The sequence below is a fragment of the Labrenzia sp. OB1 genome (assembly GCF_001624695.1).
Lineage (GTDB): Bacteria > Pseudomonadota > Alphaproteobacteria > Rhizobiales > Stappiaceae > Roseibium.
Genome location: NZ_JSEP01000001.1, coordinates 287602 through 345272, shown reverse-complemented (window position 1 = coordinate 345272; position 57671 = coordinate 287602). Strand labels below are relative to the sequence as shown.

The 57671-nt window shown below is 60.5% G+C and carries 50 protein-coding genes and 1 pseudogene (1 of these 51 running past the window's edge); 37 read left to right on the top strand and 14 right to left on the bottom strand.

The annotated features are described in order from the left end of the window. The first annotated feature begins 44 nt into the window (after positions 1 to 44). The gene (locus OA90_RS01525; RefSeq protein WP_068406042.1) at positions 45 to 392 is read left to right on the top strand and encodes a metalloregulator ArsR/SmtB family transcription factor; all 348 of its coding nucleotides are present in this window, start codon (positions 45 to 47) and stop codon (positions 390 to 392) included. After that, a complete protein-coding gene (locus tag OA90_RS01520) occupies positions 385 to 822 on the top strand; it encodes an SRPBCC domain-containing protein (protein ID WP_068406040.1) in 438 nt (145 codons plus the stop codon). Before OA90_RS01525 ends, OA90_RS01520 begins: the two co-directional genes overlap by 8 nt. 40 nt (positions 823 to 862) lie before the next feature. Here the strand turns inward: OA90_RS01520 and OA90_RS01515 are convergent, their stop codons facing one another. Then, the gene (locus OA90_RS01515; RefSeq protein WP_068406037.1) at positions 863 to 1252 is read right to left on the bottom strand and encodes a DUF427 domain-containing protein; all 390 of its coding nucleotides are present in this window, start codon (positions 1250 to 1252) and stop codon (positions 863 to 865) included. 207 nt (positions 1253 to 1459) lie between these two features. On the opposite strand from OA90_RS01515, the gene OA90_RS01510 reads away from it, so the two are divergent. The 9 genes from OA90_RS01510 to OA90_RS01470 all read left to right on the top strand — a co-directional run bounded on the left by OA90_RS01510 (position 1460) and on the right by OA90_RS01470 (position 14457). Beyond that, on the top strand, positions 1460 to 2716 hold the full coding sequence (locus OA90_RS01510; protein ID WP_068406600.1) for a glycerate kinase: 1257 nt from the start codon (positions 1460 to 1462) through the stop codon (positions 2714 to 2716). A gap of 15 nt (positions 2717 to 2731) precedes the next feature. Then, the gene (locus OA90_RS01505; RefSeq protein WP_068406034.1) at positions 2732 to 3913 is read left to right on the top strand and encodes a GAK system CofD-like protein; all 1182 of its coding nucleotides are present in this window, start codon (positions 2732 to 2734) and stop codon (positions 3911 to 3913) included. Positions 3914 to 4355: 442 nt separating this feature from the next. Continuing rightward, complete coding sequence (locus tag OA90_RS01500; RefSeq protein ID WP_068406031.1) at positions 4356 to 5462, top strand: LacI family DNA-binding transcriptional regulator; 1107 nt, start codon at positions 4356 to 4358, stop codon at positions 5460 to 5462. A 1-nt stretch (position 5463) separates the two neighbouring features. After that, a complete protein-coding gene (locus tag OA90_RS01495; protein ID WP_068406029.1) occupies positions 5464 to 6813 on the top strand; it encodes an extracellular solute-binding protein in 1350 nt (449 codons plus the stop codon). 287 nt (positions 6814 to 7100) lie between these two features. Next, the gene (locus tag OA90_RS01490) at positions 7101 to 8405 is read left to right on the top strand and encodes a sugar ABC transporter permease (RefSeq protein WP_068406027.1); all 1305 of its coding nucleotides are present in this window, start codon (positions 7101 to 7103) and stop codon (positions 8403 to 8405) included. Further along, entirely contained in the window at positions 8402 to 9634 is a 1233-nt protein-coding gene (locus tag OA90_RS01485; protein WP_068406024.1) for a carbohydrate ABC transporter permease, read from the top strand. The genes OA90_RS01490 and OA90_RS01485 overlap by 4 nt, the downstream gene beginning before the upstream one ends. A 36-nt stretch (positions 9635 to 9670) precedes the next feature. Beyond that, complete coding sequence (locus tag OA90_RS01480; protein ID WP_068406020.1) at positions 9671 to 10960, top strand: trehalase family glycosidase; 1290 nt, start codon at positions 9671 to 9673, stop codon at positions 10958 to 10960. Positions 10961 to 10973: 13 nt separating this feature from the next. After that, the gene (locus tag OA90_RS01475; protein ID WP_068406017.1) at positions 10974 to 12035 is read left to right on the top strand and encodes an ABC transporter ATP-binding protein; all 1062 of its coding nucleotides are present in this window, start codon (positions 10974 to 10976) and stop codon (positions 12033 to 12035) included. A gap of 634 nt (positions 12036 to 12669) precedes the next feature. Continuing rightward, positions 12670 to 14457 carry a methyl-accepting chemotaxis protein gene (locus OA90_RS01470; protein WP_068406014.1) on the top strand — a complete coding sequence of 596 codons (1788 nt, stop codon included), beginning with the start codon at positions 12670 to 12672 and terminating at the stop codon, positions 14455 to 14457. Positions 14458 to 14556: 99 nt separating this feature from the next. Here the strand turns inward: OA90_RS01470 and OA90_RS01465 are convergent, their stop codons facing one another. From OA90_RS01465 to OA90_RS01450, 4 genes are all read right to left on the bottom strand, one after another. After that, positions 14557 to 15384 carry a peptidoglycan-binding domain-containing protein gene (locus tag OA90_RS01465; RefSeq protein WP_068406012.1) on the bottom strand — a complete coding sequence of 276 codons (828 nt, stop codon included), beginning with the start codon at positions 15382 to 15384 and terminating at the stop codon, positions 14557 to 14559. A 142-nt stretch (positions 15385 to 15526) separates the two neighbouring features. After that, positions 15527 to 16402, bottom strand: a complete 876-nt coding sequence (locus OA90_RS01460) for a transglutaminase family protein (RefSeq protein WP_068406010.1) — start codon at positions 16400 to 16402, stop codon at positions 15527 to 15529. A gap of 181 nt (positions 16403 to 16583) precedes the next feature. Continuing rightward, on the bottom strand, positions 16584 to 18989 hold the full coding sequence (locus tag OA90_RS01455) for a circularly permuted type 2 ATP-grasp protein (protein WP_068406006.1): 2406 nt from the start codon (positions 18987 to 18989) through the stop codon (positions 16584 to 16586). A gap of 37 nt (positions 18990 to 19026) precedes the next feature. Next, a complete protein-coding gene (locus OA90_RS01450) occupies positions 19027 to 22359 on the bottom strand; it encodes a transglutaminase family protein (protein ID WP_068406001.1) in 3333 nt (1110 codons plus the stop codon). Between the two features lie 357 nt (positions 22360 to 22716). On the opposite strand from OA90_RS01450, the gene OA90_RS01445 reads away from it, so the two are divergent. Further along, a complete protein-coding gene (locus OA90_RS01445) occupies positions 22717 to 23811 on the top strand; it encodes an ABC transporter substrate-binding protein (RefSeq protein ID WP_068405997.1) in 1095 nt (364 codons plus the stop codon). A gap of 151 nt (positions 23812 to 23962) precedes the next feature. Further along, the gene (locus tag OA90_RS01440; RefSeq protein ID WP_068405994.1) at positions 23963 to 24817 is read left to right on the top strand and encodes a tryptophan 2,3-dioxygenase family protein; all 855 of its coding nucleotides are present in this window, start codon (positions 23963 to 23965) and stop codon (positions 24815 to 24817) included. Between the two features lie 161 nt (positions 24818 to 24978). Here the strand turns inward: OA90_RS01440 and OA90_RS01435 are convergent, their stop codons facing one another. Continuing rightward, on the bottom strand, positions 24979 to 26040 hold the full coding sequence (locus OA90_RS01435) for an NAD-dependent epimerase/dehydratase family protein (RefSeq protein ID WP_068405991.1): 1062 nt from the start codon (positions 26038 to 26040) through the stop codon (positions 24979 to 24981). 535 nt (positions 26041 to 26575) lie between these two features. On the opposite strand from OA90_RS01435, the gene OA90_RS01430 reads away from it, so the two are divergent. The 19 genes from OA90_RS01430 (at position 26576) to hypE (ending at position 45765) form a co-directional block, all read left to right on the top strand. After that, a complete protein-coding gene (locus tag OA90_RS01430; RefSeq protein ID WP_068406598.1) occupies positions 26576 to 28315 on the top strand; it encodes an ABC transporter substrate-binding protein in 1740 nt (579 codons plus the stop codon). 122 nt (positions 28316 to 28437) lie between these two features. After that, positions 28438 to 29502, top strand: coding sequence for an ABC transporter ATP-binding protein (locus OA90_RS01425; protein ID WP_068405988.1), 1065 nt, complete (start codon positions 28438 to 28440; stop codon positions 29500 to 29502). A gap of 12 nt (positions 29503 to 29514) precedes the next feature. Continuing rightward, positions 29515 to 30606 (top strand): ABC transporter ATP-binding protein, encoded by a 1092-nt coding sequence (locus OA90_RS01420; RefSeq protein WP_068405985.1) that lies wholly within the window; start codon positions 29515 to 29517, stop codon positions 30604 to 30606. Beyond that, positions 30603 to 31469, top strand: coding sequence for a sugar ABC transporter permease (locus tag OA90_RS01415; RefSeq protein WP_068405982.1), 867 nt, complete (start codon positions 30603 to 30605; stop codon positions 31467 to 31469). Before OA90_RS01420 ends, OA90_RS01415 begins: the two co-directional genes overlap by 4 nt. A gap of 11 nt (positions 31470 to 31480) precedes the next feature. Then, a complete protein-coding gene (locus tag OA90_RS01410; protein WP_068405979.1) occupies positions 31481 to 32278 on the top strand; it encodes a carbohydrate ABC transporter permease in 798 nt (265 codons plus the stop codon). Further along, positions 32278 to 32556, top strand: coding sequence for a DUF2160 domain-containing protein (locus OA90_RS01405; RefSeq protein WP_068405976.1), 279 nt, complete (start codon positions 32278 to 32280; stop codon positions 32554 to 32556). The genes OA90_RS01410 and OA90_RS01405 overlap by 1 nt, the downstream gene beginning before the upstream one ends. 102 nt (positions 32557 to 32658) lie before the next feature. Further along, positions 32659 to 33054, top strand: a complete 396-nt coding sequence (locus tag OA90_RS01400; protein WP_068405973.1) for a BlaI/MecI/CopY family transcriptional regulator — start codon at positions 32659 to 32661, stop codon at positions 33052 to 33054. Beyond that, positions 33041 to 34198 carry a M56 family metallopeptidase gene (locus OA90_RS01395; RefSeq protein WP_068405971.1) on the top strand — a complete coding sequence of 386 codons (1158 nt, stop codon included), beginning with the start codon at positions 33041 to 33043 and terminating at the stop codon, positions 34196 to 34198. Before OA90_RS01400 ends, OA90_RS01395 begins: the two co-directional genes overlap by 14 nt. Positions 34199 to 34389: 191 nt before the next feature. Beyond that, entirely contained in the window at positions 34390 to 36720 is a 2331-nt protein-coding gene (hypF, locus tag OA90_RS01390; protein ID WP_068405968.1) for a carbamoyltransferase HypF, read from the top strand. Between the two features lie 217 nt (positions 36721 to 36937). Next, on the top strand, positions 36938 to 38818 hold the full coding sequence (locus OA90_RS01385) for an NAD(P)H-dependent oxidoreductase subunit E (RefSeq protein WP_082836775.1): 1881 nt from the start codon (positions 36938 to 36940) through the stop codon (positions 38816 to 38818). Next, positions 38815 to 39543 carry a 2Fe-2S iron-sulfur cluster-binding protein gene (locus OA90_RS01380; protein ID WP_068405965.1) on the top strand — a complete coding sequence of 243 codons (729 nt, stop codon included), beginning with the start codon at positions 38815 to 38817 and terminating at the stop codon, positions 39541 to 39543. The genes OA90_RS01385 and OA90_RS01380 overlap by 4 nt, the downstream gene beginning before the upstream one ends. Then, entirely contained in the window at positions 39540 to 40109 is a 570-nt protein-coding gene (locus tag OA90_RS01375; RefSeq protein ID WP_068405962.1) for an NADP oxidoreductase, read from the top strand. Before OA90_RS01380 ends, OA90_RS01375 begins: the two co-directional genes overlap by 4 nt. 14 nt (positions 40110 to 40123) lie before the next feature. After that, entirely contained in the window at positions 40124 to 41566 is a 1443-nt protein-coding gene (locus OA90_RS01370) for a Ni/Fe hydrogenase subunit alpha (RefSeq protein WP_068405959.1), read from the top strand. Positions 41567 to 41699: 133 nt separating this feature from the next. Next, positions 41700 to 42158, top strand: a complete 459-nt coding sequence (locus OA90_RS01365) for a hydrogenase maturation protease (RefSeq protein WP_068405956.1) — start codon at positions 41700 to 41702, stop codon at positions 42156 to 42158. After that, the gene (gene hypA / locus OA90_RS01360; protein WP_068405953.1) at positions 42151 to 42492 is read left to right on the top strand and encodes a hydrogenase maturation nickel metallochaperone HypA; all 342 of its coding nucleotides are present in this window, start codon (positions 42151 to 42153) and stop codon (positions 42490 to 42492) included. The genes OA90_RS01365 and hypA overlap by 8 nt, the downstream gene beginning before the upstream one ends. Next, complete coding sequence (gene hypB, locus OA90_RS01355; protein WP_068405950.1) at positions 42492 to 43313, top strand: hydrogenase nickel incorporation protein HypB; 822 nt, start codon at positions 42492 to 42494, stop codon at positions 43311 to 43313. The genes hypA and hypB overlap by 1 nt, the downstream gene beginning before the upstream one ends. A gap of 12 nt (positions 43314 to 43325) precedes the next feature. Beyond that, positions 43326 to 43583, top strand: coding sequence for a HypC/HybG/HupF family hydrogenase formation chaperone (locus OA90_RS01350; RefSeq protein ID WP_068405947.1), 258 nt, complete (start codon positions 43326 to 43328; stop codon positions 43581 to 43583). Next, entirely contained in the window at positions 43580 to 44731 is a 1152-nt protein-coding gene (hypD, locus tag OA90_RS01345; RefSeq protein WP_068405945.1) for a hydrogenase formation protein HypD, read from the top strand. The genes OA90_RS01350 and hypD overlap by 4 nt, the downstream gene beginning before the upstream one ends. Beyond that, positions 44728 to 45765 carry a hydrogenase expression/formation protein HypE gene (gene hypE, locus OA90_RS01340; RefSeq protein ID WP_068405943.1) on the top strand — a complete coding sequence of 346 codons (1038 nt, stop codon included), beginning with the start codon at positions 44728 to 44730 and terminating at the stop codon, positions 45763 to 45765. Before hypD ends, hypE begins: the two co-directional genes overlap by 4 nt. A 282-nt stretch (positions 45766 to 46047) precedes the next feature. On the opposite strand, the gene OA90_RS01335 is transcribed toward hypE, so the two are convergent. The 8 genes from OA90_RS01335 to OA90_RS01300 all read right to left on the bottom strand — a co-directional run bounded on the left by OA90_RS01335 (position 46048) and on the right by OA90_RS01300 (position 53632). Beyond that, a complete protein-coding gene (locus OA90_RS01335; protein WP_068405940.1) occupies positions 46048 to 46323 on the bottom strand; it encodes an amphi-Trp domain-containing protein in 276 nt (91 codons plus the stop codon). Beyond that, complete coding sequence (locus OA90_RS01330) at positions 46320 to 47711, bottom strand: metallophosphoesterase (protein WP_068405937.1); 1392 nt, start codon at positions 47709 to 47711, stop codon at positions 46320 to 46322. Before OA90_RS01330 ends, OA90_RS01335 begins: the two co-directional genes overlap by 4 nt. An 18-nt stretch (positions 47712 to 47729) precedes the next feature. Continuing rightward, the gene (locus OA90_RS01325) at positions 47730 to 48434 is read right to left on the bottom strand and encodes a histidine phosphatase family protein (RefSeq protein ID WP_068405934.1); all 705 of its coding nucleotides are present in this window, start codon (positions 48432 to 48434) and stop codon (positions 47730 to 47732) included. Beyond that, on the bottom strand, positions 48431 to 49534 hold the full coding sequence (locus tag OA90_RS01320; protein WP_068405930.1) for an HprK-related kinase B: 1104 nt from the start codon (positions 49532 to 49534) through the stop codon (positions 48431 to 48433). Before OA90_RS01320 ends, OA90_RS01325 begins: the two co-directional genes overlap by 4 nt. Further along, positions 49531 to 50421: a GAK system ATP-grasp enzyme gene (locus OA90_RS01315; protein WP_068405927.1), complete on the bottom strand. Its 891-nt coding sequence runs from the start codon at positions 50419 to 50421 to the stop codon at positions 49531 to 49533. Before OA90_RS01315 ends, OA90_RS01320 begins: the two co-directional genes overlap by 4 nt. After that, a complete protein-coding gene (locus OA90_RS01310; protein WP_068405924.1) occupies positions 50414 to 52048 on the bottom strand; it encodes a phosphotransferase in 1635 nt (544 codons plus the stop codon). The genes OA90_RS01315 and OA90_RS01310 overlap by 8 nt, the downstream gene beginning before the upstream one ends. Continuing rightward, the gene (locus tag OA90_RS01305; protein ID WP_068405921.1) at positions 52041 to 52541 is read right to left on the bottom strand and encodes an NUDIX domain-containing protein; all 501 of its coding nucleotides are present in this window, start codon (positions 52539 to 52541) and stop codon (positions 52041 to 52043) included. The genes OA90_RS01310 and OA90_RS01305 overlap by 8 nt, the downstream gene beginning before the upstream one ends. Before the next feature lie 221 nt (positions 52542 to 52762). Further along, positions 52763 to 53632 carry a MurR/RpiR family transcriptional regulator gene (locus OA90_RS01300; protein WP_068405918.1) on the bottom strand — a complete coding sequence of 290 codons (870 nt, stop codon included), beginning with the start codon at positions 53630 to 53632 and terminating at the stop codon, positions 52763 to 52765. A gap of 204 nt (positions 53633 to 53836) precedes the next feature. Here OA90_RS01300 and OA90_RS01295 point away from each other — a divergent pair, with 204 nt between their 5' ends. The 5 genes and pseudogenes from OA90_RS01295 to OA90_RS01280 form a co-directional block, all read left to right on the top strand. Continuing rightward, the gene (locus tag OA90_RS01295) at positions 53837 to 54634 is read left to right on the top strand and encodes an N-formylglutamate amidohydrolase (RefSeq protein ID WP_208985932.1); all 798 of its coding nucleotides are present in this window, start codon (positions 53837 to 53839) and stop codon (positions 54632 to 54634) included. Next, positions 54627 to 55223, top strand: coding sequence for a TRAP transporter small permease subunit (locus OA90_RS01290; RefSeq protein ID WP_068405910.1), 597 nt, complete (start codon positions 54627 to 54629; stop codon positions 55221 to 55223). The genes OA90_RS01295 and OA90_RS01290 overlap by 8 nt, the downstream gene beginning before the upstream one ends. Further along, complete coding sequence (locus OA90_RS01285; RefSeq protein WP_068405907.1) at positions 55223 to 56563, top strand: TRAP transporter large permease subunit; 1341 nt, start codon at positions 55223 to 55225, stop codon at positions 56561 to 56563. Before OA90_RS01290 ends, OA90_RS01285 begins: the two co-directional genes overlap by 1 nt. An 83-nt stretch (positions 56564 to 56646) precedes the next feature. After that, positions 56647 to 56751, top strand: a pseudogene (locus tag OA90_RS29850) (hypothetical protein); the annotation flags it as partial. An 82-nt stretch (positions 56752 to 56833) separates the two neighbouring features. After that, positions 56834 to 57671, top strand: partial view of a TRAP transporter substrate-binding protein gene (locus tag OA90_RS01280; protein WP_347876827.1) — the 5' portion only. The gene runs 62 nt beyond the window's last position; 838 of the gene's 900 nt are visible here — the first part of the coding sequence; the start codon lies at positions 56834 to 56836; its stop codon lies beyond the right edge, outside the window.

Below are 57671 nucleotides of genomic sequence, written 5' to 3'. Positions count from 1 at the left end.
ACCAAATGGTTGATTAAATTCCCTGCATGTTGTAATTCAACCAAATGGTTGAACGAATTACTGGCCCACAGAAGCTTACCGCGATCCTCAAGGCGGCAAGCGATCCGATCCGCCGGGAGCTGCTGACCCTGCTGGTTCAGCACGGACCGACACGGGTGACGGATCTCGCCAGGCATTTCGATGTCAGCCTGAATGCAGTGTCGAAGCACATCAAGATACTGGAAGCCACCGGACTCGTGCGGCGACGGACCGAATGGCGGGAACATCTGATCGAGGCGGACATGGAGCCGGTCAATCAGATCGACCGCTGGTTCCAGGATCTGCGATCCGTCTGGGATCAAAGGCTCGACGTTCTGGACGATGTTCTCAAAAGGGAGACGGAAGATGAATGACTTGAGTGTAGTGGTGTCGCGCACATTTTCAGCCCCCAGGACGAAGGTTTTCGAGGCCTGGCTCGATCCACAGGTACTGGCCCTTTTCATGCAGCCTTGCGAAGGGGGACCGCCGGCAACCGTAACCAACAATCCGGTGGAAGGCGGCGATTTCGAGATCATCATGCGGGCTGACGACAGGGAAATACCGCACCGGGGCGTCTACAGGGAAATCAATCGCCATTCCCGGCTGGCCTTTACATGGGAAAGTCCGTTTTCCTTGCCGGACAGTGTGGTGACGCTGGATTTCAAGGACGTTGAGGGCGGAACGGAACTGACGCTGACACATGTGAAGTTTCCGTCAGAAGAAAGCCGCGACGGTCATGAAGGCGGCTGGAAAGGTATCCTGGCTGCACTGATGCCTGTCCTTGCCGAGAGCAAGGCAGCCTGAAGATATCCTGAACTCCGCATCCCGACCGGGATGCGGAGCGTTATTCGCCTTCCACGACGCGCACCTTGTCCGGCCAGAAGGCATAGTGAGCGGTGAGCCGCTTCGCCATATCGATCGGGGTCCTGTAGACCCAGCCGATTTCATCCCCGCCGAGCGAAACGTAGCTGGCATCCCCCTTGATCGGGCAGTGAGTGGATTTTACCACCCTGCCGAGTTCGGCGATCAGATCCGCTTCCGACACATAGACCACCGGATCATAAATCGATTTTCCGGCCTCGATTACCCTGACCGCACTGGTGCTGTCCGCCAAGAGCGTTGCGCCCGCGTAAATGCGTATGCGGCGCGAAATGTCCTTGATCACCATCAGATGAGACGGGTTGTCCGGGTTGCGGATGGCGTTTTCAAATGCGGGACCTGTTTCCAGTGTCATCGAGCTCTCCTCATTTTTTGCATTTGGAAGGTGATGCCTCATCCGGCAAATGGCAAAAGCAAAGTTCTGACATTCCCGTGAAATAGTGTTTTGGCCGGTGAAATGGCGTTCTGGTCGAATTCCATCGACAGGGGGCTGGCAGAGCCCTGAAAATTCTGCTGAAACTGCGGCCGGATGGAAAAACAGAGTATTCGCGAGGCGGTTCCCATGGACAGTGTGGCTGACGATCTATTGCGGCGGCTTTTTGAAAAAGCGGTCGAAGTGGCGGACCCGATGAAAAGCCTTGCCGCCTTCCTGCCGGAAAAACCGGCCGGACGTGTGGTGGTGGTCGGCGCGGGCAAGGCGTCGGCGCGGATGGCGGAAGCGGTCGAGGCGTTATGGGGGCCATGCGAAGGTCTGGTGATCACGCGCTACGGCTATGCCCGCCCGTGCGAGGGCATCGAGATTGTCGAGGCGGCGCATCCCATACCGGACGAGATCGGACTTTCCGCGACGGAGCGGATGCTGGACCTGCTGGCTGGTGTCGGGCAAGGCGATTTTGTACTGGCGCTGATTTCCGGCGGGGCTTCGGCGCTGCTGACGGCGCCTGCCGGAAAGATCACGCTCGCCGGGAAACAGGAGGTCAACCAGAAACTCCTGGTGTCGGGCGCGGCCATCGGCCAGATGAACGTTGTGCGCAAGCATCTGAGCCGCGTCAAGGGCGGCCAGCTTGCCGCCGCGGCCTATCCGGCGGAGATGCTGGCGCTGCTCATGTCCGACGTTCCGGGCGACAATCCTGCTGAAATTGGCTCGGGTCCGACCGTGGGCGATGCCAGCACACCGGAAGACGTGAAAGCCATTCTGGACCGCTGGAAGATCGAAGTGCCAGCGTCCGTCAGTCAGGTTCTGGCCGGGCACAGCGGCGTCCTGGCGCCAGGAGACGAACGCCTCGGCCGGGTCACCAACACGATCTTCGCGGCACCATCCCAATCTCTGGAGGCGGCAAAGGAACTGGCGGAAGCGGAAGGCTGCGATGTTGAAATTCTCGGCGATGCGCTTGAAGGGGAGGCGCGTGAAGTTGCTCATGAGCATGCGAAACTCGCCTTGCGCCATCAGAAGGAACGTCCGGTCGGAAGCAGGCCGTTGATCCTCCTGTCGGGCGGCGAGCTGACCGTCACCCGGCGCGGCGACGGCATCGGCGGGCCGAACGCCGAATATGCCCTTGCCCTGGCGCTGGCGCTGAACGGGGCCTCCGGCATTCATGCAATCGCCTGCGATACCGATGGTGTTGACGGCGCGGCGGAAGTCGCCGGCGCAATAATCAAACCGGACAGCCTTGAAAGGGCCAATGCCTCTGGGCTTCGGGCGGAAAAGGCTCTGGCGGACAACGATGCCCATCGCTTTTTCGAAGTGCTTGGCGATCAGGTCGTCACGGGACCGACACTCACCAATGTGAATGATTTTCGCGCGATCCGGATCGGCTAACCGCAGGGAGTGAACGTGTCTGAAGTCACCATCACGCGTGCCGTGCGCATGCCCGACCCGTTCCGGATCGAACGTTTTCTTTCCAACCCGAAACTCGGTCCTCGGGTGCTGTTCTTCAGCGGCGGGTCCGCGCTCAACGGCGTGTCGCAATCGCTGAAGCGCTACACGCACAACTCCATTCACCTGGTCACGCCGTTCGACAGCGGCGGCAGCTCACAAGGATTGCGGGTCGCCTTCGACATGCCCGCGATCGGCGATCTCAGAAGCCGGTTGATGGCGCTGGCCGATGAAACGGTTCTCGGGCACCCGGATATCTTCCGCCTGTTCACCCACCGCTTTGCCAAATCCGCGCTGCCTGCGGATCTCGGCGCGGAGCTAAACGCGATGATCGCCGGAGCCCATCCACTGATGGATGCCATCGCGCAGCCCATGCGCACTCTGATCCAGAACCAGCTCGCAACGTTCCGGGCCGCCAGGCCCGAGAGCTTCGATCTGCGCGGGGCGAGCATAGGCAACCTGATCCTCGCCGGTGGTTATCTCAATCAGAACCAGCAACTCGAACCGATCATCTTTCTGGTGTCGAAACTGGTCGGCGTTCAGGGGACGGTGAGGGCGGTGACGGACGACAACCTGCATCTTGGTGCGGAACTGACCAGTGGCGAGACGATCATCGGCCAGCATCTTCTGACGGGCAAGGAATATCCGCCTCCGGCCGCGCCGATCAGGGATTTCTTTCTCAATCGCAGCCTTGAAGGCCTGGAGCCGGCAACGTCGGAGTTCCCGGAACGGAATCACATCCTGATGCAGTCGGCGGACCTGATCTGCTATGCGCCGGGAAGTTTTTATACCAGCCTGATCGCAAATCTGCTTCCAGCGGGTGTCGGACGGTCGATTGCCGCCCGCACGGTGCCTAAGGTTTACGTCCCGAGTCTTGGCGACGACCCGGAGACCGGAACCATGAGCCTGCCGGACAAGGTAGATACCCTTCTGACCTACCTGCGCAGGGATGCCGGAGCCGATTGCCCGGTCGGCAGGCTGCTCAATCTGGTGATCGGCGACGCGCGTGTCCCGGATGACGAGATCGCGGAGATCGGCGCGCGAGGCATCACTGCCCTGAAGCTGAATCTCGTCAGCAAGAGTTCAGCCCCCTATTACGATCCCGTTCCACTTTGCGAGGCGCTTGTGTCGCTGACCTGAACGCCTCGCGTTCACCGGTTTAGGACATTATGCGCTGGCTTTGCCCTGGTGTCCCCGGAGGGTGAGCGGTCCCGAGGTGATTGACGCCTGAGAACTCACTTTATCACAAGTGGTGTTACGCCCCTGCTTCCGGAAACTCCCCGGATGCGGCGGAGTGGAGACCGGGAGTGTGGAATCGGCTTGCGTAGCTGATCGGCTGTCTCCGGAAGGCGTGTTTCTTGAACTGCTTTCCTGTCGGACCGAAACCATTCACGTGAAAGTTTTGTTTTAAAGACAGCGTCTTGCCGCTTTGCGGTAGAAATACCGTGAGGCACCGAAACCGATTTTGTTGACTTCCGAAATCGGTTTTGTAACTCTTTTTCGTACAAAAAACGCAAAACCGGATGAAAAGCCGGGAAATTGCGAAAAGGGATTTGAGGGCTGGAAGCCCTTGGGAGGACAAATGCAGCGAATACCCGGTTCCGTCACGATCGATGACGTGGCCCGCCATGTCGGCGTGGCCAAGGGCACCGTCTCGCGCGTTCTCAACAACTACACCGATATTTCCGATGCGACCCGCAAGCGTATCCTGCAAGCGGTCAAGGAACTGGGGTACCAGCCGTCGGCGACCGCCCGCAACCTGAAGCGCGGCAGGCAGGATACGCTCGGCATCGTGATCCCCGTCGGACACGGCAGCGGAGCGGATCCTTTCCTGGCGGAATTCATTGACGGCATTGCCCGCGCTCTCGACGAACTCGGTCTCGATCTTCTGGTGACGACGGCGCATTCGCGCGAGCACATGATCGAAACGCTGCACCGGCTGGTCGCCCGGCGAAAGGTGGACGGTTTCATCATCACCCGCACCGAGGTCAACGATCCGCGCATCGCGTTTCTGAGCGAGAAGGAATTCCCGTTTGTCGCCCATGGCCGCACAAGCGATCCCTCGGGCTATGCCTGGTTCGATATCGACAATGAGGCCGCCTTTGCCGACGGCGTGCGTCATCTCTACAGCCTTGGCCACGAACGGATCGGTTTTATCGGCGGGTCGCTCGAACTGAATTTTGCCCTGCAGCGCCTTCACGGTTACCGGCAGGGGCTCGAAGCGCTCGGCGTGCGGCACGATCCTGATCTGGAAAGCCTGCAGGACGTGAGCGAGAAGGGCGGGTTCGCGGGAGCCGAGGCATTGCTGTCCCTGGACAAACCGCCCACCGCACTGCTTTGCGTCACCGATGCGCTGGCCATCGGCGTCGTGCAGTTCTGCCGCAAATACGGCCTGAAGATTGGGTCCGACGTGACGGTCATCGGCTATGACGGCCTGCCGGTCGGAGAATATCTCGACCCGCCGCTTACGACCTTTTCCCAGAGTGCGCAGGATGCGGGCGGCAGGGTCGCGCGAAAGCTGATCGACGTTCTGGACGGCACAGACCCCAAGAGTTTGCAGGCGCTTGCAAAAGCGGTCCTGATCCGGCGCGCCTCCGATGGTGCGCCTTCCATGACACCGGACGAGCTGTCGAAGCTGTTCCGGGACCGGCTGAACCATCAGCCACATTCTGATACCAAGGGAGAATAATATGATTGGGAGGAAGACATTCCTGGCCACGACCATCGCAGGTGCGCTTGCGCTTGGTCTGAGTGTGGCTCAGGCGGATACATTGCGCTTCTGGACCACGGAAGAGCAACCGGAGCGGCTGGCCAAGCAAGAAGAACTGGCCGCGGCCTTCAAGGACAAGACGGGCATTGAAGTGAACGTCATTCCAGTGAGCGAATCCGATCTCGGTACGCGGGCAACCGCTGCGTTTGCTGCAGGCGATCTGCCGGACGTGATCTACCACACCCTTCAATACGCACTGCCCTGGGCGGAAGCCGGGATTCTGGATACGGAAGCGGCGACCGAGGTTTTCGAAAACCTGGGTGCGGGCACTTTCGCGTCGGGTGCCGCCGCCATGGCCGCAGTTGACGGAGGTGTCGCCTCCGTTCCGGTCGATGGCTGGACGCAGATGGTCATCTACCGCAAGGACCTCTTCGAGGAAAATGGCCTTGCCGCGCCGGACAGCTACGAGAACATTCTGGCCGCCGTCGAAAAGCTTCACAATCCGCCGGAAATGTTCGCTTTCGTCTCCGCGACCAAGATCGACGAGAACTTCATGAGCCAGGTGCTGGAGCATGTGCTGCTGGCCAACGGGGTAAGTCCTGTCGGCGCGGACGGCTTCACGCCGCTCGACGAGAAGAAGACCATCGAAGCGCTCGATTTCTACAAGGCCATCTCGAAGGCATCGCCTCCGGGAGATCTCTACTGGAAACAGTCGCGCGAGCTTTACTTTGCCGGCAAAGCAGCGATGATCATCTGGTCGCCGTTCATTCTCGATGAGCTGGCCGGTCTGCGTGACAGCGCGCCGCCGACCATCACCGACGACCCGACCTCCTCCGAGCTTGCCTCCAGGACCGGCGTCGTGACAACGCTGAGTGGACCGTCCAATGCCGATGGCGCTGCCTGGGCGGACATCCGCTATTTCGGCATCACCAACGATGCGGACACGGAAGCAGCCATGCAGTTCGTCGAATTCTCGATGGATGAAGGCTACCTCTCGACCTTGTCGATCGCTCCGGAAGGCAAGTTCCCGATCCGCCGCGGCAACAAGGAAAACGCCACCGCATTCGTCGATGGCTGGGCCGAATTGCCGGTCGGCGTCGACCGCAAGGCGGCGCTGACGGATCTCTATGACGCCGACACGATCAAGACCATCGTTTCCGGTCTGGACACCGCCAGCCGTTGGGGCGTCAAGGAAGGCCAGCTGTCGCTTGCCTCCAAGATGATCAACAGCCAGGTGATCAACCGTCTGGTGCGCGAATACATCGATGATGAGCGCGATGCGGCCGCCACAGTGACCAAGCTGAACGAGGAACTGGCAAAGATCCAGTAAGGGAAATTCTCCGCTCGCAAGGCATGGCTCGGTATTGATCCCGGGTTCGGCAGCGGTTCCTTCTTCCTTTCATCGGGAGAAGGGGCCGGCTCTTCCCAGCCGACGCGCCACATTGTCCGATGTAGCGGCATGAGAGTTTCCTCCGAGAACAGGCTGGGCGTTCCAGACGACTGGAGAACGCCCGGTCCTTCCCCGGCCCAGCCTGACACAGACGCAGGCGGACGGGACAGAGTTCGCCCGACCGTGGCCCCATCGGCGGCGAAGGCATGAAAAGCAGAGCCAAACCAATGAGCGCAGAAACCAGTCAACCTGTTTCCGAAGGCCCGCCGAAAGGCATCGGACCGATGCAGCGCCGCGAGATGTGGCTCGCCTATCTGATGCTGGCGCCGACCTTCCTCATCATTCTGGTGATCGTCGCCGGTCCGCTCCTGGCCAATTTCTGGATCAGCGTCAAACCCGTGCAGCTCGGCGATCTGCGCCCTCCCGCGGTTCTCGTCAATGAACGCCTTCGGGGAGGTCCGGAAGCGACCGGCGACAGCGCGACGCTGGAATACCGGCTGCGCAATTCCTCCCGCAAAGAGGAAATCCGCGACGTGGTACTGAAGGACGAGGTCCCGGCGGGCTTCGCCGTAACCGGCCTGCCGCAAGGCTGCGAGCTGACCGGCAGTGCGCTGACCTGCACGATCGGAACCGTGGAACCTGGCTGGCGGGACAGGCTTCAACTGGAAGGGACCGTTTCGGAAGAGTTCCTTGCCGCCAATCGCCCGGAGCGGGCGAGCGAACCGGTGGTCACCGGTGACGCCAACAACGTGCTCACCAATTTCGAATTCACCTTCGAGAACTTCTCCAGGATCTTCAGCGCCGATGAATTCTGGTCGGTGCTGCGGGTGACGTTCTACTATACGATCTTCGGCACCGGCGGCGCGCTCGTCCTTGGACTGTTTGCGGCCCAACTGCTGCACACCGCATTTCCCGGCAGGGGGGTTCTGCGCGGCCTCTTCCTGTTCCCTTACGTGTCTCCGGTGATCGCCGTCGCCTTCACCTGGGTGGTGCTGTTCGATCCGTTCTCCGGCACGCTGAACGCGCTGCTGACCAAGATGGGGGTCGTCTCTGATCCGATCAATTTCTTCGGCCAGCGGGCGATAGAGTTTTCCGTCTTCGGCATTCCGCTGGAATTTCCGCTGGCGCTGACGACAGTGATCGCCTTCGAGGCCTGGCGGTATTTCCCGCTGTCCTTCCTGTTCATTCTGGCACGCATGCAGTCGATCAACACGGACATGTACGAGGCGGCGGAAATGGACGGCGCGACGCCGCTGCAACAGTTCTGGTACCTGTCGCTGCCGCAGCTCATGGGCATTCTGTCGGTGCTGTTCCTGTTGCGCTTCATCTGGACCTTCAACAAGTTCGACGACATTTTCCTTCTCACCGGCGGTAACGCGGGCACGCGAACGCTGACGGTGGATGTCTATGAACAGGGCTTTGCGCTCTCCAATCTCGGGGCGGGCGCCGCGGTCGCGGTGGTGGTCTTTGTCGTGCTGGTCACCTTCGCCACTCTTTTCATCCGCTTCTCGCCGAAGGAGGAAGGGCTATGAGACCCGCCAGCATCCTGTTGACCGCTTTCACCGGTCTCCTGTGGGGCGTCATGGCCATGGTGGTTATCGGCGTCACGCTGACGCTGATTACCGGTGAAGTCGCACTGCCGCAGGCAACGGCCGCGGGCCTTGCCGGGTTACTCGGGGCGCTGGTGTTTGTCTGGCGCGGCTCCGCGGCAGGCACAGGGGGCGCGCCGGCCTGGGCCTATTGCGCGGTCGTGGTGTTCCTCGTGCTGATGATCGCCAGCTTTGCCGGGCCGTTCAGCCTGCCACTGTCCGTTGCTCCTGTCTGGCAGGGGCTGGCGCTTATCGCCTTCGTTGCCGGTGTGACGGCGGCTTTGCGGCTTTGTCTGCGCGATGCCCGTTTCGGCGCAATGAGCCGCTATGAGCGGGAAGTGATCTATATCCGCATCGCCAAGGGCGTCGGCTTCGTCGTCTTCACCATCATCGTGGCGCTGCCCTTCTATGTGATGGTGATGACGTCGCTGAAGAGCCAGCAGACGCTCCTGGCCAACCCGCTCGACCTGTCGATTGATTTCTCGCAAGGTCTGAGCGGCCTGGTGCGGTCCTATGTGGAACTCTTCACCCAGTTCAACTTCGGCCGTTACCTGATGGTGTCCGCCTTTGTCTCCGTGGCGACGGTCGTGATCACACTGCTGCTTTCCGTTCCGGGCGCCTACGCCGTCTCCCGGCTGAGGTTTCCCGGTCAGGCACTCCTGGCCCGCTCCGTCCTGTTGATCTACATGGTTCCGGCGATCGTGCTGGTGATCCCGCTCTACGCCGTTTTCTCGCAGCTCGGTCTGCGCAACACGCTGACCGGGCTTCTGATCGTCTATCCCGCGACGACAATTCCCGTCGCGCTTTACATGCTGCAGGGCTATTTCCGCGGGTTGCCGGCCGAGCTGGAGGAAGCGGGGCTGATGGACGGGCTCAGCCGTATCGGGGTGATCCTGAAGATCACGCTGCCGCTGTCGCTTCCGGCGCTCGCCTCTGTGTCTCTTTACGTCTTCATGATCGCCTGGAACGAATTCCTGTTCGCTTTCATGTTCCTGGACAATCCGGACATCTTCACTCTGTCGCGCGGGGTCGTGTCCCTGAATTCCTCGGAGGTCCCCCGTCAGCACCTGATGGCCGGCGCGGTGATCGCCACGGTGCCCGTCCTCGTCATCTTTCTGTGGTTCGAACGCTTCCTTGTGCAGGGCCTGACGGCCGGCAGCGTCAAGGGATAATCAAAAGGGCTCGCAAGAGGCCCATGGGAGTTACCTGTGTCCAATTCGGATTTAGATCAAAAAGCGAAATCCATCCTGATCGAGAACGACCAGGGTGGCTATACGGTGCCGACGAAGGGGCTTTATCCCTACCAGTGGAACTGGGATTCGGTGTTTGTCGCGCTGGGCTTCGCCACCTTTGACCAGGACCGGGCCTGGCGGGAAATCGAGATGCTGTTCCAGGGGCAGTGGCGCGACGGCATGGTGCCGCATATCCTGTTCCGCAAGGACGACCCGAGCTACTTTCCAGGCCCGTCGGTCTGGGGTACGGATGGCGGACCGATCCCGAGTTCGGGCCATTCGCAGCCGCCGGTCGCCGCAACCGTGATCCGTGAACTCGTCGATGCGGATGTGACCGGCCAGTCACTGGACCGGGCGGCAGCCCTTTTTCCCAAACTCATGCAGTGGCACCGCTGGTTTCTCGCCTATCGCGACCCTCAGGATCTGGGTGTCATCGCGGTCATTCATCCCTGGGAATCGGGCCGGGACAACCTTCCGGACTGGGACGACGCCCTGCGGGCGGTCGAGATCGCGGACATAGGCCCTTACGAGCGCAAGGACACGTCCCATGTGGATCCGGCAATGCGTCCGCAAAAGGCGGACTATGACCGCTATCTGAGCATCATGGCCGCCTGCCGCGCGGTGCAATGGGATCCGGCGGAAGTTGCCAGAACCTGTCCGTTTTTCGTCGCCGATCCGGGGATAACCTTCATCTTCCTGCGGGCCAACCGGGATCTTCTGTCGCTGGCGGAACGGCTCGGCAGGGTCGCGGAGGCGTCCGAAATCCGGGGCTGGATCGCGAAAATGGAGTCCGGCGCGAAGACGCTGTGGAACGAGGACCTGAAAGCTCATGTCGCTTTCGACGAGCGGTCCGGGAAACTGACCGACGGCATTTCGAGTGCCGCGTTCCTGGCGCTCTATGCGGGCATTCGGGACGAGACGACAATGGCGTCGCTGCAGGCGCATTTCGACAGGATCGCGTCGAAGGTCCGCTTTCTGATGCCTTCCTACGATCCGGATCATGCCAGCTACGAGCCGCTGCGATACTGGCGCGGGCCGATCTGGGCGATGATCAACTACATGATCGCGCGCGGATTTGCAGAGGCAGGCGACACGATGCGCGCAGAACGGCTGCGGGTGGATACGGCAAGTCTGATCGAGACTGGCGGATTTGCGGAATATTTCAGCCCGGAGACGGGTGCGGGCGCCGGTGGTGGCACGTTCTCCTGGACCTCCGCCATCTGGCTTTCCTGGGCATCGCCCACACACGCTGAACAAGCGGCTTAACGAGGACTGTTTCATGGGTGCGATCCAGCTCAACAAGGTCGAAAAATGGTTCGGGACACTGCAGGTCATCAAGGGGATCGATCTTCAGGTCGAGGATGGCGAGTTCGTCATTTTTGTCGGCCCGTCGGGGTGCGGAAAATCGACCCTGCTCCGGCTTATCTCGGGTCTTGAGGAAACCAGCCGCGGCACAATCGACATTGACGGCAAGGATGTGACCGCGTTGCCTCCGTCGGGGCGCGGGCTGTCCATGGTGTTTCAGTCCTATGCGCTCTATCCGCATATGTCGGTGCGCGAGAATGTCGGCTTCGGGTTGAAGACCGCCGGGGTTCCCAAGGACGAGATCACCCGGAAGGTGAATGCGGCCGCCGATGTGCTGAAACTCGACGACTATCTGGACAGGCGCCCGAAAGCGCTTTCCGGCGGGCAGCGCCAACGTGTCGCCATCGGCCGGGCCATTGTGCGTGAGCCGAGCGCCTTTCTGTTTGACGAACCCTTGTCGAACCTGGATGCCGCGCTGCGCGTGGAAATGCGGCTTGAGATCGCGCGCCTGCACAAGAGTCTCGGCACGACCATGATCTATGTGACCCATGACCAGGTGGAGGCCATGACGCTGGCCGACAAGATCGTGGTGCTGCAAGCCGGACGGATCGAACAGGCCGGTTCCCCGCGCGAGCTGTATGAGCGCCCCGACAACCTTTTCGTCGCCCAGTTCATCGGCTCGCCGAAGATGAACGTGTTGCCCTGTTCCATCGACGGTGACCGGTTCTCGCTGCAGGGGCACGGCGGTGGACGGTATCCGCATGCTGGCGCATCGCAAGCACCGGTCAAGCTGGGCGTCCGCCCGGAGCACATCAGCGTCACCGGCCCCGACGAGGGGCATCATTGTACCGGAACCGTCGAAGTCACCGAGTATCTCGGGTCCGACACGTTCCTCTATGTGGCGCTGGACGGCCTGGAGACGGTTCTGGTGCGCATCAGTGGCAGCGAGAGCGTGGAAGAAGGCGCCCGCGTCGGCCTCAAGTTCGACGAATCGCGCATGCATTTCTTCGACGCTGACGACAAGGCAATCCGATAGGGCAATCCGATAGGGCGCCCCCAGGCGAGCGTCTGGACAAGCGGCTGAATTGGAACGGGGGGCTGTCTGAACCTCCCGAGCCGGAAACTCCGTGCATATATTTATCGTGCAATGCAGTGCAAACTCGCTGCGCTTACTATAAATCTGAAGTTTATTTTCTGGAATTTTGAAGGATGAATTCGCGATTATTTTTCTTAACAAATATTCCCGTTTTTCATGACAATTTAGTTCGGGCAATTAATCATTGTAATTTATACGTAGGTATTTGACATTAGGACGCTGAAAATTTCGAAAAAATAGAAATAAATTTGAATGGTAGTTGGCAGAAACGGCTATTTTCTGCGGATTCTCCTTCTTTTTAGGTTGTTTTTTTGATCCTCTAGATTGTAATTTACACCCTTTAGTTTCATCTCCTGCAATAATTTACGTTTCTTCACCAATACTTGAATCAAATTTTAATCTTACGTTTACGTGGAAGAGTGTTCTCTCGCGGTGACGAAGCGTCAGTTGGATCGAGAGAATTTCATTCGGCTGCCTTCACAGCGGTTGCGCTGCTTCTGCACACCTGATTCCGCAAAAGTCACCGGTGCCGGATCGCGTCTTCCCATGGATTGCAATGTTGGGAGAAATAGGAATGCAAGTGACTGAGCAAATCGAGGAACGAGGCGAGGCGCGTGCCAAACGTTCAGCAGGTATCGGCGCAAAGATCATGACTGTCGTCGGAACCTGCCTTGCCGGGCTGGTTCTGGTGGCCGGGATCGGCCTGTGGCAGCTCGAAAAGATCGGTGTTCTGATCGACGGCGTCGCCAACCAGGACATTCCTCTGACCAACGCGGTGAGCCTGATCACGATCCATCAGCTCGAACAATCCATCAATCTCGAGCGGGCTCTCCGGGCCGGAGTGATGATGGAGGGACACGACGACGCGCACAACGAATTCATTGATGCGCGCCAGATCTTCGAGAAGTATGCAAAGAAGGTCGATCACGAAATTGTCGACGCTCAGAATCTTGCCAGTCAAGCCGCCAAAGTGGCCCATTCGCAAGAAATGAAGGCGGAATTTCAGAAGGTCCATGATGCCTTCAAGGTGATCGCCGCCGAACACAAGAGTTATGACGATCATGCCATCGAGGCATTCGATCTGATCGAAACCGGCCATCTGGACGACGCTCTTGCAATGCAGGGCGACATCAAGGCGGAAGAAGACAAGCTCAACCACGAGCTCGAAGAACTGGTGCACGAACTCGAGCTATTCACACTCGAGGCCGCCCAGACGGCGCTGCAAGCCGAGCAGTTCGCCCTGTGGAGCATTCTGATCATATCGGTGATCATATTCGTTGCCTCCATTACCTTTGCGGTCATCCTCATCCGCAGATCACTAATCCGGCCCCTGAACGAAGTGGTGACAGGCATCAATGCACTGACATCCGGGGATTACACCACCGAGGTGAGGATCTATGCCCAGGACGAGATCGGCGCGGTGGCAACGGCCTATCAGACTTTCCGCGATACCATGGCGCGCTCCAGGGATCTTGAAGAGGAACAGCAGCGCAATCGCAGCGCCGAGGCAGAACGCCAGCGCCTTCTTGAGGAGGCATCCAGGCAGTTCGTGTCCAACATTGGTGCGATTGTGGAGACTGTCTCCTCGGCTTCGACCGAACTGCAGGCGACCGCGCAGTCCATGTCAAGCATCGCTGAAGAGACCAGCAGTCAGGCAACCTCGGTGGCCACGGCAACGGAAGAAGCCACCAGCAACGTCGCGACGGTCTCGTCCGCAACCGAGGAACTCTCCAGTTCGATCGGCGAGATCAATTCAAGGGTGTCGCAGGCCTCCAGCATCTCCCAGCAGGCCGTTGATGAGGTTGCCAAGACCGAAGGTCAGATGGATCAGCTTGCAAAGACTGCCGAAAAGATCGGCGACGTCATTTCCATGATCTCCGACATCGCCGAGCAGACCAATCTGCTGGCTCTGAACGCCACGATCGAATCCGCCAGAGCGGGTGAAGCGGGCAAGGGCTTTGCGGTGGTCGCGGGCGAGGTCAAGGCGTTGGCCAGCGAAACCGGGAAGGCAACCGACAATATCTCCAACCTGATCAAGGAGATCCAGGAACAGACCAGCACATCTGTCGCCTCGATCGGGGAAATCGGTGGCATCATCGCGCGCATCAACGAGACCTCGGTCGACATTGCCACGGCTATGGGGCAACAGGACGCCGCAACCCGGGAGATTGCCCAGAACGTCACCCTGGCGGCGAACGGGACTCAGGCGGTTTCGGAGAATATCGTCAGCGTTACCCAGGCATCGCAGGAAACCGGTGCCGCCGCCAGCCAGGTCACCATGGCGGCCGGAGAACTCTCCGGTCAGGCCGCGAAGCTCAAGGTCGAGGTCGACGGCTTCATCGCCAAACTTGAGGCGGCATAAGGGCGCGATGCGCTAAGCACAAAATCCGGTTCCGTGTGTCTTCGGGTCGAAACGGAACCGGTCATTTTCTGCTGCTTCGCGAGGCGGCCGTGCCGTGTGTCAGGATCCGGTTCCGCTTTTTGCGGCCCGCGATGCCACGGTTCCGGTTTGCGGAGCCGCGCTGTTGAGACCTTCCAGACGTGCCGGGCCGGGCGCAGCATCTTTGCTGTCCCGGCCTTGCTCGTCGCTCTCCACGATGCCGGTCATGCTGCTGGACATGGCAGTCGCCACCCTGTCCATGAAAACAGCGTGCCTGGGTTCCCAGAATAGCGTGAAGCCCCGGCTGTCTTGCGGGGTCTTCATCACCCTCAGATAAAAATCGCGCCCATCCTGTTGTCCAGACACGATGAAGTAGTCGTTGCGAAAGTTCTTGTAGTCGACGGCACGGCCGTTTTGCGGCCGGGTTGCCCGCCGATACAGTGCCTGATAGCCGGTTTCCTCTCGCGGCACCCGCCAGGTCTCCAGTTCGATGCTGCTGTCATGAGCCAGCCAATGGCGCCCGCGCCCTGCCATCGAGGCTGCTTCGAACAGCTTGACCGGGACACCAAGGGTCAGACCGCTTGCGGTGTCGTCTATCGTTTCGAAGCCGACGCGCCTGACCAGATCAAGTCCGTCCCGCTGCAGGATCAGCATTTGCCTGGCATCCGGAACGCCGTCCGGCACATGCTCGCGGTGTTTTTGAAAGGACTTGAGCGCATTGTAGGTGAGGGGCCCGAAGGTGCCGTCGACCAGGCCGGTGTAATCGCCTGTGAACACCAGCAGAAACTGGGTCCGGACGCGCTCCTGATAGGGTATGTCGTGGAACCAGGCTTTCGACCGGCCGTAGTCTGCCAGGCTTGCTCCCACCGAAACAAACAAGACGAATACCGCTATCAGGACTGCACGCATCACCGGCTCCCGCACCCGAGGTTGCGGACCACAGTTTAACAAAAAGCAGCGGTTGAAAACAGCGTTCGGCGGACGAGCAGGGGATATCCTGCAATGAGTGACGGAGCGCGCAGGCTGGTCATTCGGGCACCGGCGCGAAAGATCAGCGGGGGATGACGTCGACCTTGTGATCGGTGGTCTGGCCACCGGCGGTGCGCAGAACGCCTTTGACCGGGGCGGCGTCGCCATAGTCGCGGCCCCTGGCGACAACAATCTGGTCCTGGCCGACACGAAGCGCGTTGGTGGGATCATACTCGATCCAGCCGATTTCAACGCCGCACCATGCCCGCACCCAGGCATGCATGGCATCGGCGCCTTCCAGCCGCGGCTGGCCTTCCGGTGGACTGGTCCTCAGGAAACCGCTGACGTAACCGGCCGGAACGCCGATGCTCCTGAGGCAGGCGATCATGATGTGGGAGAAGTCCTGGCAGACACCGTGCCGGCGTTCGAACGCTTCCAGGGCAGGGGTGTCCACTGTTGTCGCGTCCGCATCGAAACGCATGTCCTTGTAAAGCGCCTTGCCGATGGTCTCCACCGCCGCTATGGCGCTCATGTCCGCATCCACGCGTTCGCGCGCATAAACGGCGAACGCCGGGTCGAGCCGCAAACGTGGCGAGGCGGCGAGAAAATGCACCGGTTCCACGGGTCTGAGCGACTGGATATCGGCAATTTCCCGCGCAAGAGACTTCAACGGCGGCGAGATGTCGAATGCCTCGGGTGTCGCCGTCCGCTCGATCCTGGCCACCAGCTTGAAGCACAGCTCCCTGTGAGGCGTCCGGTAGGCGATGTCGGTGACGGCGTTACCGAAGAAATCCGTCCGGTTCCGCCGTTCCGAAGGCTCCGGCAGGAAGGACAGTTCTCCGGCAAGCAAGGTCTGTTCGTGCGGGATCGTTGCAGGCATCAGGCGCAATGCGTGGCGACCGGAATTGGCCGGGCTGGCGTAATCATGGATGACTTCAAGGGTTATGTCGTAAAACAAGGGTGCCTCGCACCGCGCGATTGCGGAGAATTAGAGTGTGAACTCATAAATGAAGACAAAAATTGGCGTCACCCCATGTCGTCAGCGTGCTTGACCGGGCAAGAAGCCTGCTCCGCGCGCGCTTCCTAACGGTGCTTTGCCATTTCCGATGCCATTTCGTCTTCATTTGAGAGTTCACGCCCTAGCGGATGTAAGTGTCGGTCAGTTCCCCGGAAAGATCGGCAATCCGGTCGCGCAGGTCCGCCAGCGTTTCCGGGGTCAGGGTTTGCGGTGTCGCGATCGCCAGGCTGGTGTGTATCTGCAGGATAGACCGGGCCAGGTGCGACAGGTGGCCGAATTCCGCCGCCCCCGGCAGGACGGCGATGTGGTCCTTCATCTCGGTCAGTTGGTAGAGGACCGCGCGCGGGTTTTTCGTATCCATCGCCAGAAGATCGAGAACCGTGGCCTGACTGAGCGAAACCGCGTAGCGCCGGCTCATGGACATGGCGCTGTCGCCGACCTCCAGAAGCAGTTCCAGAGAGCCTTCAGGAGCCTTCGGGCTGGTGAAGACCGACAGGAGATCCGTCATCGCGTGCGCGCGTTCCAGAGCCCGGCCGAGGCTCAGGAACCGCCAACCGGTGAAGCGGTACATGTTTTCGTGCACCAGCCCGGAAAATCCGGTGATCTTGCGCAAAAGCAGTCCCATGGCGCGCGGGACGTCGGCATTTTCGTGCAGCGCCAGTTTCACGCCGCTGGCGGTCTGTGCCAGATCGTTCAGGGCCAGCCAGCCATCGACCGAAAACCGGTCGCGAACCTTGCTGGCGCTGGTGACCGCCGATTGCAGGATGTCGCAGAGGCTCTGGGGAACAGGCGCGTCCGGCGCGACCCCGATGTCCTCCAGATAGTCCGCGGTCATGGTGACCAGGGGAGCTTCCGGGTCGGCGGTCTCCTGAAGGCGGGCATGATAGGCACGCAGCAGGCGGACAGCGCCCTCGGCGCGCTCCACGTAGCGCCCCAGCCAGAAGAGGTTGTCGGCGGCGCGGGCGGGCAAAGTGCCCGCCTGGGATTTGAAGTAGGGCGACTCTATCTGGTGAAGCAGTGTTTCCCTGACAGGTTTCCGGCCGCCGACAATCCACACGTCAGCCGCCGATCCGCCTTCCTGCATGGCAATGGCGCTGGCATCTTCCGTGCGGCCGATGCGGGCAAATCCTCCGGCCATGACTTCCCAGCCGTCCGCCGTGCGGGCCAGAAAGACACGCAGGCTCATCGGCCGCGGCACAAGCCCTCCTTCTTGATAGGCGGGTGTGGTTGACAATGTTACGGCTTCCTGGCCGACAAGATCGCTGCTCTTGTTGTCGATCCAGGTTTCCAGGATGCCCTTGTGGAACTTTTCGAAGTCGCGCCCGATGAAGTCAGTCTGGGCGGATGAGAAAGGGAGTGCGGTTGAGAGCGCCGGGCTGAACATCATGCTTTCGGCATGATCCTTCACGTAATCGCGTGTGGCGGGCTCGCCGCACCACCAGGTGGCGACATTCGGCAATTTGAGGCTTTCTCCCAGCAGCCGTTTGCTGATGCGGGGAAGAAAGGCGAGCAGGGCTCGGGTTTCCAGAATGCCGGTCCCCAGCGCATTGACCATGGTGATGGAACCGTCGCGCACGGCCTGCACCAGACCGGCTGTGCCGATACGTGACGATTCTTCCAGTTCCAGCGGATCGGACCACGCTGCGTCCAGGCGGCGCCACAGCACGCTGACCGGTTTCAGGCCGGCGACGGTGCGCACCATCAGGCGTCCGTTTTGCACTGTCAGGTCTTCGCCCTCCAGCAGCATGAAACCGAGATAGCGGGCGATATAGGCATGCTCGAAATAGGTGTCGTTCATCGGGCCGGGCGTCAGAATGGACACGCGGCTGTCGGTTTCTCCGCGCAACTCGACCAGATGGTTGCGGAAGCGGCGGAAGAACCCGGCGAGCCGGTGAACATTGGCCCTGGCGAAATATTCATTGAAAACGCGGCCGGTGGCGACCCTGTTTTCAAGGGCAAAGCCCGCTCCCGAAGGTGCTTGCGCCCGGTCCGACAGGACCCACCATGTGCCGTCGGGCCCCCGTCCGATCTCGAAGGCCAGAAAATGCAGGAAATTGCCCGATTGGGGAGTGACGCCGACGAGAGGCCGCTGCCATTCCGGGCTTCTGGCGATCAGGTTTGCAGGCAGGTAACCCTCGCTCACCATCTTGTTGGGGCCGTATAGATCCGCCACAAGCTGTTCCAGAAGACCGGCCCGCTGGATGAGGCCTTCGCTGATGACCTCCCAGTCGTCTTCGCTGATAATTACCGGAATGTGGCTCAACGGCCATTCCCGCTCTTTCGCGTCATTCTGGCCGTAATGCCGGAAGTAGACACCCGCATCGTTGAGATACTGGTTGCCGCGCGCGAAGCGGTTGCCGATTTCTTCCGGTGTCAGGGAGGAGAGGTGATCGATAAAGGGCCGCCAAACGGGCCTCACCCGGCCCGCCGGATCGAGGAGTTCGTCCGAAACACCAGGAAACGGGCGATAGGAGTTCAGCAACTCCCGCCCGACATCACCTGATATAGCCGTTTCGTCCAAACTCATGCATCATTTCCTCCGTAGACCGACGGCCAAAAGACCGTCAGACATAGTGTGGCCGCCGCAGGTCCAAGGTCAACGGAAACTCCGGGTGAGGATGCTCCTCCTCCGGGGCATAAAGACCTGGCGTGTGGCCGTGCGGTTCGAACCGTGCCAGCCGCCGCGCCTCGGCCTCGTTGCCGTTGACCGGAAAGGTGTCGTAGCTGCGCCCGCCCGGGTGGGCGACATGATAGACGCAGCCGCCAATGGCCCGCCCGCTCCAGCGGTCGAAAATATCGAAGGTCAGCGGCGCGTCAACCGGGTGAACCGGATGCAGTGCCATGGAGGGTTGCCAGGCCTTGTAGCGCACTCCCGCGACGGAGACGCCGTTGGTTTCGGTCTTCCGCAAGGGCATCATGCGCCGGTTGCAGGTTACGGTATAGCGGTCCGGATCGGCGGTGGTGAGCTTGACCTGCAGGCGTTCGGTCGAGCTGTCCGTGTAACGCACGGTGCCGCCGATGGCACCTGTTTCGCCCAGAACGTGCCAGGGTTCCAACGCCTGCCGCAGCTCCAGATGAACCCCCTCGACCTCGATTTCCCCGCAGAAGGGAAAGCGGAACTCCGCCTGAGCCTCGAACCAGTCCGGACGCATGGTGAAGCCGTGGTGATCCAGGTCCCGCAGCACATCCTGGAAATCGGCCCAGACATAATGCGGCAGCATGAACCGGTCATGGAGGGTGGTGCCCCAACGGGTCAGGTTGCCCGAAAGCGGGCGCTGCCAGAGCCGGGCGACCAGGGCTCTCAGAAGCAACTGCTGCGCCAGGCTCATGCGCGGGTCGGGCGGCATTTCGAAGCCGCGGAATTCGACGAGGCCGAGGCGGCCGGTCGGGCCGTCCGGTGAGTAGAGCTTGTCGATGCAGATTTCCGCCCGGTGGGTGTTGCCGGTGACATCGACCAGAAGATTGCGCAGCAGCCTGTCGACCAGCCAGGGAAAGGGTGTCGGACCTTCGGCCGGACGCTTGATCTGCGAAAGGGCGACTTCCAGCTCGTAAAGCCCGTCGTGACGCGCTTCGTCGACGCGTGGTGCCTGGGATGTCGGACCGATGAAGAGACCGGAAAACAGATACGAGAGGCTCGGGTGCCGCTGCCAGTGCAGGATGAGGCTGCGAAGCAGGTCCGGGCGGCGCAGGAAAGGACTGTCGAGCGGCGTTGCTCCGCCGACGACAACATGGTTGCCGCCACCGGTTCCGGTATGTTTGCCGTCGATCATGAACTTGTCGGCGCCGAGACGTGTGTTGCGGGCCTCCTCGTAAACGCCTTCGGTAATCGCCACACAGTCCTTCCAGCTTGCCGCCGGATGGATGTTGACTTCGATGACGCCCGGATCCGGGGCAACCCGGATGACGTTCATGCGTGGATCGGGTGGGGGCGGATAGCCCTCGATGTGCACCGGAATGCCGAGATCGGCCGCAGCGGTTTCCGCAGCAGCGATGAGTTCCAGATAGTCCTCGATCGCTTCCACCGGCGGCATGAAGACACAAAGCCGACCGTCGCGCGGTTCCACGGACAAGGCGGTACGGACAGCCGCGTCGCCGATTTCCCCGTCAGGCAATTGCTGTTCGCGTCTTTCCTGCTGTGGACCCGCCGCAGTGAACTGCGCAACGTCCTGCGGGCGCTCCGGCCGCGGTCCGACCGGAAACTCCGGCAGTGGCGCCCTTGGGACAGTCGGGTCGGCGATATTCGTATAGGGATATTGAGCCGGTGGCACGTGAGGCAGCGATTCCAGGGGAATGCGGTATCCAACGGGACTGTCGCCCGGCACCAGAAACAAGGCATTGCGGCGCAGCTTCCAGTTTTCCGACCGCCATTTATGGCCGGACGCCTTGGCCTGCCAGCGCTGGATGGGCAGGACATGGCCCGACGGGGAGGAGAGCCCGCGGTCGAAGACCCGTGCGATCCGGTGACGCGCCTCGGCGTCTTCGAGTTCGGAATTGTCCGGGGTGACGTTTTCCGGCAGGTTGGCTTCCTTGACCAGCCAGACGGCGGGATCCTCGTAGGCCGGAACCACATATTGGGGATCGACGTCGAGCCGCTTCGCGATCTGGCGGAGCAGGGCGTCCGACTTGTCCGCATCCGCGCCGGTGTCGCTGCCTTCCTCGGCGATCAGTTCCGGGTCGTTCCAGATCGGCTTGTCGTCGCGCCGCCAGTAGAGGGAAAACGTCCAGCGGGGCAGGGTTTCTCCCGGATACCATTTGCCTTGACCGTAATGGAGAAAGCCGCCCGGGGCGAAGCGCTTGCGCAGCCGGCGGACCAGAATGTCGGCTTTCTCGCGCTTGGTCGGGCCGACGGCCTCCGTGTTCCATTCATCGGACTCGAAATCGTCAATGGAGACGAAGGTCGGTTCGCCGCCCATCGTCAGGCGCACGTCTTCCTGAACCAGAACCCGGTCGACCTCTTCCCCGAGCCGGTTGAGCGCGGTCCAGGCTTCCTCGGAAAAGGGTTTGGTGATCCGCGGGTGCTCGGCAACGCGGTTGATCTTCATGTCGAAGGAGAAATCGACGTCCGCGTGGCTCGCCAGCCCGACGATCGGTGCGGCGTTTGTATAGTGCGGTGTCGCGGCCAACGGGATATGGCTTTCGCCGGTGAGCAGGCCGGATGTCGGGTCCAGTCCGATCCAGCCCGCACCGGGGAGGTAGACTTCGGCCCAGGCGTGCAGATCCGTGAAGTCGTGGTCGGTGCCGGAGGGGCCGTCAAGAGCTTCCAGGTCCGGCTTCAGCTGGATGAGATAGCCGGAGACGAAACGGGCGGCAAAGCCCAGATGACGAAGCGCCTGAACCAGAAGCCAGCTTGAATCGCGGCACGAGCCCGTTCCCCGTTCAAACGTCTCTTCCGGTGTCTGAACGCCCGCTTCCATCCGGATGACATAGCCGACCGCGCCGGAAACCTTTGCGTTCAGCCCGACGATGAAATCGATGGTCCGCTGTCTGTCGCGCGGCACAGTGTCCAGAAACGCTTTCAGATGAGGCCCCGCGGGTTCGGTGCTCCTGTAGATCTGCAGATCTTCCCGAAGTTCTTCCGGATAGTCGAACGGCCAGTCCTCGGCGCTCTCCTCGACGAAGAAGTCGAAGGGATTGTAGACAGTCATGTCGGCGACAAGATCGACTTCAATCTTGAATTCGCGCACGGGTTCGGGGAAGACGAACCTGGCCAGCCAGTTGCCGTAGGGATCCTGCTGATGATTGACGAAATGACCTTGAGGCGAGACTTTCAGGGAGTGGGACAGAACGCGGGTGCGGCTGTGCGGCGCCGGGCGGAGGCGGATGACCTGCGGACTTAAAGTGACCGGTCTGTCATATCGGTAATGGGTCAGGTGATAGATGCTTGCGCGGATGGACATGAAATGACCCTGTAAGGCTTTGGAACTCCTGAGCCAGATTTTCACATAATGCTACAGCGCACCATTTCTTTCTGCGGGCCAGGGAAAGCGTCTTGCAGCGAATGACAAACGGCTTTCACATCACAGCGATCATGGATGTCGTCGCGAGACGGGGTGCGTCTGCCGGTTGTGCTCAGGCGAAAGAGATCATTTTAACTGCTGGATGAAACTTTCGTAAACTAATATATGCGGATGATTAGATGTGAAAACACATGCGGCATCCGCAAGCGCCCAAACATTTTGGCCAGGCTTTCCATTGCGGCCGTTGTTTGCCGTTCGATCTGCTGGAAAGTCGTCGTGTGACGAACCGGGATTTGAATGACTGCATTTTCTAGACTGTTCTGGATCTGGTGTTTCCTGACCTTCGCGGGTGTGGCTCATTCTGCCGATTTTCGGGTCACATTCATCAATCCGGGTAGCGAGACCGGCTTCTGGGGAGACGTATCCAGAACCATGACCGCTGCGGCGGCGGATCTGAATGTGGAGCTTGAAATCCTCAATGCGGACCGGCAACCCTATATCATGGAGGCGCTGCTCAAGAAGCGGCTGGAGGATGGGGATCTTCCTGACTATTTCATCCTTGTGAACGAGAACCAGTCGGCCGCCCGGTTGCTTCAACTCATGGATGGCAAGCCCAGCAAGGTCTTGTTCCTGCTGAACAAGCTGACCCCCAAACAGAAGAAAAATCTTGAACGGCACAATATCGATTTGGGCAACATCGTGGCGTCCATCGTCCCGGACAATGAATCCGCCGGGTACGAGATGGCCAGTTCCCTTATCGAGAAGGCCCGGAAGTTCAAACCGCAAGGGGAGACGATCCGCCTTCTGGCGTTGACCGGCGACGCGTCCACGCCTGCCGGTCTTCACAGGGAGACGGGGATGTTGCGCGCGGTTGCCAACAATCCGGATGTGAAGCTGCTGCACGCGATCCCGACCGACTGGAACGAGACCGTCGCCTACAAGCGCGCCCGCAACGTGTTCGAGCGCGCGCAGGTGGATATCGTCTGGGCGGTGAATGACGATGTAGCCTTCGGCGCTCAGAAAGCGGCTCTGGAAGCCGGACTGAGACCGGGCGAGGACATTTTTTTCGCTGGACTCAACTGGTCTTCGGACGGTATGGAGGCTGTGCGCGATGATAGTCTGACCATGACCCATGGTGGACATTTCTTCGCCGGCGCCTGGGCTCTGGTCATGCTCCGGGACCACTTTTCCAGATCGGTCGATGGCGAGATCTTTGTCGATGTTGTTTTCAGGATGTCGCCTATCACACCCGAGAACGTGGATCTCTATCTGACCAATATCGGTGACAGCGACTGGGACAAAATTGATTACAGGCAGTTCTGCAAGACCATAAACGGCAGCAGCCATTATGACTTTTCAGCCGGGGCCATCCTGAAAGCTTCAGGGAGCTGAGACCTTTCGGCCCGACAGGGTTTCCTGCGCAGTCTCTCTCGTTCAACTCTATCCAACTCCGCCGTTGCGGGGCTATAGATGCCTGAACGCGTTTACCGGCAGATAGGGTGCCTCCCGAGCAGAGGGAGCAGCAGCCGGACAGGAGAGATCGATGACAGAGAGCAACAGCCCTGGCGGTGCCTATGACCCCGCAACGGAAGGTGCTGAAACGGCGTTTTCGGACAAGATGTCCTACAGCGACTATCTGGGGCTTTCGCGGATACTGACGGCGCAGTCGCCGCAGTCGGACGCTCCTGACGAACTCCTCTTCATCATTCAGCACCAGACGTCCGAACTCTGGATGAAGCTGATGCTGCACGAACTGTTCGGCGCACGGCAGGCGATCATGGAAGATCACATGCCTGAAGCCATGAAGCTGCTGGCCCGGGTCAGCCGTATCATGGAACAGCTCAACTCGGCCTGGGACGTGTTGCGCACGATGACCCCGAGCGATTACACGCGGTTCCGCGATGCGCTGGGCGTCTCCTCGGGTTTCCAGTCCCTGCAGTACCGGTTGATCGAATTTGCGCTCGGCAACCGCAATACGGCGATGATCAAGCCACATGAACATGATCCGGGAGGCGTTGCGCTTCTCAGGGAAGAGCTCGAACGGCCGAGCCTTTACCAGGTGGTGCTTTCCTTTGCCCGCAGAAACGGGTTCGAGATTGACCGGGAACTTACCGAGACACCGGCGGGGGAACCGCACCGGGAGGTTCCCCAGATCATGGAGCTTTGGCGGGCTGTCTACGGTGACCCGTCCGCGCATTGGGCACTTTACGAAGTCGGTGAGAAGCTGGTTGACCTGGAGGACTATTTCCGCCGCTGGCGGTTCAATCACGTGACGACGGTCGAGCGGGTCATCGGCTTCAAACGCGGCACCGGCGGGACGGGAGGTGTTTCCTATCTGAAGCGCATGCTTGAGGTGGAGCTGTTCCCCGAACTCTGGCACGTCAGAACGGTGCTTTGATCCTTCCGCTCCACCAAGAGCCATCCGGTGTCGCGGCTTTACGCCAAGCAAGGTTTTCGAGTGCCGTCTGCGAGGTCCCGGATCAGGTTCGGGACTGCAAGAGGGAAGCCTGCGTAAGGCCGTATTCATCGAGCCAGACAGAAATCAGCGGGCAATGCCCGCTACTTCCCGAAGGCTCCGGTGTCGATCATCTGCTGGAACATGTCTTCCATGGACATCTTGAGCGGGCGGTAGGTCATGGCGAGGTCGCGTTTGCTTCTGGAATTGTCCGCGCGCCATTTCACATCGACGTTGTTGGTGACGAACCTGCGGGAGATGCCGCTCATGAGCGGGCCCAACAGCCATACCATGGGTTTGGGCACCGATTTGCGCGGCACCGGATAAGCGTCACCGAATTTTTCAACGAGGGTCTTGCCGAGTTCGAGAATGTTGGTGTTGTGACCCGAGACGATATAGCGGCCCTGCGCATGTGGAGCAAAACCGGCCGCGACATGCGCCCGGGCGAGATCGCGGACGTCCACGGCGCCGATCCCGAGTTTCGGAGCGCCCAGCCTCATGGTGCCGTTCCCCATCTGCCGGACGATGTTGAAACTCTCGGAGGTTGGATCCGGGTTCAGGGCCGGGCCGATGACCAGCGACGGGTTCACGGCGACCAGTCTGAAGCGGTTCTGCCCGTCGGCGATCCTCCAGGCTTCGCGTTCCGCCAGCGTCTTGGAATAGCTGTAAGGCTGATAGGAGAGCGACGCGGTGGTGTTCCAGATCTCTTCGTTTAGTGTCCCGCCGGGAGCTGTCTGGCAGTCGATGGCGTCGGTGTAGATCGCCGCGCAGGAACTGGTGACGACGACCCTGTCGACTGCCGCATTTGCCGCCGCGGTTTCCAGTACATTCCGGGTGCCCTTGAGTGCCGGATCGATCAGCTCCCTTTGCGGGTTCCTGACCCGGGTGGTGAATGGCGACGCTGTATGAAAGACAAGTCGGCAATCCTCCATGGCGGCGGCATAGGAGCCCGGCTTCAGGAGATCCGCTTCAAAGAACCTTAGTGTTCCGGGCGATCTGTCCGCGATTTCGCGCAGGTGCCGCAGTTTTGCAGCGTTGCCGGGATCGCGTACCGCCGCGTTTACGGTGACGCCGGCCTCAAGCAGTTCCTTCACCAGCCAGCCGGCTACATACCCTGTGGCACCGGTTACCAGAACCGGGTGGCTTGTGGAGATCGGCTGGTTCACTGAGTTTGGTTCCCGGTTGAAGCGCTTTTTGCATTCATCCTTTTCCGTATGGAGATTTGCAACCTAAAACACGTGCCCAGGCATTTCCGGTGTTGGTGTTTTGCGAGGCCTGTCACGGGACTTGTTCTGGCGTGAGGAAGAGGCGGGCCAGGATGAAGATTGCTCTCTTCTGGCGTTGCAGCAGGCCATGCTGCGCTGCCGTGCCAATCAAATATTTTCGTTTGATGGCACCAAACGAAATTGATTCGTCGAAATGCGATCGCTCAAATGAAAGAACCGAAACCTGGTTTCCACCCTACATTTGCCGACAAATTTGTGCCACACTCGGTCCTGACAACGAGATCAAAACGAGAAAACGAGCGGTCGCCGGATCAAATGCGCGTCGATATTATCTTATTTATATCAATGCTTTAAATTGTTTTTTGGGTCGAAATAAATCTACTAAAAAATTAGTTTGACAACATGGCAACGGTATGTCCAAGTATCGGCAGCCGGATAAACACGGCGCTATTTATCTCATTGGGAGGAGATGCAGATGCGTAAGTATCTACTCTCCGCGGTTGCAGCTTGCGCTGTGATTGCGGGGTCAGGATCCGCTTTTGCCGACGAAGCAGCGGCACAGAAGTGGATTGACCAGGAATTCCAGCCTTCGACCCTGTCGAAGGACGATCAGCTTGCCGAGATGCAGTGGTTCATCAAGGCGGCCGAACCGTTCGATGGCATGGAGATCAACGTCCTGTCAGAAGGTATCCCGACACATTCCTACGAGTCGGAAGTCCTGACGAAGGCGTTTGAGGAAATCACCGGTATCAAGGTCAATCACCAGATTCTCGGTGAAGGCGAAGTCGTTCAGGCTGTCCAGACCCAGATGCAGACCGGACGGAACCTCTATGACGCCTATGTCAACGACAGCGATCTGATCGGCACCCATTCCCGCCTGCAGCTTGCCTACAATCTGTCCGACTGGATGGAAGGTACCGCGAAGGATGTCACCAATCCGGGACTCGACCTGGACGACTTCATGGGCACGCAGTTCACCACCGGTCCGGACGGCGATCTCTACCAGTTGCCCGACCAGCAGTTCGCGAACCTCTACTGGTTCCGGAAGGACTGGTTCGACCGTGAAGACCTGAAGACGGCCTTCAAGGACAAATACGGTTATGACCTGGGCGTTCCGGTCAACTGGTCCGCCTATGAGGACATTGCCGAGTTCTTCACCAACGACGTGAAGGAAGTCGACGGCGTCCAGATCTTCGGACACATGGATTACGGCAAGCGCGCACCGGATCTCGGCTGGCGCATGACCGATGCCTGGCTTTCCATGGCCGGCGCCGGCGACAAGGGTGAGCCGAACGGCATTCCGGTCGACGAGTGGGGCATCCGCATGGAAAAGGGGACCTGCAACCCGGTGGGTGCTTCGGTTTCCCGCGGTGGTGCCGCCAACGGTCCTGCGGCTGTCTACGCCATCCGCAAATGGGATGAGTGGCTGCGCAACTTCGCCCCTCCGGGTGCCGCCAGCTTCGATTTCTACCAGTCCCTGCCGGCACTCAGCCAGGGCAACGTTGCCCAGCAGATCTTCTGGTACACCGCGTTCACCGCTGACATGGTGAAGCCGAAGTCCGAAGGCAACAACACGGTGGATGACGAGGGTACGCCGCTGTGGCGCATGGCTCCGAGCCCGCATGGTCCCTACTGGGAAGAAGGCCAGAAGGTCGGTTATCAGGACGTGGGTTCCTGGACCATCCTGAAATCCACTCCCGAAGACCGTGCGAAAGCCGCCTGGCTCTACGCCCAGTTCGTGGTCTCCAAGACGGTTGACGTGAAGAAGAGCCATGTCGGTCTCACCTTCATTCGTGACAGCACCGTGCGTCACGAATCGTTCACCGAACGGGCTCCGAAACTCGGTGGGCTGGTCGAGTTCTACCGCTCTCCGGACCGGGTGGCCTGGTCGCCGACCGGCGTCAATGTTCCTGACTATCCGAAGCTGGCCCAGATCTGGTGGCAGCAGATCGGTGACGTGAACTCCGGCGCCTTCACGCCGCAGGAAGCCATGGACCGTCTGGCGGAGGAAATGGACATCGTTATGGCCCGCATGCAGCAGGCCGATGAGCGCGCCAACGTCTACGGCGGTTGCGGTCCACGTCTGAACGAGGAAAAGGACGCGGAATACTGGCTGTCCCAGCCGGGTGCTCCAAAGGCCAAGCTCGACAACGAGAAGCCTCAGGGCCAGACCGTGAACTATGACGAGCTGGTTGCCCGCTGGGCGGAAAACTGAGCCGGGTCGTCTGATCCCAACAACAGGACCGGGGAAGACCCCGGTCCCCCACCTATGCGAATGTGACGGCCAGGGTTTCGGAGTTCCAAACCCTGAGCCAGTCCGGACGCGGGCGAAGATACATGTCCCTGGAACTTAAAAACGTCAGCAAGCGCGTGGCAGGCATCACCCACGTCAAGGAAACGAGCCTGACGCTTGAAACCGGCCATTTCAACGTTCTTCTCGGAGAAACCGGTTCGGGCAAGACCTCGCTGATCAAGCTGATGGCCGGCCTCGACAGCCTCGCCTCCGGGCAGATTGTCCTCAATGGCAGAGATGTCTCCAGCCTGTCGGCGCAAAAGCGCAACATCAGCCTGGTGCACCAGTTTTTCGTCAATTACCCGCATATGTCGGTCTTCGACAACATTGCCTCGCCGTTGAAAGTTGCCGGCGTGGCGAAGTCGGAAATCGAGGGCCGGGTGGACGAGGCGGCGGGCCTCATGAAACTGAAGCCCTTCCTGAATCGCAAACCGCACGAATTGTCCGGCGGCCAGCAGCAGCGGACCGCGCTGGCCCGTGCCATCGTCAAGGAAAGCGACGCCGTTTTTCTCGACGAACCTCTGGCGAACCTGGACTACAAGCTGCGCGAGGAGCTGCGCGATCAGCTTCCCGAATTGTTCGCCGGCCGGGGGGCGGTTGTCGTCTACGCGACCTCCGAACCCGAAGAAGCGCTTCTGCTTGGCGGGAAGACCGCACTGATGACGGACGGCAAGGTGGTCCAGTTCGGCCCCACTGCCGACATCTACCGCAAGCCCAGGGATCTGGATGCGGCGAAAGTGTTCTCCAATCCTCCGATCAACGTTGCGCAAGTGACCAAGCAGGGAGAAAGGGTCGTACTGAACGAGAAGACGAGCTGGACCCTGCCGGGTGACGCGGCGAGCCTTGCCGACGGGCGCTACACGCTGGCGATCCGGCCGCATCATGTGCTGCCGGTGGAAACGCCGGACCATTCGGTCAGGCTCTCGGGCCACGTTCTGGTAACTGAACTCAGCGGCTCGGAAAGCAGCGCCCATTTCGAGATGAACGGGCAGCCCTGGGTGTCCCTGTCAGCGGGGGTGCATCCCTATCAGGTCGGTGAGGTGCATACCTTCCACCTCGACCCGAACCACTGTTTTTTCTTCGCGCCCGACGGCACGCTGGCAGCATAGGGAGAGGACCTCATGGCACAAATCACACTCTCCAACCTGCGGCACAGCTATCGCCCCGATCCGGCGGGCGATGACGATTACGCGCTCAAGAAGATCGATCTGACCTGGGAAGACGGCGGCGCCTATGCGCTTCTGGGGCCATCCGGCTGCGGCAAGTCCACACTGTTGAACATCATCTCCGGCCTTCTCGTTCCTTCGGAAGGCAAGATCCTGTTCGATGACCAGGATGTGACGGCCCTGCCGCCGGCGAAGCGCAACATTGCGCAGGTCTTCCAGTTTCCGGTCATCTACGACACGATGACCGTTTACGACAACCTGGCCTTTCCCTTGCGCAATCGTGGCAGGGACGAGGCCATCGTCAAACAGCGGGTGACCGCGATCGCGGAGATGCTGGAAGTCACCGGCATGCTGTCGACACGCGCATCGAACCTTTCTCCGGACAACAAGCAGAAGATCTCCATGGGCCGAGGCCTCGTACGCGAGGACGTCAATGTCGTCATGTTCGACGAGCCGCTGACCGTGATCGACCCGCATCTGAAGTGGAAGCTGCGCTCCAAGCTCAAGGAGCTGCATCAGCGGGTGCGGGCGACCATGATCTATGTCACCCACGACCAGACCGAGGCGCTGACCTTCGCCGATCAGGTGGTGGTGATGCAGGATGGCGAAATTGTCCAGATCGGTACGCCGGTGGACCTGTTCGAACGTCCGGCGCATACCTTCGTCGGCCATTTCATCGGATCGCCCGGCATGAATGTCCTGCCCTGTGAGGTTCGCGGCGGGGCTGCTTTCTTCGGCGGCGAGCAAGTCACGCTGGAAGGTCCGTCCGGAATTGCCGGCGACGGCAAGGCCGAGGTTGGTATCCGGCCGGAGTTCGTGTCGGTTTCCAGAACCGGCGGGGGGATCGCCGCCCATGTGCGCAAGGTGGCCGATATCGGCCGCCACAAGGTGGTTGAAGCCATCGCCCATGACAGCCGCATCCACGCGATCCTCGAGGGCGACGCACCGAATGCGGGGGATGCGGTGATGCTCGATTTCAAACAGTCCCAGACCCGGCTCTACAAGGACGGCTGGCTGGCAAGCCGGCCCGAGGGAGGTGCGCGATGAAGAAGCTGAATCAACGGGCCTGGCTGTTCGTCACGCCGGTGCTGCTGCTGGTCGCATTCAACGCGCTCATCCCGATGATGACCGTGGTGAACTATTCCGTCCAGGAAACCTTCGGCGACAATCTTTTCTTCTGGCAAGGCATCGACTGGTTCGAGCAGGTGCTTACATCCGAACGCTTTCACAAGGCGCTTGGTCGCCAGTTCCTGTTCACATTCCTGATCCTGATCATCGAGGTGCCGCTTGGGGTCGCCATCGCCCTGGCGATGCCGCGACAGGGGTTCTGGGTGCCATTCTGCCTGGTCACCATGGCACTTCCCATGCTGATCCCCTGGAACGTGGTCGGTGCGATGTGGAACATCTTCACCCTGCCGGACATCGGACTGCTGGGCTACTTCATGAACCACACACTGGGCATTTCCTATGACATGACCCAGAACCCGTTGGCAGCCTGGGTGACCATCGTCATCATGGATGTCTGGCACTGGACGTCGCTGGTGGTGCTGCTTGCCTATGCCGGTCTGGTTTCGATCCCGAACGCCTACTATCAGGCGGCGGAAATCGACGGGGCATCGAACTGGGCGGTGTTCCGCTACATCCAGCTTCCGAAGATGAAAACGGTGCTGACCATCGCCATCCTGCTGCGCTTCATGGACAGCTTCAACATCTATACCGAACCGTTCGTGCTGACCGGCGGCGGACCGGGCAACTCCACCACACTGTTGTCCATCGATCTGGTGAAGATCGCTCTTGGCCAGTTCGATCTCGGACCGGCGGCCGCCATGTCCCTCATCTATTTCGCCATCACGCTGCTGGCCTCCTGGCTGTTCTACACGCTGATGACGATGAACGACAACAAGTCCTGAGGAGAACCGAAATGCGCCTGAAAAGCCTGGTTCCCGTGATCTACATCCTCTTCCTGATGCTGCCGATCTACTGGCTGGTCGCGATGAGCTTCAAGACCACCAACGAGATCCTTGCCGGGTTCTCCCTGTTTCCGCAGACCTGGACCCTGGCGAATTATACCGCGATCCTCACCGATCCGACCTGGTACTGGGGTTACATCAACTCCATCATCTACGTGACCTTGAACACGATCATCTCGGTCGTCGTCGCGCTGCCGGCAGCCTATGCCTTTTCCCGCTATACGTTCGTGGGCGACAAGCATCTGTTCTTCTGGCTGCTGACCAACCGCATGGCGCCGGCAGCCGTCTTCGCGCTGCCTTTCTTCCAGCTGTATTCGGCCGTCGGGCTGTTCGACACCCATATCGCGGTGGCGCTTGCCCATTGTCTGTTCAATGTGCCGCTGGCGGTCTGGATCCTGGAAGGGTTCATGAGCGGGGTGCCGAAGGAACTGGATGAAACGGCCTATGTGGACGGCTATTCCTTCCCGAAGTTCTTCGTGACCATCTTCCTGCCCTCGATCACGGCCGGGGTCGGCGTTGCCGCCTTCTTCTGCTTCATGTTTTCCTGGGTCGAACTGTTGCTCGCCAAGACGCTGACCGCGGTCGAGGCCAAACCTATCGCCGCTGTAATGACCCGGACCGCTTCCTCCGCGGGCTACGAACTCGGGCTTCTGGCGGCGGCCGGGACCCTGACCATCATTCCCGGCGCCATCGTCATCTATTTCGTCCGTAACTACATTGCCAAGGGCTTTGCCCTGGGGAGGGTCTGATGCTCGGCTGGATGGCCTGGACCTGGCCGACGGCGCTGCTGTTCGTCGGGATTTTCACTGCAATCGGCGTGCTGATACTGCTGGAAGTGCGCTATCCGGGCGGACAGGCCCGCAACGGTGTTCTGGGCTTGACGACGACGCGCGGCGACCGGCTGTTCATCACCCTCTTGGGCAGTGCCTTCATTTTCTTCGCCTGGCTGGGGCTCATGGGCCCGCCGCTTTGGTGGCCCCTGGCGATCAGCATTGGCTGGGGAACTTTCTGCTTCTGGAAAGTCTGACGGCCGAAATCGTGTTCGACTAAAGGAATAGTATTTTACCCGGTATTGATGCAAGAATAGGCGCCGTGGCCCCATCGAATCCGCAATTGGCGCAGGGAAATAATGAGAAAACGTAAGAGCAACGAGTTTCTGACCGAAGTCGAGCTGGAGTTCATGACCGAACTCTGGAAACTCGGCGAAGGCTCCGTGCGGGATATTCTCGCATGTCTGCCGCCGGACAGAAAACTGGCCTATACGTCATGCGCCACCATCATGCGGATCCTGGACGAAAAGAACTTCGTGGACAGCCGGAAAGAAGGCAAGACATTCATTTATTCCCCCCGGCTGACCAAAGACACCTACCAGTCCCGTTTTCTTCGAAACCTGTCGGATAAACTCTTCGACGGCACGCCCGCGTCCCTGGTGGCGCGGCTCGTGGATGAATATGACCTTTCGAAGCAGGACCTGGAGGAGATCAGAGCGTTGCTGGACGGGAGGACGACAGATGACGCTACTTAACGGGGTGTTCGATGTTTACATCGATCTGAACATAACACTGGCGGTTACGGCCATCGTGTGGCTGACCGCAAAACTGTTTCTGGCCCGAACTGGAAAGAGGCTCGCCTTTTCACTCCAGCTCGGTTTGCTGAACGGCCTGTTTGCCATCATTGTTCTGTCACCGGCCATCGTTGCCGGCTATCACTACATGCTTGCGGCGGAAGTGCTTCCCGCCAGGCTGCCGGTTAATCTGGCGGACTATGCGGTTGCGCAGTATCTGCGAGGCGGCATCGGTATTCCGGCGGAGGACTTCCAGTCCCTTCTCGGAGTGCGCAGCCGTATGAGCGAGAGCATTGTTGCCATGGAGCCGGGATTCGGCAAGGGCGTGGCGCTGCTTCTGATCGCCGGTTTCACCTGTTTCGGACTGCGGCTGGCGGTGAGTTTCGCGCGGCTCCACCGAATGCTGTCCGGCTGTCATCTCTGGCGGCGCAATGGGCGGTTGAAGCTGCTGCTGTCGGATCGTGCGCTTGTACCCTTTTCCGCGCGCGGTCTTCACTACCACTACGTGGTGATCCCGTCGGATCTTCTGGCCGAGCCGGACGATCTCGGTCTTGTCCTCAGGCATGAATTCCAGCATCTGCGCCGGGGCGACGTCACCTGGGAAGTCGCGCTGGAATGCCTGCGCCCGCTGCTGTTCTGGAACCCGTTCTATTACGTCTGGAAATCTGAGGTTGAGCGGCTTCGCGAACTGGCCTGCGACCAGAAAGTTGCCGAAGATGCGCGTGTGGACCTGAGATCCTATTGCCTGTGTCTGCTGAGAGCGGCACAGGCGGGGCTGAAAAAGCGGCAGGAACTGATGAGACACGATCGCTCGGGCAGTGTCGCCTCCGTGGCCCTGCTTGAAGTCAATGACCGGCTGCTGCGCCGCTCACCGGCCCAGAAACTTCGGCGCCGTGTGGAAGCCTTGATGGAGCCGAACCGGCTTCATCCCCATTGGGGCATCGTCGGGCTGGCGGTCCTGCCGATGGTGGCGGTCATTTTCCTTGCGGCCCTGTCGATTCAGAAACCGGCGGACTGGAGTCAGGATCGGCTCATGCTTTCGGCGATTGTCAATCTGGAGCGCCTGCAGGTGATCAACACCTTCGGCCAGCGGCCGCTGCGGTGACCATTCCGGTTTCTGCTGTGACACCGCTCTCCACCTGGCTGCCCCGGCCTCGAGCCGGGGCCACGTCGAGGTCCCGGTTCAAGGCCGGAACGACATGGAGAGTGCGCGAAGGCATGCGGTGGCGATTTTCCGTTTGGCTTTCCGGAGGGATCGTCGTTTGATCGCGTGATGGCTTTCAACTTTTCGAACGCGTGACCGAGATCGGCAATTTCTCTTCCAGCACCACCATCCGAGTTTCCGGACTTGTCCAGGGGGTCGGGTTCCGGCCGTTCGTCTGGAAGCTGGCGAACGAACTCGGCATTGCCGGCCACGTGCTCAACGACGGCGCGGGCGTCAAGATCGAAGCTCACGGATTTCCGGAGATGCTCGGCGTTTTCGCCGAAAGGCTTCGAACGGACAGACCGGCATTGGCCCGGGTTGACGGGATTGAAGTCGTCACCGGCGCCGAACGTCCTCGCCCGGACGGTTTCCGCATCCTGGAAAGCCGGGGCGGCGCCGTCGCGACCGGTGTTGTGCCCGATGCGGCCACGTGTCCTGCCTGCCTTGCCGATATAGGCAATCCGTCGGACAGACATCACGGCTATGCCTTCACCAACTGCACCCATTGCGGGCCGCGCCTGTCCATTCTGCGGCATATACCCTATGACCGCGCCTCGACCTCCATGTCCGGTTTTTCGATGTGCGCGTCCTGCCGGGCGGAGTATGAGGACCCGGCCGACCGCCGGTTCCATGCCCAGCCTGTCGCTTGTCCGGACTGCGGTCCAAGGCTGTGGTTCGAGGGTACCGATGGACGTGAGGCTGAAGGCGATCCCGTCACGCTTGCAGCCCAACGGTTGCGGGCCGGGGATATCCTGGCGGTCAAGGGACTGGGTGGTTTTCAGATCGCCGTCGATGCCGGCAACGAAGCTGCCGTCAGAACGCTTCGCCAGCGCAAACACCGTCCCGACAAACCTCTGGCCCTGATGGCGCGGGACCTCGACCAGATCCGCAGGTATTGCCGTGTCAGCGATGAGGAAGCGGACATCCTGGCAAGCGCGGCGGCGCCGATCCTGCTGCTCCGGAAGGCTGGTCCGGCACTAGCGGAAGGCATCGCTCCGGGCCAGGACAGGCTCGGTGTCATGCTGGCCAACACGCCGCTGCATCACCTGCTGCTGGCACGCCTCACGCGGCCGATCGTCATGACATCCGGCAATCTGTCAGAGAATCCGCAGGAAACGCAGAACGCCGGGGCACGGCAGCACCTCGCCGGGCTCGCCGACGGTTTCCTCATGCACGACCGGGAGATCGTCAACCGGCTGGATGACAGCGTTCTGCGGCTCGACCGGTCGGGAGTTTCCATGTTGCGCCGGGCCCGTGGCTATGCGCCTGCCTCGGTGAGGCTGGCGCCGGATTTCGAGCGTGCGCCCAGGGTGCTCGCCATGGGCGGTGAGTTGAAATCCACCTTCTGCCTGATCAACGGCCGCGATGCGGTGCTGTCGCAGCATCTCGGCGATCTGGAGAACGCGCCGACATTCGCGGACTACAAGAAAACGCTGCGGCTTTACCTTGATCTCTACCGCTTCAAGCCGGAGGTGATCGCAGTGGACGCGCATCCGCAGTATCTCTCCAGCGTTTACGGAGAAGAGCTTGCGGCCGAGTTCGGTGCCGATCTGGTGCGTGTGCAGCATCACCACGCGCATCTGGCGTCCTGCCTTGCCGGGCGGGGCTGGACGTTTTCGGGAGAACAACCGGTATATGGGGTCATTCTCGACGGTCTCGGTTGGGGAGAAGACGGCACGGTCTGGGGCGGGGAAATACTCAAGGGCGGGCTTGAGAGCTTTCAGCGTCTCGGGTCTTTTCTGCCGGTTCCCCTGCCGGGGGGAGCTGCGGCGGTGCGCGAGCCGTGGCGGAACCTTGCGGCGCATCTCCGGACGGCATTCGGTCCGGATTATCTTGGTCGTCTCACCGGATTGTACGTCGCGGCAGCACTTGAGGAAAAGAACCTGGCACTGCTGGAGCGGATGATGGAACGAGCGCTCAATGCGCCGCCGTCCTCCTCCGCCGGCCGTCTTTTCGATGCGGTCGCCGCGATGCTCGGAATCAGCTTTCACCACCAGAGTTTCGAGGGGCAGGCCGCGATGGCACTTGAAAGTCTGGCACGGCCCTTCGTGCAGGACGAAAGCGGTTATCCTGTCGATTTCATGCCCTCTCCTATGCGGTTTTCATTCGCGCCCTTGTGGCAGGAGCTGATCGCGGATCTGCACGCCGGACTGGAGCGCGGGCGAATTGCCGCCCGGTTTCATCTTGGTCTAATCCAGGGGCTCGCCGAGGGGCTGTCACGTTGCGGGGCGCGGCCGGGGGATACGGTGGTTCTCTCTGGCGGGGTCTTCCAGAACGCCATCTTGAAAAATGGCCTGACCGACCGCCTGAATGCGATGGGGTTCAGGGTGCTGACCCACGAAACTGTTCCCGCCAACGATGGCGGGCTGGCGCTCGGGCAAGGTGTAATCGCGGTGGCTCGGAGGGTGGCCGTCGGCAGCTGACCCGCAGCAACTGACCGGCGGAGGGCTGAAAAAGACTGCCTTGAATTCAGGCATGTTGATTTGCGTCAACGACGCTTGATCGCAACTCTGGAAGCGTAAGGCCATCGGGATCATCACAAATGATTTGGCGGTTTCTTCATGCGCAACGATTTTCATGCCGATCTAATCGATTTAAGCGTTGAGCCTCCGTTCTTCCGGTGCCTGAAGGGTGTCTGCCATGGATAACGGTCAGGAATGTAGCAACGGGCTGTCGTCTACCGCGTGCGATGTTGGCGCGGTTCCCGCGGAAGAGATAGCTGCGATCTGCCAGACCTTCGGTAACGACAAACACCGGATGCTGGACATCCTGCGGGCGGTCCAGGACCGTTATCACTGCATTTCACCCTCCACGATGGACAGGGTCGCGGCGGAGACCGGTCTCACCCGTATCCAGGTGGAAGGTGTTGCAAGTTTCTATTCGTTTCTCTCCCTGACGCCGAAGGGCCGGGTCACCATCCGCCTGTGTGACGACATCGTCGACCGCTATGCGGGACTGGCGGAAGTCGCGGCCGCCTTCGAGGAAGTGCTCGACATTCGTATGGGCGAGACATCCGCGGACAGGGCTTTCTCGCTCGAGTACACGCCCTGTATCGGCATGTGCGACCAGGCCCCCGCCGCGATGATCAACGACGTGGTTCTGACCCGGCTGACGGCCGATACGGCCCGGGCCTTGGCCGAGGTTCTGAAAGCGGGCCGGACGCCGGACCATCTGATCAGCGAGCGCTTTGCCGAACTGACGCCGCATGAGCGCGCGACCCGGATGGTCGACAACAATATCCGCCACGCCGGTGAGGTGCTGCTCGGACCGGTGCCGGAAGACGCGGGGCTGGACAAGGCCGCCGCGATGATGCCGTCACTGATCATCGCCGCTATCGAGGAAAGCGGCCTGCGCGGTTGCGGCGGCGCCGGGTTCACGACCGGACACAAGTGGCGCTTCGCTGCAGCAGAAAGGGCCGAGAAGCGCTTTATCCTGTGCAATGCGGACGAAGGCGAGCCGGGAACCTTCAAGGACCGGGTGCTTCTGACCGAGAGACCGCATCTCCTGATCGAGGGCATGACGATCGCCGCCAGGGCCGTCGGTGCCAACGAAGGCATACTTTATCTGCGCGGCGAGTATGTCTATCTGCGCGAACTGCTTGAACAGGTGCTGGAGGACCGCCGCCGCCGGGGGCTTCTGGGCAAGAGCATTCACGGCATTCGAAACTTTGATTTCGACGTCCGTCTGCAACTCGGGGCGGGTGCCTATATCTGTGGCGAGGAAGGCGCGCTGATCAGCTCCTGCGAGGGGCTGCCGGGCGAGCCGAAGACCCGTCCGCCTTTCCCGGTCAACCGTGGCTATCTCGGACATCCGACGGTCGTCAACAATGTCGAGACCTTCTGCCAGGCGGCGCGCATTCTGGACAGGGGCGCGGATTGGTTCCACGCGATGGGCACGGAAGGCTCGCACGGCACCAAGCTGTTCTCCATCTGCGGCGACTGCCTCAATCCCGGCATCTACGAGCTTCCCTATGGCCATACCCTCCGGGAGGTCCTGGAAATGGCCGGCGGGCAGGATGCGGCGGCTGTCCAGGTCGGCGGTCCGAGCGGAACGATGATTGCCCGGGACAGCTTTCACCGCAAACTGACCTTCGACGACCTGGCCACCGGCGGCGCGATCATCGTCTTCAACGGGGAGCGCAACATTCTCGAGATCGTTGAATATTACATGTCCTTCTTCGTGCATGAGAGCTGCGGCTATTGCACGCCATGCCGGGTCGGCAATGTGTTCCTGCAGAAGGCGATCGGCAAGTTCCGCAAGGGGCTCGCGAACCCGGAGGACATCGATTATCTGAAGGAACTTTCCGGCACGATCATCGAAACGAGCCGGTGCGGCCTGGGCATGACCTCGCCGAACCCGATCCTCTCGACCTTGCAGAATTTTCCGCTTGTCTATTCGGCTGTGACCAAGCCGAACAAGGACGGCATTCGCGACACGTTCGACATCCAGTCGGCCATCGATGGCGCGCGCAAGATCGCCAAGCGCCGCTCCTACATCTTCGACAGGGACTTCACGCAATGAGCGGCACGAAGAAAGAGACCGGCTTCACCTTCACGATCGACGGGGTCGAGATCACCGCCTACGCCGGTGAAACGATCATGGAAGCTGCCGACACAGCAGGGGTCTACATCCCGCGTCTGTGTGATCATGAGGGCCTGCGCCATCAGGGCAGTTGCCGCGTATGCACGGTCAAGGCGGGCGGGCGCAGCGTGGCCGCCTGCACGCAGCCCGCGGCTCCCGGACAGGCGGTGGAGAACGAAAGCCCGCATCTGACCAAGATGCGCCGGGATCTGGTGGAGATGCTGTTCCACGAAGGCAATCATCTGTGTCCGATATGCGAGGCGAGCGGCAATTGCGAATTGCAGGCGATGGCATATCGGCTCGACATGACCGAGACGACGCGGTTTCCCTATCTGGAACCCTGCCGGGCGCTGGACGCCTCGCATCCCGATATCGCGCTGGACACCAACCGCTGCATCAGTTGCGGGCGCTGCATCCGCGCGTCGGAGGACGTCGATGGCAAGGGGGTCTTCGGCTATGTCGGACGCGGCATTCACCGAAGGGTCGCGGTGAACGGCGAAAATCTCGCCGATACGGATGCGCAGGTGACGGATCATGCGATTTCATCAGAGGTCTGTCCTGTCGGTTGCATCATTCGCAAGCGAGTCGGTTTCGTCACGCCCATTGGCGAGCGGGAATTCGACAAGGGTCTGATCGGTCACGAAATCGAGGCGAGGCGCAAATGAGCGAGCTTCCGAAGGCACGTATCGCGACCGTATCGCTGGCCGGCTGTTTCGGCTGCCACATGGCGATCCTCGATATCGACGAGCGCCTGATCGATCTGATGCAGCTGGTTGACGTCGATCGTTCGCCGTTGACGGACAAGAAGCGCTTCACCACGCGCTGCGACATCGGCATCATAGAGGGCGGCTGCTGCAACGAGGAGAACGTGCATGTGCTGCACGACTTCCGGCGCAATTGCGACGTGCTGATCGCTCTTGGCCAATGCGCCATCATGGGAGGTCTGCCGGCCATGCGCAATGCGATCATGCATTCGGACGCTCCGCTCCGGGAGTGTCTGGAGGAAGCCTATATCACCGGCAAATATATCCGTAACACGACCCACAACGTACCAAACGATCCGGCGCTGCCATTGCTGCTGGACGACGTCTATCCGTGTTCGGAAGTGGTGGAGATCGACTATCAGATTCCCGGTTGCGCACCGGGCGGCGACATTATTTTCGACACGCTCTCGAAGCTGCTGACCGGAAAATTCCGGGGCTTCGAGCGTGAGATGATCAAATTCGACTGAGGCGCGAGACCGACATGAGCGAACCCAGACTGATCGAGATCTCGCCGGTCACCCGCGTGGAGGGCCACGGCAAGGTGACCATTCACCTCAATGCGGACAACGAAGTCGACGAGGCACGGCTGCATATCGTCGAGTTCCGCGGCTTCGAGCGGTTCATCCGGGGCAGGCTCATGTGGGAAGTGCCGGTGATCGTGCAACGGTTGTGCGGCATCTGCCCGGTGAGCCACCATCTGGCGGCGGCCAAGGCGATGGACATGATCGCCGGCGTCGATCAGCTCACCCCGACGGCGGAAAAGATGCGCCGGCTGATGCATTACGGCCAGGTGATGCAGTCGCACGTGCTGCATTTCTTTCATCTGGCCGCTCCGGACCTGTTGTTCGGTTTCGGTGCGCCGGCGGAAAAGCGCAACATCTTCGAGGTGATCAAGGAAAAGCCGGAGCTCGGAAAGCGCGCAATTCTGATGCGCAAATACGGTCAGGAAATCATCGAGGCGACGGCCGGCAAGAAGGTGCATGGCACGGGCGCCATTCCCGGCGGCATCAACCGCAATCTGCCTGTCGAGCGCCGCGACCACTTTCTCGGGTCGATAGATGAAATGACCGAATGGGCACAGGATGCGGTGAAACTCGCTCGCGACTACACGCTGGAGCACGAGGACCTGGTGGCCGAATTCGGCTCCTTTCCCTCCAACTACATGTCCCTGGTACGGGAAAGCGACGGCGCGCTGGATCTATATCACGGCAATCTCCGGGCGCTCAGTTCCACCGGCGAGATGCTTTTCGACCAGGTGCCCTACAGCAGATATCACGAGCTGATCGTGGAGGATGTACGCTCCTGGTCCTATATGAAGTTTCCCTTCATCCGGGAGATGGGGCCGGACGACGGCTGGTACCGGGTCGGGCCGCTGGCGCGCATGAACACGGCGAGCTTCATCGACACGCCGCTGGCGGACGCCGCGCTCAAGGAGTTGAAGGCGGTGACCTGCGGCACACCGAACAATTCGACGCTTGCCAATCACTGGGCGCGCATGATCGAGGTGCTGCATTGCGTGGAGAAGATGCGCGAGCTTCTGCACGATCCCGATCTTCAGGGCACCGATCTGATCGCGACAGGCGACCGGCGTGAGGAGGGCATCGGCGTGATCGAGGCCCCGCGCGGCAATCTCATTCATCACTACAAGGTCGATGAGCACGACCAGGTCACCTACTGCAACCTGATCGTCTCCACGACCCATAACAACGAGGGCATGAACCGGGCGGTGAAGGATGTCGCGATCAAGCACCTGTCCGGCAAGGAGCAGATCACCGAAGGCATGCTCAACCATGTCGAGGTGGCGATCCGCGCCTATGACCCGTGCCTGTCCTGCGCCACCCACGCCCTCGGTCAGATGCCGCTGCAGGTGGAGCTGTTCAACGCGGAAGGCGGTCTGCTCGACAGCAGAACGCAGTGTGTTTGATGGGGCAGGGCCCTGCATCAAATACACTGCCGTCCCGGCTCAAGACCGGGACGGCGGAACGTGCGTTGAAGCGCAACGTGATTTCCGGGATCCGGGAAGGTATCGGCGCTGCGGATCCGAGAAGGGAAAAGGAATGCTTCTGATCGGGTACGGTAATCCGGGACGCGGGGATGACGGGCTTGGCCCGGCGTTTTCGGAAGGCATGGCCGCGCGTGGTCTGCCGGTACTGGATGTGGATACCGATTACCAGCTTGTCGCCGAGCATGCGTTGACGGTTTCCGGCCACGATCTGGTGGTGTTCGCGGATGCCGAAATCAACGGCGAAGAAGCGTTTTCCTTCAGGGAAGTGTCGCCCGGCGCTCCGGAGGTTCTGGGCAGTCACAGCCTGGTCCCGGAAACGGTTCTCGCCCTTTGCGAAACGCTCTACGGCGCCTCGCCGCGCGCCTTTGTGCTCGGCATTTCCGGGTATGACTATGGTGAGGTGAAAGAGGGGCTCTCGGACAAGGCGGCGGTCAATCTGGCCGAAGCGGAAACGTTCTTCCTGAACTGGCTGGCGGAAACCGTTCCATTGGAGGCGGCGGCCCATGCATGAAATGTCGCTCTGCGAGAGCATTCTCGACATTCTGAAGGATCAGGCGGCCACGGACCACTTCAGCCGGGTCAAACGCGTTCGTATCGATATCGGCCCGCTCTCCTGCGTGGAGCCAGAAGCGCTGCAGTTCGGCTTTGACGTTGTCATGAAAGGTTCTTTAGCGGAAGGGGCGGTGCTGGAGATTGCGCGTCCGCCTGCCGAAGCTCTGTGTCTGTCCTGTTTCAAGACCGTCCCGGTGAAAGAGCTGTTCGATACCTGCGCTGAGTGCGGCTCGGAAGCCCTGCAGGTCGTGAGCGGGGAAGACCTGAAAATCCGGGAACTGGAGGTGGTGTGATGTGTACGGTTTGCGGTTGCAGTACCAGCCATGTGCATGGGCACAAGCATGGTGATGATCCCGATCATGATCATGGGACAGGTCATGTCCACTTCGGTGAAGGCGATGCCGGGCTCTCGGTGCCGGGCATGAGCCAGTCGCGTCTGATACGACTGGAAGCTGATATTCTCGGCAAGAACGATGCTCATGCCGACCGGAACAGGACACTCCTTGCTGAAAAAACCGTTCTGGCGCTCAACCTGGTGTCCAGTCCGGGGTCTGGAAAGACGACGCTGTTGGTGGAAACCCTGAAGCGGCTTGCGGGCAATACGCCGGCTGCGGTCATCGAAGGGGATCAGCAGACCTCCAACGATGCCGACCGCATCCGTGAAACGGGCGCGCCGGCCATCCAGATCAACACCGGCAAGGGCTGTCATCTCGATGCGCATATGGTTGGTCGTGCCCTCGAAAAGCTGCCGCTTGAACCGGGAGGCATCCTTTTCATCGAGAATGTCGGCAATCTGGTCTGCCCGGCCGGTTTCGATCTCGGCGAAGCCTTCAAGGTGGTGATCCTGTCGGTGACCGAAGGCGAGGACAAGCCGCTGAAATATCCCGATATCTTCGCCAGGGCCGATGTGATGATCCTCAACAAGACCGATCTTCTGCCGCATGTCGATTTCTGTGTCGGGGCGGCGGTTGCCAATGCGAAGCGGGTCAACAGCGGTATCAGGGTGTTGCAGGTCTCGGCCCGTACGGGCGAGGGGTTTGACGGCTGGATGAACTGGCTGGAAGACGTGCGCACCGTGCACGCGGCAAATCCGGCCCCGCTGGCCGCGGAATAGGAGATCCCGCTCATGTGCCTTGCCATCCCCGCAATGGTGGTTTCCATCGACGCTGACGACATGGCGACCGTCGCGCTGGAAGGCATCAGGAAGCCGGTCTCCACGGCTCTGCTCGAAGACGTGGCGGTCGGAGACTATGTTCTCGTCCATGTCGGCTTTGCATTGCACAAGCTCAGTGTGGAGGAGGCGGAGCGCACGCTTCAGTTGATGGCTGAAACCGGTGTTCTGGCGGAGGAACTCGCGGAGATGGCCGGGGAGGCGGGCGCATGAAATATATTCGCGAATTCCGCGACGGCGGGCTCGCCCGCAAGCTCGCTGCGGCCATTAGCAGGGAAGCGGATCCGGATCGGCATTACAACCTGATGGAATTCTGCGGCGGGCATACCCACGCCATCTTCCGCTATGGTGTGCAGGATCTGGTTCCCGCGAATGTCGAATATGTTCATGGTCCCGGTTGCCCGGTCTGCGTGCTGCCTGTCCGCCGCCTGGACGATGCGGTTGAGCTTGCGCTGAAAGAAGGCGTGATCCTCACCACTTACGGCGACATGATGCGGGTGCCGGGCACAAAGCAGAAAAGCCTGATCCGGGCGAGGGCAGAAGGTGCGGACATCCGCATGGTCTATTCCACGCAGGATGCGCTCAATGTGGCGCGGGACAATCCGGACCGGCAGGTCGTTTTCTTCGCCATCGGTTTCGAGACCACCACCCCGCCGACGGCCGTTGCCATCCTGCAGGCGCAGGCGGAAGGCCTGACGAACTTCACCGTCTTCTGCAATCATGTGCTGACCCCGCCCGCCATCGCCCATATCGTCAATGCACCGTTCGAGCCTGGTGAAAAACCGGTGCGGATCGACGGGTTCCTCGGGCCGTCCCATGTCAGCTCGGTCATCGGCTGGGCGCCCTATGAACCGGCAGCGCGGGAGTTCAAAAAGCCTGTGGTGATCGCCGGTTTCGAGCCGCTTGACGTGATGCAGTCGACCCTGATGCTGATCCGCCAGATCAACAAGGGGCGCCACGTGGTGGAAAACCAGTACACCAGGGTCGTCACGCGCGAGGGAAACCGCAAGGCGCAGAGCCTCGTCGCTCAGGTGCTGGAGCTGCGCAGAACCTTTGAATGGCGCGGCCTTGGTTATGTCCCCGACAGTGCCTTGAGGATCCGTGACACCTATGCAGCGTTCGACGCTGAAAAACGCTTCACGGTCAGCCCGAAGGACTCCCGGGAGGTCAAGTCCTGTGAATGCCCGGCGATCCTGCGCGGCGTGAAAAAACCGACGGAGTGCAAGCTGTTCGGAACGGTCTGCACACCGGACAATCCGATGGGAGCCTGCATGGTTTCCTCGGAAGGCGCCTGTGCCGCCTACTGGACCTATGGACGTAAACGCGGGGCTGCGATTCCGGCAAAGGGAGCCGCTGCATGAACAGCGTGAACGCTCCGCCGAAATACCGCACCGGTGCTGTCGACATGACCCATGGCGGCGGCGGCCGCGCAACGGCGGAGCTGATAGAAGACCTGTTCCACCGTCATCTGAAAAACCCGATCCTCGATCAGCGGCACGATGCGGCGGTTTTCGATGTGCCGCCGGGGCGGTTGGTGATGTCCACCGATGCGCATGTCATCTCGCCGCTGTTCTTTCCCGGTGGCGATATCGGCTCGCTGTCGGTGCACGGCACCTTGAACGATATCGCCATGGCGGGGGCACGTCCGCTGTCGCTGACCGCGAGCTTTATTCTGGAGGAAGGCTTTCCGCTGGCCGATCTGGAACGGATCGTCATGTCCATGGCACGGGCCGCGCAGGAGGCCGGCGTTCCGGTTGTCTCCGGCGATACCAAGGTGGTGGAGAAGGGCAAGGGCGACGGTGTCTTCATCACGACGGCTGGTGTGGGCGTTCTGCCGGACGGCGTTTCGATTTCGCCGTCCGCCGCACGGCCGGGTCAGGTCGTGCTGCTGTCAGGGTCCATCGGCGATCATGGCGTGGCGATCCTGTCCAAACGGGAAAATCTGGAGTTCGAAACGGAAATTCTTTCCGACAGCGCGGCGCTGCACTCACTCGTGGCTGACATGATCGCAGCCGTTCCCGGCATTGCCGTCCTGCGTGACCCGACGCGTGGCGGCCTGGCCACCGCGCTCAATGAAATCGCACATGCGTCAGGGGTTGGTGTGACCCTTGAGGAAGATGCCATCCCGGTCGGGCCTGACGTGGAAGGCGCCTGCGAATTGCTTGGGCTCGATCCGCTTTATGTCGCCAACGAAGGCAAGCTGATCTGTATCTGCGCTGCCGCCGATGCCGATCTTCTGCTGGAGATCATGCGCGCCCATCCGCTCGGGAGGCTGTCGGCAAAAGTCGGCAAGATTGTCGAGGATGCCGACAGGATGGTGGTGATGCAGACCGGCTTTGGGGGATCCCGCGTCGTCGATTGGCTGTCGGGCGAGCAGTTGCCGAGGATCTGCTGAGGGTGTGGGACAGGAGGGCTTGGGAATTGTGCTCGCGTTGCTCACGCTGATGTCTGGATCCCGGATCGTCGGGCAGCCTTGCTGCACTTGTCCGGGATGATGGAAGAAAGTTTAGACCCAGAACTTGCAAGTCTTCTCGAGGCTGTCATTCCAGACAGCATGGCGCGACAGTGCCACTGCGTGATCGGGAATCCGGATATCAGCGTGAGCAAAGCGGACACTCAAACGCATTGAAACAGGCAAACTTTCAGCGCGGCCCCGGTCCGGAACGACCCGGCGACGTTACCCGCCCTTGACCTTCAGCTTGCCGCTGTCCTTGCCGTTTTCGCTGTCGTTGGTCCAGGTGATGCGCAGGTCGAGGCGGGACTGGTCGTCCTCTGCGGTGGCGGTGACGCGCAGGTTCATCAGGCCCTTGGGTTCAAGGATGATCTCGCCTGTATCGTCGCCGAACTGCAGTTCACCCTTGGCGATGCCCCGCTTGACCGCGTCGAGCAGTTTCTGGATGGACTTCCTGTCCTGCAGGGACTGGTGCCGGAAGCGGCCTTTTCGTTCCATCATTGCGACAGTCCGTGTTGCTGGAGAAACCGTGCCGGGTTGAACAGTTTGGCGTGCGGGTAGTCGCGGCTGATGCCCAGAATATTGCCGTCTGGATAAATGATCGTCGCTCCGCTGCCGATACCTTCCAGACCCTCGATGCTTCTCGAGTGCCGGTCAAGGGTGATGTCCGCTTCCAGGTGCAGCAGGCCGTGTCTGGACGTCAGTTCCTGGCCGTTATGCCGATTGACGTGCCCCTGGACGAGAAGCTTGATGCCTGCGAGATGGAGTTCCTCCACGCCGGCTTCCGTCAGGGGGTGATCCACGTCCCGGTACTTGGTGCGCATCAGATTTGCGAGGGTGCCCGAATAGAAAACGAAAGGGTCTTTCCGGCTTTCCTTCCTGAAGCGCCGGTTGACATGGGCGATACCCTTCCTGGAAATCTGCGCGGCCATGTGATCGTCGATACCGGCATGCACGAAGAGCAGCGAGCCGCTCTGATGGACCGCTTTCATGCTGCGGAAAAACCAGGCGTAGTGACCTGAAGGGTCGGCGAACAGCTCCCTGCATTTCAGCGCCGCAGCATAAAGCTGGCGGATGTTAAGGCCGCAGTCGGCGGCATGGTCGGCGAATTTCTCCGTCTTCCTTTTCAGGCGCCGCATTTCCTTGGCGATGGCTGCCTTGTTCATGTATGGGGCGGCTGCCCTCGGGAACTGCTTCGTCCATTTTTTCCCGGGCACCATCAGGTCCAGACAGGTCGCCTCGTCGGGGACGTCTTCCATCGCGGTCTCGGCATTCACGTGGCGCTCGAATACCTCTTTCAAGAGCGGCATGACTTTCTTGCCCATGCGCACAAACATGTGGGCGCTGAGAGAATTGCGTTTCACGGTCAGCGCTTCGAGACCGAGAAACAGCCGCAAGTCGTGATTGCCGGCCAGCAGAACCACGTCCGCGCCGGATTTCATCAGTCTGGCGAGGCTGTCGAGCAGGTCGAGGTTGCTCGGGCCCTTGTCGAGACAATCGCCGCCGATGACAATCTGGCAGCTTCGGCCGAAGGGCGTAAGTGTGAAATCGGTCAGGTCTTCGCTCCCGCGCAGGATTACCCTCGCGGTGACGAGGGAGCGCAGCAGGCTTTCGGCATCCGCATGCAGATCGGAAATGAAAACCACCGGCTTTTCCGGCCAGTCCCATTGGCCGAGCGCATTGGTCCTTGCAAGACTGGCGGCAACATCCGGCCAGTCCCATTGGCCGAGCGCATTGGTCCTTGCAAGACTGGCGGCAACATCCGGCGCGCGGGTGCAAGGCATCTGGGCGTCGCCGCGCCTGTCCAGTGGCCAGACGATGCAGCTTTCCGGGATGCCGAGTTCAGCGTCACGGGCGATCCACGGAAGAAATGGGGTTGGATGCGTCATGATCGTCGCTCCTTGATATCAGTCCACTGCGGTTTCCGGAATGCGGCGCTGTTTCCAGGCACCACAGTGATGTGACCAGATGCCGTCCGCGCCGGTTTTCAGAACGACGGGCCTTGCGTGGTGCATGCTCAACATCCGGATCTCTTCGAATTCCAGAACACCCAGATGATGGGCGGCATGGCGCATGGCTGCGCCGTGGCCGACAAAGATCTGCGCATTCGCATCGGGATGCCGTTCATCAAGCTTGCCGAGCTGTTCCTTCACAAAAGCGGCAACCCGTTCCCCCGCCTCCATCAGGCTTTCCGCGCCCTGGAACGGCAGCGTGTAGTGGCTGTCCGACTTCCAGTCGCCGGGTGGCGGCGCATGACGGGGATCGTCGGCCAGAACCTGTTCGATTTCAGCGCCTGTCAGATTGGCCAGCGCTCCGACGCTGCGCTCCGCAAGTGCTTCGTGTTCGCTCACGGCAAGGGGTAATCCGGATGCCTCTGAAAGCGACTGACACATCAGGGTAGCCGTTTGCCATGCGCGCTGTTGTCTTGAGGAGAAAACCTCCGGGGCGATCTGCCAGCTTTCGTTTTCGGCCAGTCGTGCGAGTGCGCTACCGGCTTCCAGAGCCTGTGCCTTTCCGGCATTCGTCAGACCATGGGGCTGCAGGGCGCTCGGCGTCTCCGGCTTCTGGCGGTAGTCGCCGTGGCGCAGCAAGATGGCGTAGCGGGTGGTCATGTGGAACTTCCCAGCAACTGTGCACCTTCGTCGAACAGGGCATCGAAATCGATTTGTCCGGAGACTTCCCAGACCTGAATGCCGGCAAGCGCATCCAGATAGGCGGTTTGGTCGATCGGTGACCGGTTGCACCAGAAAGACCCGTCCTGCAACTGGTAGAACGGCCCGGGGCTCTTCATGATCGCGGAGAGAAGATCCGCGCGATCCTTCAGGTCCACCTTTGTCACGCTGGTCGCGTCATCGCTGTGGTGCGACCAGTTCAGCACCCAGAAGTCGGTCAGCCCGGTTTCATGGGCGATGCGGCCGGGACCGTAGATATCCTCGATGAAGAGGTCGTATTTTTCTTCAATGTGCCAGAGTTCGTCCGGTTCCATGTTGCGCAGTTCTTCCTCACGCTCCTCGTCGATGAGGCCGGAAAGGCGGGCATTGGTGACAATCGTGCCCGGGTTGATGCGCGGCAGTTTCGGGATGCCGAGTGCGTCGGTACGGCTGCCCGATTTGCGAACCAGCAGGCGGTCGTTGGTGACATATTGCGTGCCTTCGATTTCCATCAGGCGCAGCATGGTCGTGGATTTGCCGCCGCCGGACAGCCCCGAAATGGCGAGGCCCTTGTGTGCCGTGCGAACCGCCGCCGCATGGCAGACAGCCCAACCTCCTCTTTGAAAATGATTGAGGATCTGGGTGTTGATGAAGTTGATCACCTGGTTCGGGTTGGTCTCGGTCGGACCGAAGGCAATCGCCCATTCCTTCGCCTGCAGGAAGCGGACACCGGTGCGGACCTTCAACACGAGACGTCCGTTTTCAAACTCGCAGACGGCGTCCTTGCGCCCGGTCGTCTTGCCGGGGTCCCGCGCCCAGTCTGTGTAGTCCACCGTGAACGGCAACTCTGCCGTGCCCAGAACATGGACGGTTATGTCCGGATTTCCGGGCGCGGAGATCACATGCTGAAAGTAGCGCAGCAGTTCGGCCAGCAGCGTTTCCGAGACACACCGGACTTCGACGACCAACCCGCCGACAGTCAGACAAACCTGGTCGCATGCGCCGGTCGCCCGCACGGGGGCAAGCGCATCGACAATATGCTGAACGCCGATCCTGTTCATGCTGACACCTTCGCAGTTACATAGTCGGCATAGAGCGATGCGGCATCGATGGACGCGCCTTCGAGTGCTCCCTTGAAACCGCCGAAGGCCGAGACTTCGAATACGATCGGACCGTCATCGGTCAGCCCCACGTCCACGGTCGTGAAATCCAGATCGAAAGGCGCCTGCGCGCGGCGGGCAAGATCGATCAGATCACCGTCCGGTTCGAACGGCTCGTACTTGCCGCCATGCAGGATCGTGGTGTTCCAGCTGCCGGTCTGCGTGACCCGGGCATAGGTTCCCAGATACTCCCCACCCAGAAACACCATGCCGAGATCGCGTCCGGACAGCCTGACTTTCTGCTGCAGATAGATTACCGGGTTTTCCTCCTTGAATTCGGTTATCCGCTGCCGGATAGGGACTTGGCCCTCGTCGGCGTCCATCACGAGCATGCCGCGGGCCTTGGTGGAAAAGAGCGGCTTGAACACGGCGCTGCCGAAGCGTTCGAGAGCGGCGAGCGCGTCGTCGACGTTTTCGGTCACGCATGTCGCCGGCATCGCAATGCCTGCGTTGGCAAGGGTGATCGTGCAGCTCAGACGGTTGACCAGACCCAGAATCGACCGCGTGCTTGAAAAGGTCCTGACACCGCAGGCCTCGGCGACCCGCAACATCTCCAGACGGTCCAACGTCGCCGGACTGTAGTTCTGGCTGATTTTCTTGATGACGAGACCGTCAAGATCGCACAGGTTCCGGCCGTTGGCGAAAAGCGTCCGGTTTTCCAGATCGAGGAGGGCATCTGCCATGTCGACCACGCAGCGGAAACCGGTCCGCGTCTCCAGCGCGTCCGCCAGAACCTCGGTGGACCATTTTCCCGGAATGCCGACAACGCCGATTTTCAGGTCAGTCAACAAAGATCTCCTTCATCTGAAGCCGGAATTTGGCTTCTCCGCCGGGTGGGCAGGCGAGCGCCTGTTCGATCAGGTAGCGTGCCCGCAGCCACATGCGCCGGGCGTGGTATTTGTCGAAAATGAACCGGGTGGAACTCGCGAACGAGCGGGCCAGTCCGAGGGCAAGCCGGTATTCGAACGTCTCGTCTCCCTGCTTGCGCGCGAAGGCGCGCGCCGACTTGAAGAACGACTGGGAGACATTCATGATCCGGCGCCTGGTTTCGAGATCGAGAACCTGGAGGCGGTAGTTCGAGACCATGAAAACCGACACATCCTGAACATAATCCATGTACCGCGAACGGTGAAGGTCGATGAAATGGATGCGATTCTCACCCGGGTCGAAGATGATGTTGTCGACGTTGAAATCTCCGTGAATGTAGACGGAGAAGGGTGCAGCCACTTTCGCCTCGCGTTCGGCGGCTTCCGCGATCAGTGCGTCGAAGGATGGGAGGACTTCACCTGAAAACCGGATCGTTGTGTCCTTGAATTCAGGATGCACCCGGCGCACCGACCCCAGCCGTCTGGAGAGTTGCTGCATGTTGCCCGGTTCGGCCGGTTCAGTGGTCCTGGTCTGTTTCCAGATGTCCTTCAAGGTGGCGGCAAGGCAGGCAAGCGCGGTTTCGCAGAGCGCATCGGTTTCACTGAGCACGATATGCTCGAAAGTCAGGCCGGGAAGGTGCTCGATCAGAAGCGCTGCCGACTGATCGCGTTTCCGGTAGGAGAGGATCTTCGGGGCGAGGCCGGGATAGATCGAATGCCAGCTCTTCACGCCCTGGCGCTCCTCCTTCACCTTGCTTTTTTCTCCGTCCTTGAAGACGGCGGCCACGGTTTCCGTCTTTCTGTCCCTTATCGCCGAAATGGAACTGCCCGAACGGGTCTCGGCGATGGTCTCAACCTTCATGTCGTCGCCATTGCCTTCCAGGTCCGACATCAAACTCTGAAGGGCGAAATAGCGTTCGAAATTGACCGCCTGACCGATGTTTGCGGAAATCACCGCTTCACTGATGGCTTTCAGGGTTTCACCCATACGCTGGAAATTGCTGGCAACCAGCAAGCTGTTGGCAATGTCCGCCGGCAGGACGTCTGGATTGCGCATTTCCCTGGTGTAGATCTTGAAGAGCTTCCGGTAGTCCGCCTCGATCTTGTCCTGCAACTGGCCAATACCGATGGCCCGTTCGCTGTCATTCCTGAAAAAAGCTTCCTCGATCCGGGTGACCCCCTGGCGGACCCGCTGCACGATCGTCGGATAGCGCGCGGGAACAAGTGTCTCGAAGGTTTCGATCCGTTCGACATGACACAGGGACTGGCGGGCCAGATTGGCAAGGCGCTGCAGATCGGTTGCGATGAACTCCAGGCTGCGCAGGGTAAGATGCGCACGGTTGTTCTTGCCGGTTCCAGCCATCCGCCGCACACAGGCAGCGTGAATGCGGGTCTTCAGATTATGCGCGTATCCGGCCCGGTCCATGATCCGGCGCGCGGTCGCTGCGGTCGGGTCCGCAAAGAACGCTTCCAACTGACCCAGTTGGCCATCGATCTCCGCGCACAGAAAATGGAGATTTTCCCGGATGCTTTTCGGTACATTAGTCATTTTCAGGTCCGAGATAAACTTCGGGCCCCCGCGTACAGCCTTGGGGAAACAGTTTTGTGACATAGGCCGGACGAAGTTGTTGACTGTTTTCGGCAGTGATCCAGCGTGTGCCGGTCTGGTGAGGGTCCGGATGGCTGCCGAGAACGGGCGTGTAGTCTTCGGGAACGCTGCACGCGAAGACAAAATCGATCCGATGCTGCCGGTCGGCGCTGCCGGCTTTGAACCTGTAGACCTCCGCGACATGCAGAAGGCTGCCAACCGTCACATCCGCGCCAACCTCTTCCCGGCATTCGCGCTTCAGACACTCGGGAAGGGTCTCTCCGGGGTCCTGTCTGCCTCCGGGAAGCGTGTAGTAAAGGCCCTTTTCCGGATGGAGTTTTTCCTGAACCAGCAACATGCCGCCGCGCAGGATGAACGCGCGCGGGGTCGGGCGTATGAAGGGTCTGAACTCGGGCGAGGGATGGTTTTGTGTCGGAATTGCTCTTGGCTCCATTCCCGGGGCCACCTGACCCCGAAAGCGCCCCCTTGACGGGTGCGCCCGGTTTTTGAGTATAGACGAGTCTCCCATGCCCGGCCAATGCATCTCCCGCCGGGGGGCGACTTGCAACAGACACCTGCGGTCGATTGAAGCGGGCAGGTGCCGCGGAATTACAGTTTGACGCTGCAATGTTGTAATTGGTTGCGGCAAGACCTGCGGCCGGGGTCTGCCGGGCCTCAGATATCCGGTCCTGTGCGCCGGCCTTCGGTTGAAGGGTCGATTTCGTTGCGCAGCTTTTCCAGGGCGCGCATGCGTCCCTGGGCCCGTTCCTGGTTCTCGCGGGTGACGCCCGCAATCAGCACTTCCGCAATCGCCATGAGGGCCAGGGAGGAGTCCCACGGGGAGGGCACGGCAACGCGGGCGGGCAGGACATGGCTTGCGATCCGGCCGACCGGCGACATCCAGCTGTCGGTGACAAGCGCCACCGTCGCCCCCTGTTTGGCGGCGGCTTCTGCGAATTGAATGATCTCGGCCTGGTAACGGCGGATGTCGAACACCACGACTACGTCTTTCGGGCCGATGCCGATGAGCTGGTCCAGCCAGTTGCCCTGCTGGCCGGCGACATGATTGACGTTTGGTCGTACGATCCGCAGATGCGCGGCCGTATAGCGGGCAAGACCGTCGGTGAAGCGGCCACCGATCAGATGAATGGTCTTGCGTTCGTCCGACAGCAGCCGGACAAGACCCTCCAGTTCGCCCTTGGGCAGATGGGCGAAGGTTTCGCGCACATTTTCAACAAGCTGGCCGACATGCGGGTCGCCGTCCCCGTCATCGACCATGTGAGCGCTTCTTGCCAGAGGCGAATTGAGCTGGTTTTCCAACTCGCCGCGCAGCTTTTTCTGGAACTCCGCAAAGCCGGGATATCCCAGTCTGCCGATGAAGCGCAGGATGGTCGGGGAACTGACGCCCGCCGTTTCGGCGAACTGGGCGACCGTGCCCAGACCCTGCATCGGATAGTTCGCCAGAAGCGCGTGGGCGGCCTTCCTTTCCGTCGCCGTGAATTCCTCCAGACGGTCACGGATTTCTTCCAGCAGAGGGCGTTCCATGGGCGGCGGGCTTTCCAGGGTACGGACATGCAGTCGAAATCGACCGGATGTCCGGGGTTGATCGATTTCAGAATTTCTGCGGCGTCGAATTTCATTTGACAGCAGCTGTAATCTACGTATCAAATATTACAGAACTTGGCTTCGTCGGCAATACTGTAATAAATGTTACAAACTTGCCGGCATTGATTTTTCAGGGAGTTTGGTATGGTAGCGCGCCCCCAGACGGATGGCATGTGCCCGGCTGTCACGGTGGAAAATGCGGAGGGAACCGGTCCCTTCGTGTTCGTCTGTGACCATGCTTCCAACTTTCTGCCGTCGCCTTACGATCAGTCTCTCGGCATCACGCAGGCCGACAAGGCCGCCCATATCGCCTGGGACCCCGGCGCGCTCGGCGTTGCCTTGGGGCTGTCGCGCGTGCTCGATGCGCCGCTGGTTCACAGCACGGTCTCCCGTCTGATCATCGATTGTAACCGGGAAGAAACCCGGCCGGACCTGATCCCCTGCCTCAGTGAAACCACACAGATCGCCGGTAACAGAGACCTGCCGGCATCCGAAATAGAGTTTCGGCTGAACCTGGCGCACCGGCCGTTTCACAAGGCGGTCGACAGGGTCATCAATCGGCGTCTCGACCTTGGATTGCCGACGGCCGTTGTGTCGATCCATACCTTTACGCCGGTCTACAAGGGCCAGGTCAGGCCCTGGGAGATCGGACTGATTTCAGATGCGGACCGCAGTCTTGCGGATCCTGTTCTCCGTGATCTCGGGGCGAGGGGCGACCTGACCGTCGGCGACAACGAACCCTATGCGCCTTCCGATGGCGTCTATTACACCATCCGCCGTCATGGCGAGGACCGGAAGCTGCCGTGCCTGATGATCGAGATCCGCAACGATGAAGTGAAGACGGCGGAGGAAGAGATCCGTTGGTCGGACATGCTGGCGCCGATGCTTGAACACGCGGTCGAGGCGACGCTCGACGGTGCAAGGGGGAGTGCCCATGCTTAAGGCCGCGCGCTGCTACATTCATGTGGTCGACGGCTTTAACAGGGGCCTTGGCAAGATCATCATGTGGGGCATCTTCGTGATGGCCGGCATCCTGCTCTGGTCGTCCGTTTCCAAGACGTTTTTCAATCCTTCGCTATGGACGCTGGAAGTCGCCCAGTTCGCCATGGTCACCTATTACGTTCTCGGCGGTCCCTATTCGGTCCAGCTCGGCTCCAATGTGCGCATGGACCTGTTCTATGCGGAGTGGAGCGTGCAGAAAAAGGCCTGGTTCGACGCTTTCACCGTGCTTCTGCTGATGTTCTATCTCGGCGTGCTGCTGTACGGCGCACTGAATTCGACCGCCTATTCGCTCGGGTATTTCGGCAAGGAACCCTTCGCGTTCTATTGGGATCTCATCACCGCGTTCGTCACCGGCGGTCCGGAAGCGGCGGGCGAGAAACTCGGGTATATCGAACGCAGTCCGACCGCATGGCGGCCGTATCTGTGGCCGGTCAAATTCGTCATGGTTTTCGGTTTCTTCCTGATGCTGCTGCAGGCGCTTTCGGAGTTCCTGAAGGATGTCGTCGTGCTTCGGGGAGAAACGCTCTGATGTCCTATGAGATGATCGCCATTCTCATGTTCTCGTCGATGATGCTGATGCTCCTGACCGGGCAGCGCGTCTTCGGCGCCATCGGTGGTATCGCAGCTATCGCCGCTCTTGCCCTGTGGGGCACCGGCGGCGGCGATATTCCGTTTTCGGCCGCGATGAAGCTGATGAAGTGGTACCCGCTGCTGACGCTGCCGATGTTCATCTTCATGGGCTACATCCTGTCGGAAACGAAGATCGCCGACGATCTCTACAGGATGTTCCATGTCTGGATGGGGCCGGTAAACGGCGGACTGGCAATCGGCACGATCCTGCTGATGGTGCTGATCTCCGCCATGAACGGGCTTTCGGTGGCCGGTATGGCGATCGGCGCAACCATCGCGCTGCCCGAACTGTTGAAACGAAAATACGACAAGCGCATGGTCACGGGGGTGATCCAGGCCGGGTCGTCCCTGGGCATCCTTGTGCCACCCTCCGTGGTGCTGGTGCTGTACGCGATGATCGCGCGGGCGCCCGTCGGTCAGCTGTGGCTTGCAGGTGTGGTGCCCGGCCTGATGATGGCGGCGATGTTCGTCGTCTATATCGCCGTTCGCTGCAAGATGAACCCCGAGCTGGGGCCGGCCCTGAGCGAGGAGGAGCGCGAGTCCTCGAGTGGCGAGAAATACCACCTTCTTCTGGCGGGCATCCTGCCGATCGCAATCTTCGCGACCATGATGGTGCCCTTCGTCAACGGCTGGACGAGCCTGGTGGAAAGTTCCGCAATCGGCGCGCTGACCGCTCTGCTGGCCGCCATTATCAAGCGGCGCATGACCCTGGACATCCTGATCCGCTGCATGAAGAACACGCTCGGCATTTCCTGCATGTTCATGTGGATCATCCTTGCGGCGCTCGGCTTTGGTGCGGTGTTCGACGGGCTGGGCGCGGTCAAGGCCATCGAGAGCCTGTTCACCGAGCAACTGGGCCTGTCGCCGTGGATGATTCTCATCCTGATGCAGCTGTCCTTCCTGGTGATGGGCACCTTTCTTGACGATACGGCCATGCTGGTGATCGTTGCGCCGCTCTATGTGCCGCTGGTGGCCACGCTGGATCTTGGCATGCCCGCGGGCGACGTGCTGATCTGGTACGGGGTGCTCTACACGATCACGACGCAGATCGCCTACATGACGCCGCCATTCGGTTACAATCTCTTCTTGATGCGGGCGATGGCGCCTCCGAGCATTTCCATGCGCGACATCTACGGCTCGATCACGCCGTTCGTGCTGGTGATGATCCTGGCGCTGGCGCTGGTGATGACCTTTCCGCAAATCGCGCTCTGGCTGCCTGACATGATCTACGGCAAATAGGTTCGATATGGGGGACAATAAAAACAACATCCGGAGAAAACGGAGTTGAAGGGCAGCCGGATCTGAACCGGGAACCGGCCGGGTTGCCAGGATTTTTGAATGACACAAGGGGAACTCAATATGACCAACAGACGTGATTTTCTCAAAAAAGCCGGTGTCGGCACTGTTGCCGCCGCAGGTGCCACCACTCTTGCGGCTCCGGCCGTCCTTGGCCAGTCGCCGATCAAGTGGCGCCTGCAGACCTATGCGGGCCCGGCCCTGGCCGAGCATGTGATCAAGCCGCATATCGATGCCTTCAACAAGGCAGCGAACGGGGAGATGGAAATCGAGCTTTACACCGCTGACCAGCTTGTACCGACCGGTGAACTGTTCCGGGCGATGCAGCAGGGCACCATCGACGCGGTGCAGTCCGACGACGACAGCATGGCGTCTCCGACCGAAGTCACCGTCTTCGGCGGCTACTTCCCGTTCGCTTCCCGCTACTCCCTAGACGTGCCGGTGCTGTTCAACCAGTACGGCCTGAAGGAGATCTGGGAAGAGGAATACGCCAAGGTCGGCGTCAAGCACATCTCCGCCGGTTCCTGGGATCCGTGCCACTTCGCCACCAAGGACCCGATCCGCTCGCTGAAGGACCTGGAAGGCAAGCGCGTCTTCACCTTCCCGACCGCCGGCCGTTTCATGAGCCAGTTCGGTGTTGTGCCGGTCACGCTGCCGTGGGAAGACATCGAGGTTGCCGTCCAGACCGGCGAACTCGACGGTATTGCCTGGTCCGGTATCACCGAGGATTACACGGTCGGCTGGGCGGATGTGACCAACTACTTCCTGACGAACAACATCTCGGGTGCATGGGCGGGCTCGTTCTTCGCCAATCAGGAGCGCTGGAACGAACTTCCCGATCACCTGAAGACCATGCTGCAGCTCGCCATGGACGCGTCGCATTATTATCGCCAGTGGTGGTACTGGGGCGGCGAAGCCAACCTGCGCGTCAACGGCACCAAGATGGAACTGACTACCATTCCGGATGCCGAGTGGGAAACGGTTGAAGGTGCCGCGATGGCCTTCTGGGACGAGATCGCCGCAGAATCGCCGGTCAAGGCGAAGGTCGTGG

Coding starts and splice junctions, on each gene's coding strand:
- OA90_RS01525 (WP_068406042.1), top strand. CDS start 45: ATGGTTGAACGAATTACTGGCCCACAGAAGCTTACCGCGATCCTCAAG.
- OA90_RS01520 (WP_068406040.1), top strand. CDS start 385: ATGAATGACTTGAGTGTAGTGGTGTCGCGCACATTTTCAGCCCCCAGG.
- OA90_RS01515 (WP_068406037.1), bottom strand. CDS start 1,252: ATGACACTGGAAACAGGTCCCGCATTTGAAAACGCCATCCGCAACCCG.
- OA90_RS01510 (WP_068406600.1), top strand. CDS start 1,460: ATGGACAGTGTGGCTGACGATCTATTGCGGCGGCTTTTTGAAAAAGCG.
- OA90_RS01500 (WP_068406031.1), top strand. CDS start 4,356: ATGCAGCGAATACCCGGTTCCGTCACGATCGATGACGTGGCCCGCCAT.
- OA90_RS01495 (WP_068406029.1), top strand. CDS start 5,464: ATGATTGGGAGGAAGACATTCCTGGCCACGACCATCGCAGGTGCGCTT.
- OA90_RS01490 (WP_068406027.1), top strand. CDS start 7,101: ATGAGCGCAGAAACCAGTCAACCTGTTTCCGAAGGCCCGCCGAAAGGC.
- OA90_RS01485 (WP_068406024.1), top strand. CDS start 8,402: ATGAGACCCGCCAGCATCCTGTTGACCGCTTTCACCGGTCTCCTGTGG.
- OA90_RS01475 (WP_068406017.1), top strand. CDS start 10,974: ATGGGTGCGATCCAGCTCAACAAGGTCGAAAAATGGTTCGGGACACTG.
- OA90_RS01470 (WP_068406014.1), top strand. CDS start 12,670: ATGCAAGTGACTGAGCAAATCGAGGAACGAGGCGAGGCGCGTGCCAAA.
- OA90_RS01465 (WP_068406012.1), bottom strand. CDS start 15,384: ATGCGTGCAGTCCTGATAGCGGTATTCGTCTTGTTTGTTTCGGTGGGA.
- OA90_RS01455 (WP_068406006.1), bottom strand. CDS start 18,989: ATGAGTTTGGACGAAACGGCTATATCAGGTGATGTCGGGCGGGAGTTG.
- OA90_RS01450 (WP_068406001.1), bottom strand. CDS start 22,359: ATGTCCATCCGCGCAAGCATCTATCACCTGACCCATTACCGATATGAC.
- OA90_RS01445 (WP_068405997.1), top strand. CDS start 22,717: ATGACTGCATTTTCTAGACTGTTCTGGATCTGGTGTTTCCTGACCTTC.
- OA90_RS01440 (WP_068405994.1), top strand. CDS start 23,963: ATGACAGAGAGCAACAGCCCTGGCGGTGCCTATGACCCCGCAACGGAA.
- OA90_RS01430 (WP_068406598.1), top strand. CDS start 26,576: ATGCGTAAGTATCTACTCTCCGCGGTTGCAGCTTGCGCTGTGATTGCG.
- OA90_RS01425 (WP_068405988.1), top strand. CDS start 28,438: ATGTCCCTGGAACTTAAAAACGTCAGCAAGCGCGTGGCAGGCATCACC.
- OA90_RS01420 (WP_068405985.1), top strand. CDS start 29,515: ATGGCACAAATCACACTCTCCAACCTGCGGCACAGCTATCGCCCCGAT.
- OA90_RS01415 (WP_068405982.1), top strand. CDS start 30,603: ATGAAGAAGCTGAATCAACGGGCCTGGCTGTTCGTCACGCCGGTGCTG.
- OA90_RS01410 (WP_068405979.1), top strand. CDS start 31,481: ATGCGCCTGAAAAGCCTGGTTCCCGTGATCTACATCCTCTTCCTGATG.
- OA90_RS01405 (WP_068405976.1), top strand. CDS start 32,278: ATGCTCGGCTGGATGGCCTGGACCTGGCCGACGGCGCTGCTGTTCGTC.
- OA90_RS01400 (WP_068405973.1), top strand. CDS start 32,659: ATGAGAAAACGTAAGAGCAACGAGTTTCTGACCGAAGTCGAGCTGGAG.
- OA90_RS01395 (WP_068405971.1), top strand. CDS start 33,041: ATGACGCTACTTAACGGGGTGTTCGATGTTTACATCGATCTGAACATA.
- OA90_RS01385 (WP_082836775.1), top strand. CDS start 36,938: ATGGATAACGGTCAGGAATGTAGCAACGGGCTGTCGTCTACCGCGTGC.
- OA90_RS01380 (WP_068405965.1), top strand. CDS start 38,815: ATGAGCGGCACGAAGAAAGAGACCGGCTTCACCTTCACGATCGACGGG.
- OA90_RS01375 (WP_068405962.1), top strand. CDS start 39,540: ATGAGCGAGCTTCCGAAGGCACGTATCGCGACCGTATCGCTGGCCGGC.
- OA90_RS01370 (WP_068405959.1), top strand. CDS start 40,124: ATGAGCGAACCCAGACTGATCGAGATCTCGCCGGTCACCCGCGTGGAG.
- OA90_RS01365 (WP_068405956.1), top strand. CDS start 41,700: ATGCTTCTGATCGGGTACGGTAATCCGGGACGCGGGGATGACGGGCTT.
- hypA (WP_068405953.1), top strand. CDS start 42,151: ATGCATGAAATGTCGCTCTGCGAGAGCATTCTCGACATTCTGAAGGAT.
- hypB (WP_068405950.1), top strand. CDS start 42,492: ATGTGTACGGTTTGCGGTTGCAGTACCAGCCATGTGCATGGGCACAAG.
- OA90_RS01350 (WP_068405947.1), top strand. CDS start 43,326: ATGTGCCTTGCCATCCCCGCAATGGTGGTTTCCATCGACGCTGACGAC.
- hypD (WP_068405945.1), top strand. CDS start 43,580: ATGAAATATATTCGCGAATTCCGCGACGGCGGGCTCGCCCGCAAGCTC.
- hypE (WP_068405943.1), top strand. CDS start 44,728: ATGAACAGCGTGAACGCTCCGCCGAAATACCGCACCGGTGCTGTCGAC.
- OA90_RS01335 (WP_068405940.1), bottom strand. CDS start 46,323: ATGATGGAACGAAAAGGCCGCTTCCGGCACCAGTCCCTGCAGGACAGG.
- OA90_RS01330 (WP_068405937.1), bottom strand. CDS start 47,711: ATGACGCATCCAACCCCATTTCTTCCGTGGATCGCCCGTGACGCTGAA.
- OA90_RS01325 (WP_068405934.1), bottom strand. CDS start 48,434: ATGACCACCCGCTACGCCATCTTGCTGCGCCACGGCGACTACCGCCAG.
- OA90_RS01320 (WP_068405930.1), bottom strand. CDS start 49,534: ATGAACAGGATCGGCGTTCAGCATATTGTCGATGCGCTTGCCCCCGTG.
- OA90_RS01310 (WP_068405924.1), bottom strand. CDS start 52,048: ATGACTAATGTACCGAAAAGCATCCGGGAAAATCTCCATTTTCTGTGC.
- OA90_RS01305 (WP_068405921.1), bottom strand. CDS start 52,541: ATGGAGCCAAGAGCAATTCCGACACAAAACCATCCCTCGCCCGAGTTC.
- OA90_RS01300 (WP_068405918.1), bottom strand. CDS start 53,632: ATGGAACGCCCTCTGCTGGAAGAAATCCGTGACCGTCTGGAGGAATTC.
- OA90_RS01295 (WP_208985932.1), top strand. CDS start 53,837: ATGGTAGCGCGCCCCCAGACGGATGGCATGTGCCCGGCTGTCACGGTG.
- OA90_RS01290 (WP_068405910.1), top strand. CDS start 54,627: ATGCTTAAGGCCGCGCGCTGCTACATTCATGTGGTCGACGGCTTTAAC.
- OA90_RS01285 (WP_068405907.1), top strand. CDS start 55,223: ATGTCCTATGAGATGATCGCCATTCTCATGTTCTCGTCGATGATGCTG.